Consider the following 51,744-nt stretch of genomic DNA (forward strand, 5'->3'; position numbering starts at 1 on the left):
GGGCGAGCGCACGGCCGTCACGGTGCTGGAAGACGCCGTCGAGATTCGCGCCGCGCAACGGCCCGGGCAAGTGGTGAGGCTGCGCGCGGGCCAGCAGGTGAGCTTCGGCAGCGACGGCATCGGCGAGCCGGGGCAGGCCGATGCCGGCGCGGCCGACTGGTCGCAGGGCAGTCTGGTCGTGAACGATTGGCGGCTCGACGAGGTGGTGGCCGAACTCTCGCGCTACCGGCGCGGACGGCTGGTGTGCGACGCGGCGGTGGCCGGCATCCGGGTGTCGGGAGCGTTTCCGCTGGACGACACCGACAAGGCGCTGGCCGTTCTCACGCGGGCGTTTCCGGTGCGTGCGAGCGGCATGACGCGCTACTGGGTGTCGCTGGTGCCGGCCTGAGCGCGGGGCTGCTTTTGCCGCGTTTCAAAAAATATCTTCGCCATTTCTTTCATCTTTTCCGGTTTCGTTCGGCCTACCCCTAAGAACCATGGCGAGCGCCATGGACAGCCCTCCATGCCGAAGGAAGCCCGAATGCCCGTGCACCCGTCTCTCACCCCCGTTCGCAAGGCGCTGTGCCTGCTGGCGGCCGCCCTTGCGATGCCGCTGGCGGCCGCTGCCGCCGAGCCCGCCGCCGGCGCTCCTGCGCAAAGCGCCGCAACCAGGGCCTACCGCATCGATGCCGGACCGCTGGCGTCGGTGCTGGGGCGCTTTGCCGCGGCCTCGGGTGTGGCGCTGTCGTTCGACCCCGCGAGCACGAAGGACCTGAAGTCCGGCGGCCTGCAAGGCAACTACACGGTGCGCGCGGGATTCGCAGCGCTGCTGTCGGGCACGGGCCTGGAGGCGGTGGAGGGTGGCGCGGGCGAGTTCACGCTGCGCAAGGCCGCAGCGGCGCAGGCGGCCTCCGCGGCAGACGCCGAGGACGCCGACGGCACGCTGCCCGCGGTGCGCGTGGTGGCCCGCGCGGCGCCCGTGCCGGCAGACGCCGACGACCGCTACCAGCCCACGCCCGACGCATCGACCCTGCGCACGACCGCGCCGGTGCTGGAGATTCCGCAGGTGGTGAACGTGGTGCCGGCACAGGTCGTTCGCGACCAGCGCCCGCGCAACATCGACGACGCGCTCACCAACGTCAGCGGCATCAACCAGGGCAACACCCTGGCCGGCACGCAGGACACGATCATGAAGCGCGGCTTCGGCGGCAACCGCGACGGCTCGATCATGCACAACGGCATGCCGCTGGTGCAGGGCCGCGGCATGAACGCGGCGGCCGAGAGCGTCGAGGTGCTCAAGGGCCCGTCGTCGCTGCTGTACGGCCTGATGGACCCGGGCGGTGTGGTCAACGTGGTCAGCAAGAAGCCGCAGTTGCGCCAGCGCACCTCGCTGTCGCTGCTGGGCTCGGGCTATGCGGGCGGGCGCAACGGCAGCGGCGCCACGCTGGACACCACCGGTCCCATCGGCGAGAACGGCCTGGCGTACCGGTTGATCGCCGACCATGTGGACGAGGACTACTGGCGCAACTTCGGCAGGCACCGCGAGACGCTGGTGGCGCCGTCGCTCGCCTGGTACGGCGACGACACGCAGGCCGTGTTCTGGTACGAGTACCGCAAGTACGTGACACCCTTCGACCGCGGCACCGCGCTCGACCCGCGCACCCAGCGCCCGCTCGCGCTGCCAAAAACGCAGCGCCTGGACGAGCCCTTCAACGAAATGAGCGGCGAGACGCATCTGGCGCAGCTGTCGGTCGACCACCAGTTCGGCGGCGGCTGGGCCGGCCATGTGAACCTGAGCTACAACCGCGAAACCTACGACGCCAACCAGCTGCGCGTGAACGGCATCAACACCACGCGCGGCACGCTCGCGCGCAGCAACGACGCCACGCACGGGGCGCTGAGCACCGACAGCTACGCCACGGCATACGTCGACGGCACGCTCGAGGCGGCCGGCATGCGCCACGACCTGCAGTTCGGCTGGGACGCCGAGTACCGCAAGATCTACCGCGCCGACCTGCTGCGCCAGGCGACCACGCGCACCTTCAACTACATCTTCCCGGTGTACGGGCTCGAGGCCCCGTCCAGCACCGTGTCTGCCAGCGACAGCGACCAGACCGACCGCTTGCACAACCAGTCGCTGTTCCTGCAGGACTCGATTCACCTGAGCGACCGCTGGATCGCCGTGGCCGCGCTGCGCTACCAGGCCTGGACCCAGCTGGCGGGGCGCGGGCGCCCGTTCAAGGTGAACACCGACACCGACGGCTCCAAGCTGCTGCCGCGCCTGGGGCTGATCTACAAGTGGAGCGACACGGTGTCGCTGTACGGCAGCTACACCCAGTCGCTGAAGCCGGCCTCGACCATCGCGCCGCTGTCCAGCGGCTATGTGCTCGATGCGTCGGTGAAGCCCGAAGAGGCCAAGTCGTGGGAGCTGGGCGCCAAGCTCGAGCTGCTGGGCGGCATGACGGGCACCGTGGCGCTGTTCGACATCCACAAGAAGAACGTGCTGGTCTCGCAGTTCAACGACGTGACCAAGCTGACCGACTGGCGCACCTCGGGCGCGGCCCGTTCGCGCGGCCTGGAGGTGGACGTGGCGGGCCAGCTGAGCAAGAACTGGAGCGCGATTGCGAGCTACGCCTACATCGATGCCAAGACCACGGAAGACCCGTTGTACGCGGGCAACCGGCTGTGGAACGTGGCGCGCCAGACAGCGTCGGTCTCGGTGGTGTACGACTTCGGCCAGGTGTTCGGCGGTGAAGGCCGGCTGCGCGTGGGGGGCGGTGCGCACCACGTGGGCAAGCGCGCGGGCGATTCGGCCAACAGCTTCGAGTTGCCGGGCTACACCACCGTCGACGCCTTCGCCACCTACGACACGCGCCTGTACGGCAAGAAGGTGAAGTTCCAGTTGAACGTGAAGAACCTGTTCGACAAGACCTACTACCCGTCGGCGGCGAACACCTATTTCATTGCCATGGGCGATGCACGGCAGGTTTCGTTCCTGACCACGTTCGAGTTCTGAAGATGAAGGCCGTGTCTCTTGCCGAGAGAATCAACCGGCGCCTCGCCGTCTTCCTGCTGGCGTGCGGCCTCGGCGCCAGCGTCCATGCCGCGCAGCCGGTGGCCCAGGAACGCAAGTTCGTGGTGATGCTGGTGCAGCGCGACGGACCGAGCCTGCCGGCCGACGAGAAGGTCAGGCAGCACCTCGAGAGCCGCGGTTTTGCCGTGGCGCTGCAGGACCAGTCGGCCGCGCCGACCGTGGCGGCCGGCGCGGACCTTGTCGTCATCTCGTCCAGCGTTGCGGCCAAGGACGTGAACCCCGCGTGGCGCCAGCTGCCCGTGCCGTTGCTCACCTGGGAAAACGACCTGCTCGACGACCTCGCCATGACCGGCAAGCGGCACGACACCGACTTCGGCGAGGCTGCGAAAGAACGCTACCTGTGGCTCGTCAACGCGCCGCATCCGATGGCGGCGGGTTTGCCGGCCGGTGTGACCAACGTCCACGTCAAGCAGGCCGGCATGAGCTGGGGCAAGCCCGGGCTGGGCGCCACCACCATCGCCACGCTGTACGGCCAACCCGAGAAGGCGGCGATCTTCGGCTACGAGAAGGGCGCCACCATGGACTGCGAGTCGCTCGCGCCGGCGCGCCGGGTGATGTTCTTCCTCGGCAACGACACCTTCACCAACCTCTCGCCCGCCGGGCGGCTGCTGTTCGACGCAGCGGTCGACTGGGCCGCCGGCATCCGCTGAAACAACAGATGAAATTTCCCTCGCTGCGCCAGCTCTGGTTCCAGCTGCACTGGTTCGTCGGCATCACCGCCGGCACGGTGCTGATCGTCATCGGCCTGAGCGGCGCGGTGCTGTCGTTTCGCGAGGAAATCATCGATGCCCTCAACCCGCACGGGCGCCATGTGCCGGCGCAGGCCGTGCAGCCGCTCACGCCGCCGCAACTGCTGGCGGCCGTGCGGCAGGCGTGGCCCGAAAGGCAGGTCGGCACGCTCGCGCTGTTCGCAAAGCCCGGTGCTGCGGCGCGCGTGATCTTCGCGCCGCCGAAGGGCGAGCGGCGCGGCGAAACCGTCTACCTCGACCCCTACACGGCCACCGCGCTGCCGCCGCTGGCCGGCGCGGAGTTCTTCGAATGGATCGAGGCGCTGCACCGCTGGCTGCTGTTGCCGCGCGAACCCGGGCGCGTGGCCACCGGCGTGCTGGCCGCCGGGCTGCTGCTGCTGTCGCTGTCCGGCCTGTACCTGCGCTGGCCGCGCCGCGTGCGCGACTGGCGCGCCTGGTTCACCTTCGACCCCGCGCTCAAGGGGCGCCCGTTCCTGTGGGGCCTGCATTCGGTGATGGGCACCTGCGCGCTGCTGATGTACCTGGTGTTCACCACCAGCGGGCTGTACTGGGCCTTCGATGGCCTGCGCGATCGCGTGGACGCATGGGCGGGATACCCGCGCGTGGCCGCGCAGCAGGCGCGCACGGCGCCGCGCGTGCGCAACATGGCGCGTGACGATGCCGCCGCGGTGGACATCGCACCGGCATGGGCCACCTTCGATCGGCACGCGAAAGAGACCGGTGGCTGGAGCGAAGTCATCCTGCGCGTGCCTTCCGGCGCCGCGCCGTCGGTGCTGTTCACCTGGCTCGACGCGGCGCCCGCGCACGAACGCGCGCGCAACCGCATGACGGTGAAGCTGCCCGGCGGCGACGTCGCGCAGGACGAACGGCATGACGCCAAGTCGGCGGGCGGGCGCTTCCTGGCAGCGATCTATCCGCTGCACATGGGCACCTATTTCGGCCTGCCGGGTCGCATCGCGATGACGCTGGCGGCCTTGATGCTGCCGATGTTCTCGGTGACCGGATGGCTGCTGTACCTCGACCGGCGGCGCAAGAAGCGCGTGGTGCGCGCCGAGCGGAGCGCGCTCGCGGCGACCTTGCGACCGGCCGATGGCACTGCGTCCGCGTCCGCATCCGCATCCGCACCGGAGCGCGTGCTCGTGGCCTTTGCGAGCCAGTCGGGCACGGCCGAAGGCATCGCGATGCGCAGCGCCGCCGCCCTGGAAGCGGCCGGCCTGCCCGTGACCGTGGCATCGATGGCGCGGCTCGACCCCGCGCAACTGCGCGAGCACCAGCGCCTGCTGATCGTCGCCAGCAGCTTCGGCGAGGGCGGCCCGCCCGACGCCGCGCGGCGCTTTGCACAACGGCTTGCGCAGGTCGGTGGCGAGGCGCTGTCGCACCTGCGCTATGGCCTGCTCGCGCTGGGCGACCGGCACTACGAGCGCTTCTGCGGCTTCGGCCACACGCTCGACCACGCGCTGGTGTCGGCCGGCGCGCAGTCGCTGTTTCCGATGGTCGAGGTGGACAACGGCGATGCCGGGGCGCTGGCGCTGTGGCGGCGGCAACTGGGTGCGCTGCGGGGGGCGTTGACCGGCGCCGGCGGCGAGCTTCTGGCTGATGCGGGCGATGCGGGCGATGCCGACGATGGGGTCGACGCCGTCGAGCCCTTCGCGGTGTGGACGCTGGCCGCGCGCCGCCTGCTCAACCCGGGCAGCCTGGGCTCTGCGCTCTACGAGATCGAACTTGCTGCCGGGCAGGGCGGCCTGCCGAACTGGCAACCCGGCGCACTGGTCGAACTGCGGCCGGGCCCCGCCGTCGCAGCGCGGCGCTACTCGGTGGCGTCGGTGCAGACCGAGGGGCACCTGCGGCTGCTGGTCCGGCAGGCGCGCCATGCGTCGGGGTTGGGCCTTGTCTCCGGCTGGCTCACCGCGCATGCGGCGCCGGGTGCGGAGGTGGAACTCCGGCTCGTGGCCAATCCAGGCTTCGCGCTCGTGGCAGACGAGCGCCCATGCATCTTCATCGGCAACGGCTCGGGCTATGCGGGCCTGCGGGGGCATCTGCGTGCGCGCGTGGAGCGCGGGCATGGCCGCAACTGGCTGCTGTTCGGCGAGCGGCAGCGCGCGCACGACGCCTTCTTCGCGCAGGAGGTGGCGCAATGGCAGGCGCAGGGCCGCATCGAGCGCGCGGACTTCGCGTTCTCGCGCGACCAGCCCGAGCGCATCTACGTGCAGGACCTGCTGCGCGACGCCTCGGTCGCGCTGCGCCGCTGGATCGACGAAGGCGCGGTGGTGTACGTGTGCGGCAGCCTGAACGGCATGGCCGGCGGGGTCGATGCCGTGCTTGAGGACATGCTGGGACGCGACGCCCTCGACGACCTCGTCGCGCAGGGCCGCTACCGCCGGGACGTGTACTAGGAGGTACCGGACCGGCCCACGCGGATGGGCCGGGTTGGTTAGCATCGGCAGCCCATCCCGCCGCAGCCGCCAGGCGCCTCTTCGATGACCCCACCGCGGCCTTTTCTCGACATTCGCAAGCTGAGCACACGGGGCCGGCCGCCGGTCGACCTGCAGGCGCAGCGGGGCGAGTGCATCTGCATCATGGGCCAGTCCGGCTCGGGCAAGAGCGTGCTGCTGCGGCTGGTGGCCGACCTCGATCCCGGCGAAGGCACGGTCCTGCTCGACGGGGTGGACCGCAACAGCGGCTCCGGTCCCGCGTGGCGCCGGCGGGTGGTGTACCAGGCGGCGGAACCCGCGTGGTGGGGCGGGACGGTCGCCGAACATTTCCCCGACGGCATGCGCGAGTCGCTCGCCGGCTGGCTCGGCGAGGTCGGGCTGCCGGGCGACATTCTCGACGCCGACATCGCGCGCCTGTCCACCGGCGAACGCCAGCGGCTGGCGCTGCTCCGGTCGCTCGCCCGCAAGCCCCTGGTGCTGCTGCTGGACGAACCCACCGCCTCGCTCGACCCCGCCACGACGCTGGCGGTAGAGGCCTTGCTGTCGCGCCGGCTCGCGCAGGGCCTGGCGATCCTGATGGTCACGCATTCGGCAGAGCAGGCACGGCGCATCGGGCACCGCCGCTTCGACATGGCTGACGGCCGGTTGCGTTGCGCATGAACACGATCCATCTCCACGCCACCGACCTGATGCTCGCCACCTTGCTGGTGTTGCTGAACGCGGGCGCGTCGCTGCTGCTTCACCTGCGGCTGCACCGGCAGGTGCTGTGGGCCGCTGCACGCATGGTGGTGCAACTGCTGCTGGTGGGCCTGGTGCTGCGCTTCGTCTTTGCCGCGGCCTCGCCGGCCGCGACGCTCACCCTCGTGATCCTGATGATCCTGGCGGCCGCACGCGAGGTTGCGGTGCGGCCCTCGCAGCGGCTGCAGGGCGGTCGCAACTTCGCCATCGGCGCGGCGGCGGTGGGCGTCTCCAGCGTGGCGACCGTGGTGCTGGCGCTGATGACGGCCATACAGCCGCACCCCTGGTACGACCCGCGCTACGCCATTCCGCTGATGGGCATCGTGCTGGGCAGCGTGCTCAATTCCGCCAGCCTCGGCCTCGACAGCTTCTTCGAAGGCGTGACCACGGGGCGGGCGCGCATCGAGGCCCAGCTGGCGCTGGGCGCGACCATTCACGAGGCGTTGGCGGAACTGATCCGCTCGTCGATCCGTCGCGGGATGATCCCGATCGTCAACCAGATGTCGGCCGCCGGCATCATCACCTTGCCGGGCATCATGACCGGCCAACTGCTGGCCGGCATGGACCCGATCGAGGCCGCCAAGTATCAGATCCTGTTGCTGTTCCTGCTGACCGGTGCGGGCGGCCTGGCCGCCGCGGGCGCGGTCTACATGGCCGCGCGGTTGATGACAGACGATCGCCAGCGTCTGCGCTCGGACCGGCTGCTCTGAGCCTGGGTCAGGCCTGCGCCCATTCCCGGCTCAGCTCTTCGTGCCCTTTTGCCGTGATGCAGGACACCACGGCAGATTGGTAGTCGCGAAAGCGCCCGCACAGGTCCAGCGGCGGATAGATCTCCGCCTCGACCAGCCCCAGCGCCTTCAGCACCGCGATGTATTTGATGGCGGCCGGCTCCTCGACCCGAATGGGAAACGGGGCGTTTTCGATCTCCAACAGGTATTCGATAGGCATATCGTTCGCATCTGGCCCTCGTTGGTTCTGTCTGGTTCTGTCGAAAACCATCGAGTCTGAAGGGCGGCGCGAACGTGCGCAATGGCCGCGATGCGGCGTGGGAGACGTCCTTGGGGGTATGTCTCTAGTTGCGCATGCGGCTCACACGTTGGCCAGCAGGCCGCCGTCCACCCGAATGACGGAGCCGGTCACGTAAGACGCGTTGCGGCTGGCCAGGAAGGCCACCACGTCGGCGTACTCCTGGGGGTCGCCGTAGCGCCCGACCGGAATGCTGGCAGTACTTTCGTTCGTCACGTCTTCCACCCGGCGGTTCTCGCGCTTGGCTTTCTGCGCGTCGAGGAACTGAATGCGGCCCGTGGCCACCCGCCCCGGGAGCACCACGTTGCAGGTGATGCCGTCCTTGCCGACCTCGCGCGCCAGCGTTTTCGACCAGCCCAGCAGCGTCATGCGCAGCGCGTTCGACAGCCCCAGGTTGGCAATGGGCGCCACCACGCCCGACGAAGTGCTGGTGACGATGCGCCCGAACCTGCGCTCGCGCATGCCGGGCAGCACCCGGTCGGTGATGGCAATGACCGACATCACCATGCTCTGGAAGTGCTGGCTCCACAGCGCGCTGCCCTGGCCCGATATGGGCGTGGGCGGCGGGCCGCCGGTGTTGTTGACCAGCACGTCCACCGGGCCGAGTTCGCTTTCGATGCGTGCGATGTTCGCGTCGATCACCGACAGGTCGCCCAGGTCCCAGGCCAGGGCGACAGCCTGGCCGCCGGCCTTCGTGATCTGTTCGGCCACGTTGCTCGCCGCAGCGAGGTCGATGTCGGCCAGCGCCACGCGCGCGCCCTCGCGAGCCAGCGTGCGCGCAATGGCGCCGCCCAGGCCGCCGCCGGCGCCCAGCACCAGCGCGGTTCGTCCCGAGAGTCCGAGGTCCATGGATGTGTGTCCTTGTCGTTGTGAATGCGCAGAGAGAAAGGAACCCGGCGCGCGCTCAGATCAGCTTGCCCGGATTCATGATCTGGTTCGGGTCCAGCGACTGCTTGATGCGCATCATCAGGTCGAACTCGACCTCCGACTTGTAGTGCCGCAGCTCGTCGCGGCGCAACTGGCCCACGCCGTGCTCTGCGCTGATGCTGCCGTTGGCGGCCGCCACGATGTCGTGCACGACGCGGTTCAGCCGCGCCGTGGTGGCGGCCAGTTCCTCGGGCGGCGTATCCGCCGACAGCAGCACGTTGTAGTGCAGGTTGCCGTCGCCCAGGTGCCCGAAATTGACGATGCGCACGCCCGGCAGCGCCGCTTGCAGGGCCGCGCCGGCCTCGTGCGCGAATGCGGCAATGGCCGAGATGGGCAGTGCGATGTCGTGCTTCACGGCCTTGCCCGCGCGCATCTGCGCCTGCGAGATGCCTTCGCGGATCTTCCAGAAGGCCTGGGTTTGCGCGCCGCTCACGCTCACCGCGACGTCGTCGATCAGTTCCTCCTCCAGCGCCTGGCCCAGGCTGCTTTCCAGCAGTTCGGCCAGGCCCTCGCCCTGCGTGTCGGCCAGCTCGATGAGCGCATGGAACGCATGGGCCGAACCCAGGGGAGGGCGCACGTCCGCCACGTGCTGCAGGATGAGCGCGAGCGATTCGGCCGAGAGCATCTCGAATGCCACCAGCCGTTCGCCGCAGGCGGCGCGCAGTTGCGCGAGCAGTCGCACCAGCGCGCCGATGTCTTTCGTGCCCACCCAGGCGGTGGCGCGCGCCACGGGACGCGGGTGCAGCTTGAGCACCGCGGCGGTGATCACGCCGAGCGTGCCTTCGGAGCCGATGAACAGGTCGCGCAGGTCGTAGCCGGTGTTGTCCTTGCGCAGCGCGCGCATGCCGTTCCAGACGCGCCCGTCGGGCAATACCACCTCCAGGCCCAGTGCCAGGTCGCGCGCATTGCCGTAGCGCAGCACGGCGATGCCGCCGGCGTTGGTGGCCAGGTTGCCGCCGATCGTGCAGCTGCCTTCGGAGCCCAGGCTCAGCGGAAAGAAGCGGTCCACCTCCTGCGCGGCCGCCTGGATGTGCGCCAGCAGCACGCCGGCTTCGGCCGTGAGCGTGTTGTTGAGCGGATCGACCGCGCGGATCGCGTTCATGCGCACGGTGCTCAGCACCACCTGCGCGCCGCTGCCGTCGGGGGTGGCGCCGCCGCTCATGCCGGTGTTGCCGCCCTGCGTGACCACGGGGGTGTGGGTTTCGTGGCAGATGCGCATGACCTCGGCGGTCTGCGCGGTGTCGGCCGGGCGCACCACGATGCTGCTGCGGCCGGTCCATTTCCTGAGCCAGTCGGTCTCGTAGGGAGCCTTGGCTTCTTCGTTGCTGACCAGCCCGGCGTCGCCGACGGCGGCGTGCAGGCGCTTGAGGAGTTCGGGGTGCATGTTGCTCATGGTGGCGATGGGAGTCGAGGTGGGGCTTCGGCGTGTTACCAGCCCAGCTGGATGCGCCCGAGGGCCATGGAGACGGCCGCCTGCGTGGGCTCCACCACCGGCAGGCCGGTGGCTTCCTGCAGCGGCGCGCGAAAGGTGGCCATGCCGGCGCAGCCCATCACGAGCACGTCGGCGCCGTGCGCGTCGCGCAGGCGCCTGCCCGCATCGACCATGGCCGCCAGCGTGGCGGGTTGGTCCGTCAGCTGCGACACGGTGCGCCCGATGGCGGCCTCGCCCGCCACGCGCTGCGCGATGCCCATGGCGCCCCAGGTGCGCCAGTGGCGCCCGATGGAGCCCTGCAGGATGGCGATGACGCCGAAGCGCTGCCCCAGCGTGAGCGCGGTGAGCGCGGCGCATTCGCTGATGCCGAAGGCGGGCGCGCCCTTCATTTCGCGCAGCATCTGCAGGCCGGGGTCGCTGAAGCAGGCGGTGACGAAGCCGGCCGCGTCGCTCTGGTGTTCCTGCGCGAAGCGGTGCACCGACAGCGCGGCGCAGTCCACGTCGTACTGCGTCTGCACGCCGCTCGGTCCGTCGGCCAGGGTCACGCATTCGATGCGCGGGCCTTCGGGCCGGCGCAGCGGCGCCATGGCGGCGTCGATGCCGGCGGTGACGGCATGGCTGCTGTTGGGGTTGATGACGTAGAGCGTCTTCTGCATGGCGGCCTCGCGAACCTTGATGTCGGGGTAGGGACCCGGCGGGGGAGGCGCCGAGGGCTCGCAGTTTAGGAGCGCAAGGGGGCTTAGGCACGTGCCAATTCATGCGTCATCATTAACACCTTGTTATTTCATCTCCGACCATGTCATTCAATCTGAGGCAGATCGAGGTCTTTCGGGCCGTCATGATCACCGGCTCCATCCGGGGGGCTTCGCAGTTGCTGTTCGTGTCGCAGCCCGCGGTGAGCCGCCTGCTGTCGCACACCGAGGCGCGCGTGGGTTTTCCGCTGTTCGAGCGCATCCGGGGCCGGCTGTTCGCCACGCCCGAGGCCAAGAAGCTGTTCCACGAGGTCGAGCAGGTGTATGCCGGCGTCAAGCGCGTGAACGAACTCGCGCGCGAACTCAGTGAGCACCAGGAAGGCATCCTGAACCTGGTGGCCAGTCCGAGCGTGGGACAGATGGTCATCCCGATGGCCATGGCCGAGTACCGGCACAACAACCCCCAGGTGAAGCTCACCTTCCACTACATGGGCCAGGCGCCGTTGATGGAGCGGCTGCTCAACCGGCAGGCCGACCTGGCGCTGTCCATCCTCCCCGTGAACCACCCGAACCTGGAGATGGAAGAAATCGGCAGCGGCCGGCTGGTGTGCATCTGCCCCTACAACCATCCGCTGGCCCGGCGCGCCACGCTGTCGGTGGCCGACCTGCTGGCGTTTCCGTTCATCTCGTACGACCGGGCCTCGCCGTTCGGCGCCATGGTCGGCGCGCTGTTCGAAGGCAGCGGCGAGACCGTGCGCGCCGCCATCGAGGCCGGCTCGCCCCAGAACGCCTGCGCGCTGGTGCAGGCCGGCGCAGGCATTGCGCTGGTCGACGAGTTCTCCGCGCGCAGTTGGGCGGCCAGCAAGTTCGTGGTGCGCCCGGTGCTGAACGCGCCGGTGCTCAAGGCCACGCTGGTGCGGCTGCGCACCGAACCCATGTCGCAGCTGGCGCAGTCCTTCGTCGAGGTGCTCAGGGGCGTGATGCAGCGCGAGGGCTTTCGGGTTTCCACCCCAAAGACTTAACAGCATGTTAAGCATGGCACCCAAACTGTCACGCGACAGGGGGTGGCGGCGTCGGAATAATTGCCGCAACAAAACGCCGATCCGACGCGCATTCCATGCCCTCCGCCGCCCTCCGTACCGCCCGCATCTCGCACTTGCCTGGGGCTGAGCCGCGAGCGTTTCGGCGGCGCCCGCCGTACGCACGGCGTCACGGTGCATGCCGTGCGGGCGCTTCGGCCTGCCGCACGAGTTCGGCGACGCCTGCGCCTTCCTGTGCAGCGCGCAGGCCGGCTTCATCACGGGACAGAACCTGCTGCTCGACGGCGGTTCGTGCCCGGGCACCTTCCAGCCATGACCGACACCACTCCCATGACCGCGACCCAGGACCGGCCCTTCGATCTCACGATTCGCAACGGCCGCATCAGCAATGCGGACGGAACCTTCCACGCCGACATCGGCATCACGGGCGGCGTGATCGTGCAGCTCGCGCCGAACCTGCCGCCCGGCACGCGCGACGTTGACGCCACGGGCCGCTGGGTGCTGCCCGGCGGCATCGACAGCCACTGCCACATCGAGCAGCTCTCGGGCATGGGCGTGATGTGCGCGGACGACTTCTACTCGGGCACCGTGTCGGCCGCGTTCGGCGGCACCACCACCATCCTGTCGTTCGCGGCGCAGCACCGCGCCGACAGCATTCCCGAGGTGGTGGCGGCCTACGGCAGGCTGGCGCGCGAGAAGGCGGTGATCGACTACGGCTTCCACCTGATCCTGACCAACCCCGACGAAACCGCGCTGCGCGAGCACCTGCCGAAAGTGATTCGCGACGGCATCACCTCGCTGAAGGTCTACATGACCTACGACAAGCTCAAGCTCGACGACTACCAGTTGCTGGAAGTGATGTCGGTGGCGGGCGAGGAAGGCGCACTGGTGATGATGCATGCCGAGAACCACGACATGATCCGCTGGATCGCGCACCGCCTGCTCGAGCGCGGCCACGTGGCGCCGAAGTTCCATGCCGTGGCGCACGACGCGCTGGCCGAGTCGGAGGCCACGAACCGGGCCATCGCGCTCGCACGGCTGGCCGACGTGCCGGTGCTCATCGTCCACGTGGCGGGCCGCGAGACGGTGGACGTGATCCGCAATGCGCGCCGCCTGGGCGCGGCCGTGTACGCCGAAAGCTGCCCGCAGTACCTGTTTTTGGAAGCCGGCGACAGCGACAGGCCCGGCATGGAAGGCGCCAAGTTCTGCTGCAGCCCGCCGCCGCGCGACGCCGATTCGCAAGAGGCGGTGTGGGCCGGGTTGAAGGACGGCACGCTGGGCGTGTATTCGTCCGACCACGCGCCGTACCGCTTCGACGCCTCGGGCAAGCTGCCCAAGGGCGACGCCACCACCTTCAAGGAAATGGCCAACGGCGTGCCGGGCATCGAGCTGCGCCTGCCGCTGCTGTTCTCCGAAGGCGTGATGAAGGGCCGCTTGAGCATCGAGGAGTTCGTGGCGCTCACCGCCACCAACCATGCCCGCATGTACGGCCTGGCGCCGCGCAAGGGTGTCATTGCCGTTGGCGCCGACGCCGACGTGGTGCTGTGGAACCCCGAACGCACCGTCGAGGTGAGCGCCGCGATGCTGCACGACAACGTGGGCTACACGCCCTACGAGGGCCGCGTGCTGCGGGGCTGGCCCGAGCAGGTATTCAGCCGCGGGCGCTGCGTGGTGCGCGACAACGCCCTGCAGGTCGAACGCGGCACGGGCGAGTACATCGCGCGCGGGCGGCCCGACCCGCTCGCCGGCCGGCCCGCCGCGTCCCTGGAGCGTGGCCGGTTCAGCGAACTGGTCGGCCTGGCGCGCGCCGCCGATGCGAATTGATTTTCTTCCGTGGGCCGCGCACCGCCGGCCGTCTTTCGATTGATCCCCCCAGGAGTTGAACCATGAAGTCCCCGTCCTTTTCTTCGTGCCTTCGCGCCGTGCCCTTCGCGCTGCTGTGCTGCTTCGGCGCCACGGCGGCCCTGGCCCAGGCGCCGCTGCGCACCGCGGTCGACGCCACCTTCGCGCCGCATGCCATGGCCAAGCTGGGCGGCGGCATACAGGGGTTCAACGTCGACCTCGGCGAGGAACTGGCCAAGCGGATGGGCCGCAAGATCGAGATCGAGGGCGCCGAGTTCTCGGGCCTGGTGCCGGGCCTGAACAGCCGCCGCTACGACTTCCTGATCGCACCCGTCACCGTGACGCCCGAGCGCGCCAAGTCGCTTCTGTTCACCGAGGGCTACCTGGACACCGACTACACCTTTCTGGGCGCCAAGTCGGCCCCTGCCATCGCGAAGCTCGAAGACCTCAAGGGCAAGACCGTGGCGGTGAACAAGGGCTCCAACTACGAAGGCTGGGCGCGCGAGAACGCCGAGAAGTACGGCTTCAAGTTCGACGTGTACGGCGCCAACGCCGACGCGGTGCAGGCCGTGCAGTCGGGCCGTGCCGACTACAACCTGGCCGGCACCACCGTGGTGGCCTGGGCCGCCAAGCAGAACCCCAGCCTGAAGACGAGCTACACCATCAAGACCGGACTGGTGTGGGCGCTGCCGTTTCGCATCGACGACAAGGCCGGGCGCGACGCAGCGTCGAATGCGCTCAAGTGCATGAAGAAGGACGGCACCGTCGCCAAGCTGGCGGTGAAGTGGTTCGGCTTCCAGCCGGGCGCCGACGACGCGGCCGTGAAGATCGCCCCGGGTACCGGCGTCCCCGGCACCGAGGGCTACGACCCGACCCCCTTCACGCCCAAGTGCGCCTGATGCCGATCCTGGAGATTTCCGGGCTGCGCAAGTCCTACGGCGACACCGAGGTGCTGCGCGGCGTCGACCTGCACGTGAACGCCGGCGAACTGGTCTGCGTGATCGGGCCTTCGGGCTCGGGCAAGAGCACCGTTCTGCGCTGCTGCAACCTGCTGGAAACGCCGAGCGGCGGGCGCATCTATGCCAACGGGCATGACGTGACCTCGGCCACGGTGGACATCAACCGCCTGCGCCAGGACATCGGCATGGTGTTCCAGCAGTTCAACCTGTATCCGCACCTGAGCGCCTTGGACAACGTGGCGCTGGCGTTGCGCAAGGTGCAGCGCCGTTCCGCCGCCGAGGCGCAGGCGCTGGCGCAGGCCGCGCTCGAGCAGGTGGGCCTGGGGGGCAAGGCCAGGTCCTTTCCTTCGGAGCTGTCGGGCGGCCAGCAGCAGCGCGTGGGCATCGCGCGCGCGGTGGCGCTCAAGCCGCATGTGATTCTTTTCGACGAGCCCACCAGCGCGCTCGACCCCGAGCTGGTGGAAGACGTGCTCCACGTGATGCGCGACCTGCGCCAGCGCGGCATGACCATGCTGGTGGTGACGCACGAGATGGCCTTCGCCCATGCGGCCGCCGACCGGGTGGTGTTCATGGACGGCGGCGTGGTGGTCGAGCAGGGCAGCGCGGCCGACGTGTTCGAGCGCCCGCGCGAAGCGCGCACGCGGAGCTTTCTGGCGCGCTATGGAAGCCGGCGGTCATGACGGGCGGCGACAGCGGCTTTCTCTTCACCTTCTTCAACCTTGCGGTTGCGAAGCAGTACTGGCCCAACATCGCGGCCGGCATGCTGGTGACGGTGGGTGTGGGCATGGCGGTGGTCGTCACGGGCACGGTGCTCGGGCTGTGGCTGGCGGTGGCGCGTGCGCTCGGACGCCGCGCGCTGGCGCTGCCCATCGTCGCCTTCGCGGACATCATGCGCTCGCTGCCGCCGCTGGTGGTGCTCATCGTTTTGTACTTCGGGCTGCCCGCGCTCGGCCTGCCGCTGTCGGCCTTCGCCGTGACCTGGCTGTCGCTGTCGCTGGTGCTGGCCGCGTACGCGGAAGAAAGCATCTGGGCCGGCATTTCGGCGGTGCCCCGGGGGCAGCTCGAGGCCGCGCGCTCCACCGGCATGCGGTGGTGGCAGGCGATGCGCTGGGTGGTGCTGCCGCAGGCCTTGCGCCGTGCGGTGCCGCCGCTGACCAACCGCGTGATCTCGATCACCAAGAACACCGCGCTCGGCTCGGTGGTGGCGCTCAACGAGATCCTGAACAACGCGCAGGGCGCGAGCAGCTACGCGGGCAACCCCACGCCCTTGATGATGGCCGCGCTCGCGTACCTGGTGGTGTTCCTGCCTCTGGTCGTGTTCTCGCGGTGGCTCGAACAGCACTGGCAGCGGAGGTAGGAACGCCATGGAAAGTCTGATCCAGAACTTCTTCAACCTCGAGGTCTACGCGGCGGTGTTTCCCTACCTGCTGCGCGGGCTGTGGACGACGGTGTGGCTCTCCGCGCTGGTCATTCCGCTGGGCGCCGCCGCGGGGCTGGCGCTGGCGCTCGGCCTCACGCAGTCGGGCAGCCGCGCATTGCGCTGGGGCATCGTGGGCTGCATCGATTTCTTTCGCGCGTTTCCGCCGTTGGTGCTGCTCATCCTGATCTATTTCGGCGGCCCGTTCCTGGGCCTCGAACTCGGCAAGGTGGCCGCGGTGGCCCTGGCCTTCGTGCTCAACAACGCAAGCTACTACGCCGAGGTGTTCCGCGCCGGGCTGGAGGGCGTGGCGAAAGGCCAGATGGAGGCCGCGCGCTCCACCGGCCTCACGCGGGCGCAGGCCCTTCGCCATGTGGTGGTTCCGCAGGCCGTGAAGAACGTGCTGCCCGACCTGGTGGGCAACAGCATCGAGATCGTGAAGCTCACCAGCATCGCGAGCGTTGTGGCCCTGCCCGAGTTGCTGCGCGCCGCGCGCGATGCGCAGTCGCTGGTGTTCAACCCGTCGCCAGTGATGCTGGCCGCTTTCATGTACCTGGCGCTGCTGTGGCCGCTCACGCGCTGGCTCGGCCGCCTCGAGCACCGCCGTGCGCGCCGCTGAGCCGGCAGCGGCCAGCCCCCCCAGACAACACTCTTCATCCAAAGGATTTCCCGTGACCTCCACCAAGATCAACAAGCTGAGCGAGACGTCGAAGGGCGTCTACATCATTGCAGCGACACCGTTCACCGACAGCGGCGAGCTCGACCTGGAAAGCACCGACAGCCTGACCGACTTCTACCTGGAGAAGGGCGTCACCGGCTTCACCATCCTCGGCATGATGGGCGAGGCGCCCAAGCTCACCGAGGCCGAGACGCTGAGCGTGATGGAGCGCGTGCTCAAGCGCGTCGGCGCGCGCGCGCCGGTGGTGGTGGGCGTGAGCCATGCATCGAACCGGCACGTGGAGCGCCTGTCGAAGACCGCCATGGACCAGGGCGCGGCCGGCATCATGCTGGCGCCGGTGGCCAACCTGAAGACCGACGAGCAGGTCTACAACTACTACGCCACGGTGGCCAGGCTGCTGGGACCCGAGGTTCCGATCTGCCTGCAGGACTTTCCGCAGTCGACCGGTGTGCACATGTCGGTGTCGGTGATTCACCAGCTGATCGACGATTTCCCGCAGGTGGTCATGCTCAAGCACGAAGACTTTCCGGGCATGCGCAAGCTCAGCGAAGTGCGTGAGCAGAGCGTGGCCGCGGGCCGCCGACGCATCAGCGTGCTGGTGGGCAACGGCGGGCTCTTCCTGCCGCAGGAAATGCTGCGCGGCGCGGACGGCGCGATGACTGGCTTTGCCTACCCCGAGATGCTGGTGCAGGTGTGCAGGCTGTTCGACGAAGGGCGCAGCGAGGAGGCGGAAGACCTGTTCAACGTGTACCTGCCGCTGTTGCGCCACGAGTTCCAGTACGGCATTGGCTTGGCGCTGCGCAAGGAGACGCTCAAGCGCCGCGGCGCCATTCGCTCGGCGTTCGTGCGGCGGCCCGGGCCGGTGCTGAACGGCACGGACATGGCAGAACTCGGGCGCTTGATTCAGCGCCAGGAGGCGCGGCTGGCCGCGTTGGCCTGAGGCATCCCGAGCAGGCGCGACCCACGAAGGGCCCACGCCTGAAAAGGCCATCGCCGTCCTGAGCTGGTCATTATGGCTATTTTTGCCATAATGGCGTCAAAGGAGCATCCCATGGCCGCCGTCCTCCCCAGCCTCAACGAACTGCCGCGTCAAAACGCCTCCCACGTCAAGAACCGCTGGGGCGACGTGGTGCGCCAGGTGCAGGAGTCCGGCAGCGTGGCCGTCACCAACCATTCGACGGTGGAGATGGTGCTGCTGACCGCGGCCACCTACAACCAGCTGGTGGAAGACGCCCAGGCGCTCAAGGCGCGCGAGCAGTCGGTGCTCGACGAACTTGGCCGCCGCTTCGACGCGCGGCTCGGCGTGCTGCAGCAGCCGGGCGCGGCGCAGCAGGTGGGCAGCCTGTTCGCGGCCAAGGGAAAGCTGGGGCGCCGCCCCAAGGCGGGTGACACCTTCTGATGGCAGCGGCCGAGCGCCCGTTCATCCTGGTGCTGGCCGGCGTCAATGGCGCGGGCAAGAGTTCGGTGGGCGGGGCATTGCTTGCCGAGCACGGGCTGAGCTGGTTCAACCCCGACACCTGTGCCCGCGACCTCATGGCGCAGCTGGGGCTGACGCCCGAAGACGCGAACGCCCGCGCATGGAACCTCGGGCGCGACAGGCTCGAGGCCGCGATCGCGCAACGCACCAATTACGCCTTCGAGACCACCCTGGGCGCGAACACGATTCCCGCCATGCTCACCGCCGCCGCGTCGACCCACGACGTGGTCATGATCTTCTGCGGGCTCGCGTCGCCGGAGCAGCACCTGGCCCGTGTGCGCGCAAGGGTGGCGCACGGCGGCCACGACATTCCCGAGCACAAGATCCGCGAGCGCTGGGTGGCGTCTCGCGCCAACCTGATCCAGCTGATGCCGGCGCTGGCGCGGCTGCAGGTGTTCGACAACAGTGCCGAAGCGCTGCCCGGCGGCGAGATCGGAGACCCCGTGCTGGTGCTGGAGATGAGCCAGGGGCAGATCGATTTCCCCCAAGCCGATGACGCTGTGGCGCTGGCGGCAACGCCGGGATGGGCCAGGCCCATCGTCCAGGCCGCCTTCGAATTGCAAGGCTGACGCGCACAACAGGCCGTACTTGCGGCCGTCGAGCGGTCAGATGCGCTGCGTTCGAAGCCTTGGTGCTGCGCCGTTCGACATCTGGCGCAACCACTCGAGCTGGCTTTTCTCCTGCGCGTCACGCAGGCTCTTCGCGGCGCGGGCCGCGGCGTAGCCGGCGAACAGGGCCTCGATGGCCCGGTGCCAGGCCTGCATCGCCGGGGCCGGCTCCAGGGACTGGGCTTGGGTTACCGATGGCTCGGCAGGCGCATCCGGCACCACGAAGCCGTTCTTGCGCAGGATGATGGCTTTCTGGATGGATGTAAGCATGAAGAAGGCATTGCGATCTTCGTGCCAGCTTTGTCCAGACCCTACCTTCGCGGGTCTTAGCTGCAGGAAAGCTTCATGGCCTCGATGCGGCCGCCGAAGCCCAGCTTGCGCACCAAGCCGCCTTCGCGGCTGTTCGGCGCAAAGCTCACGGTGCGGTCCTTGAACATGGCGTGCTCGTACACCTCGAGGGTGGCGCGCGGCCCAACGCTCACGCTGTCGATGTCGCGCTTGAGCTGCCTGGCGGTTCCCTTGTCCATGCTCTGCACCTGAGCCGGTCCGACCAGCGTGACGAAGTCGCCCTGGAAGTCGCGCTTCGAATAGAACTGGGCCCAGCATCCCGAGGCCAGGGCCGGATCCTGGATGCGCACGGGCACCAGCAGGATGGTCGGGTCGGGTTGGTTGTCGATCCCCGATGCGGTGCTCGCAGTGGGCGCATTGCTGGCGCATGCACCGAGTGCGAGTGCGCCGGCGATCAGGAGGGTGCGGGAAACGAGGGAACTGGAGACGGAAAATTTCATGGGTCTGTGCCGGGGGCAAGCTTGCGGTTTCGAAGCACCCAACCGTAACGACGCTTGGCGCCGCGGGCGTAGGAGGGAGCCCCAAAGGGCCGTGGCCGCCGCCCGCGACGCCCTCAGATGACATCCGCGGGGCCGACCACCACGCGGCTGTACTTGCCCATTGCTTCGGGGTCGATGCCGAGCCATCTGGCAACCTGCTCGACCGGCGTGCCGCGGCGCAACTGGCGCAGCGCAAAGGTGTGCCGCAACCGGAACGATCCGCCATCGGCGGCTTCCACGCCTGCTTCTTCCAGCACGGCCCTGGCCGCCTTGTAGTGCGCCTCCTTGCTCCAGGGCTTGCCGCTGAGCGTCGATGGGAGCAGGTTGTCGCCGAGGATGCGCGCCTCGGCGCGGACTTCGAGCCAGTGCTGCAGCAACTCGCCGGCCCAGGGCGCGATGGGTGTCTCGCGCGGGGGCAGGTTGCCGTTGCCCGGCACCGAGACTTTCCAGGGCCTGCCGCGCACACGTCCGCCCGCGGACACCGGCGCAAACATCGTCAATGCGCGCACGTCCCCCGGGGCGAGCCCGCCACCCAGCTGCAATGCCACCGCGGTGCGGTTGCGAAGCTGCTGCCAGCTGAAGGCGCGATGGGCGTCGCGTCGCGGTCCTGAAAGACCGGGCCGCGGCCGCGCCTCGGAAAGGAAGGTGATCAGCCGTCGCGCCTCGGGCACCGAGAGAAAGTCGGGCAGGGGGTCGGACTGCGCCGCTTCGGCGTAGCGGATGTCCGGATGCGCCGCGAGCCAGTCTGACGCCGCGGTGTTGGGCGGCTCACCGGTTTCAGCCGCGTGGTGGCGCAGCACGCGGTCGATGAGCCGCAGCAGCCGCAGTGCGTGGCGCGGCGAGAGCGACTGGTCGGCGGCCTTCATGCCATAGCGCGCGGCCTGGAACGCCTCGAGATCGCGCACGTCGAGCGTGTCGAGGTCGACGGCTGGCGACTGGCCCAGGCACCACGCGACAAAACTGCCCCACATGTCGCGATAGACCGCAATCGATCCCGTTTGCCGCAGCGAACCCGCCGCGCGCTGATCCGCCAGCCAGCGGTCGAAGGCCAGGCGATGGGTTTCGTCGGAGTGCGGGGCGAAGAGCGGAAGGGTGTTCATGGAAATACACTAACGGCCAAAGTTTTCACTGCAAACCTGTGATTTCTGGCTTACCAAGATCGGAACGCCGGCCGTTAGTGTATTTGGTGTGTCCGGCATTTCCCATAGGCCTGACAGCAATCGCTCGCTCGACGGCTTCGACATCCAGCGGCCTGACCCACCTCGGCTCAGGTCTGCTCCAACGGCAGCGCTACGCTGAAGCGGACAGGCCCGTCGTGCCCGGCACTTTCCAACTGCGCATGGCCGCCATGCAGTTGCGCAATCCGGTGCACCAGATACAACCCAAGCCCGGCTCCGGGCGAGCGCGCGGCCTTGCGCCCGCGAAAGTACTTTTCAAACACGCGCGCGACTTCATCGGACGGAATCGCTTCGCCGGGGTTGTTCACGCCGATGCGCAACACGTCGAGCGAGTGCGACACCACGTCCAGTTCAATCGCGCGACCAGCCGGCGTGTGCCGGTCCGCATTGGCCAGCAGGTTGCGCAACGCCACGCGCAGCAGCCCCGGGTCGCAGACCAGGCGGGGAGGGAGTTCGCCCGCCTGCAATGCGACCCGCCCGTCCGGCCAGTCGGCCGCCAGGTCCTCGAACAGCTGCATCAGCTCTTCCCGATCGCAGGGACGCGGCTGGAAGTGCGCATGGCCGGTCTCCATGCGGTCGGCGGTCAGGTACTCGTCGACGAGCACGGCCATGCGTTGCACCGCCGCGCGCAGGTTCATGCAGCGCGACAAGGTCTTCTCGCGCGCCGCATCGAGATTCCTGGCGATCTGCTGCGCCGTCGTGCTGATGATCGCCAGCGGCGTGCGGAACTCGTGCGAGACCATCGCCACGAAATCCAGTTGCGACTGCTTCGCGCGGCGCTCGGTCTCCAGCGCGGCGCGCAAGTCGAGCTCGAGCCGCTCGCGCTGCTCTATCTCCTTGCGAAGGTCGGCCGTGCGCCGACGCACCTCTTCTTCGAGCAGGTCGTTCTGCCTGCCGATGACCTGCACCACGCGCGCTTGCGCAGCTTCCTTGTCGCGGCGCAGCTGGTCGTAGCGCCGGCTCAGCCGCATGCTCATCAGCAGCATGTGGAGGAGGGTGCCCAGGGCCGCGGCGTTCTGGGTCCAGACATTGGCCGGCAGCCAGCCCATGTTGCGCACGAAGGTCACCAGCACACCCGTGTAGTAGATGCCGAAGATGAGCAGGAACGCCCGCGCCTGGCCCTCGTCGCGCGGCAGTAGCCACAGCGCAGCGCCGATCAGGCACACGATGCTCAGCATCGCCGCCGACTGCATCGCGAGCATGGCCGGCCCGTTGTGGCCGGCCAGGACCAGGGCCGCGGCCGCGGCGCACAGCAGGGTCACCGCATGCAGCGCGGCGCGGGAAGGGCGCGGCCACCGCGCGTCCACGTTCAGTTGCATGAAGGAAAAGCGCAGGCCGATCGCCAAGGCGGTGCACATGGACAGGCTCAGCACGGTGTCGGACAGCCACACCGGCATCTCGAGCAGTTGCTGCGCGAGTCCCGCGCTCAGCAGCTCGACCAGCAGCGCGTTGGACACGTACAGCAGGTACCAGGCGCTCAGGCGGTCGCGGGTCATCTGCCAGAACAGCGAGTGAAAGGCGATCAGCAGCAGGCCGAACCCGAAGCCGAGTCCATAGCAGAGGTACTCGCGCCGCGCCGCGCGGCCGTAGGTCTCGGGGGTCGCGAAGCCGATGGTGGTCGACATCGCGTTCTTGGTCTGCAGGCGCAGCAGCAGCGGCGTCGGCGACGGGCTGTCGAGCATCAGCGGCAACTGCACGTTGCGCGCGTCCACGGGCCATTGCCCGCGTCCGGTGTTTTCGCCAGCGTGCTGTACCTGCTGCCATTGCCCGGCTGCGGCCTGCCGGTACAGCCGCACATCGTCGAGCAGCGCATTGCCGAACTCGACCAGCCACCGGTCGGACGCGGCGGCAGGCCGTTGCACGTCGAGGCGGATCCAGAGAGTGTCGGTGGTGAAGCCCGCGTTCACGGCGCCGGGCAGCACTTGCCAGCCGGTGGCGGCCGCCGCTGCGTCGGCGTCGAGCTGGCCTGCGGGGTCGCGAAGCATCGACAGATGGCCGTGGCTGTCGACGCTCGCGCGCGGGTCCAGCAGCAGCGGCGAGGCGAGGGCCGCGTTCGGCGAGATGATGCCCGACACGGCGATGAAGCCACACACGCACAGACACCAGACAAGCCATTTCATCGGCGCGGATTATCTACGGCGCCCGCCTAGAATCCGCGCCTTTCGCTGCTTCACGACGTGCACCCGCCATCCTTGTTCCACGCTCAGAAATGCTCAGGTCCACCTCGCTCGCTGTCGCTAACCTCCCCGCATGCGTGATGTGATCCTGCTGGAAGACGAAGCTGTGCTTCGCGAGGAGTTGAGCGAGTTTCTTGTCGGCAACGGTTATCGCGTCGATGCCGAAGGCTCGCTCGAAGGCTTCAGGCGTCGCTACGACCCGCGACGCCACGGCATCGCGCTGGTGGACCTGGGCCTGCCCGACGGCGACGGCCTGACCCTCATCCGCGAGCTGCGCGAACGCGGCGAGCGCCTGGGCATCGTCGTGCTGACCGCGCGGGGCGGGGCCCGCGACCGCGTCGCGGGACTGGACATCGGCGCCGACTACTACCTCCCCAAGACCGCCGACCTCGACGAACTCGCGGCCACCCTGGCGGCACTGTCACGCCGCCTGGGGGACGAAGCCGCCACGCTCCCGGCCGACACGTGGGTGCTCGAGCTGGGGGCCCGCCGACTGTCGGCGCCGGGCTTCCCACCCATCGCACTGTCGCAACAGGATCTCACTGTGCTGCACGAACTGATGCGCGGTGCGGGTGACATCGCCAGCCGCCAGCAGATCGTGACGGCGCTGGGCGAGCACTTCTTGAGCTACGACCAGCGCCGCCTCGACACGCAGATTCGCCGCCTGCGGCGCAAGGTCAGCGAGGCCACCGGGCTGACCCTGCCTCTGAACACCGCGCGCAATGCCGGCTACTGCTTTCACGCCACGGCGTTGGTCCGGCCCTGATGCAGGTGCTGCGCAGATGCCGCGCTCAGAAACGCTCAGTTTCGACCGCAACGTACGCCTTAACCTGCCGATCAGGCATGCGGCCGCACGACAGGTGGACACGCACGGTCAGGAGCAATCTCCTTGAGGCTTGAAAAAGAGATGCATTTCATAGGCGCGGCGCGCGCGCTCCCCAAGACGCCGGGTCTCGTGGAGCAAGCCATGAGGCAACGGGACATCGACCTGGAACTGGCCATCGCGGCGCTGCGCGACGCCACCGACGATGCGTCCGCCGCCGTGCATTCCGTGATGCACCAGGTGCGCCGCAAGGCGACGCTCAAAACACGCAGGCGCAAGGAGCCCGGGGCTCGCACTGGCGCGAGCGCGGCCCGTCCCCTCACCGTGGCGCAGCAGCTTCATCAGATTGCCTACCAGCTTCGCTTGCTGGAATCGTCCGTCCTTCGTCCACCGGTGCGCTAGCGCTGCGCCTTTCTTGTCGCCGCCGTTTCAACGAGGCGTGCGCTGCGCCGGATCGTAGAAAAAAGTCTCGGCCACCAGCCGCTCGCCCTCCCAGCGCTGCCAGGCCACTTCTTCCATGTGGGTGGCCGTGCCGTCGGGCCATTCGAAATCGAACACCCAGCGGATGGCGACATGGTCGCCTTGAATGAGCGCGGGCCGCACGCAGCGCGACGCCATCGAGCGGGCTTTGGCGTGGATCGCGTGCTCGCGCGCAATGGCCGTGTCGCGCCCGACGCGCGGCGCCGACTGGTTTTCGCTCACCGCGGCGTCGGGGGCATAGAACGCCTCGACGGCCTGCGCATGGGCGTTGGCTTCGACGAGTGCGATGAAGCGTTCGAGCGTCTCAGGTGTGGGCATGGCGGGTCTTTCTGGAAAAAGGGGAGGGGTGCCACTCTGCTTCTTCGTACCAGAAACGTCGATGACCTGCACGTCATGGCCGCTTGCGAGGGCTGCCCTATGCTGCGCCCATGCACAACGACGCCATGAGTCCGGCTTTCCAGTTGGGTCAGCGCCTGCGCGGCTGGCGCGAGCGGCGCGCTCTGAGCCAGATGGCACTGGCGCTGCAGGCCGACGTGTCGACGCGGCACCTGAGCTTCGTGGAAACGGGCCGCGCCCAACCCGGACGCGACCTGATCCTGCGGCTTGCCGAAGAGCTCGAGATTCCGCTGCGGGAACGCAACATGCTGCTGGCCGCAGCCGGGTTCGCGGCCGTGTTCGAGCATCGGCCTTTCGACGATGCGTCGTTCGATTCGGTGCGCGCCATCATCGACGTCACGCTGGAGCGGCACCGGCCGTTTCCGGCCTTCGTCATCGACCGGCACTGGAACGTGGTGCGCGCCAACGGCGGCGTGCCGGCGCTCTACGAAGGCATCGACGCCTCGCTGCTGGAAGCACCGACCAACGTGGTCCGCCTGATGCTGCATCCGCTGGGCATGGCGCCGCGCGTGCAGCACCTGGCCGCGTGGCGCTCGCACTTCATCGTGCAGATACGCCGCCAGTTCGACCTGACGGGCGACCCGGGGCTGGGGTCGCTGCTGCGCGAGGCCCTGGCCTGGCCGGGCGGCATGGCGCCGGTCGACGAATCGACCGGCGGGCCCGCCATGACGCTGGACATCGACACACGCCTCGGCCGGCTGTCGTTCATCAGCGCCATCACGGTGTTCGGCAGCCCGGTGGACGTGACCTTGCAGGAGATTGCGCTGGAGGTGATGCATCCGGCGAATGCGTTCACGGACACGGCGGTGCGGGAGGCCGAGGCGGCGCGTGCGGCGCGTGCGGCGCGCCGCGCGGCACGCACGTAAGCCAATGCGACGGCCGTTCGGGGCGCTTTTTCATCGGCTATCCTGAAGACTCAATTTGTTTTGAGCCTGGAAAGAACCGATGGAAGAAGTGAAGATTCTGCAAATCATGCCCGCCGACGGATGGGTCGCTGTCTACGACGGCGGCGACGATGGTGAGATGGAAGAAGCCCTGGCCTGTTTTGCACTGGTGTCGGTCGACTACAAGAACGGCGACGGCGCGCAGACCGAAGTCCGCGGCATGGCGCCTGACGGCAAGGCCATGGCCTTCGTGGAAGACACCGAGAACTTCCTGACGGTTCGCCGTGCCGAAGAAGCGGAAGAAGACGAGGACGAGGAAGAGAGCGAAGACTGAGGGGCGGGGCTGACCATCGCTTGGACGGAGCGGAGGCGCAGCGCGTCCAGCTCCGTCAAAGGCTCGAACCCTCCTGCGCCCGCTCAAGGGCGTTTGCGCGTGCGTATGCAGCCATGACCCCCCTTGCTTGGCGCACCAGGAGGGACCACCACTGGCCATCGGTCTGATCGAACCCAAAGCCCTCAGGTGTCCACAGCTTGCCGCTGTGCATGTGCCATCCTGGCCAGCCGGGCTGCTCAAACAGATTGAGGATCCGCAGCAGCTTGTAGGCCGCGTACGGCACCGCGGTTTTTGCCTAAAAACCAAGCATAGACGGTCCGCTCGGTGACCTGAAGAGTTCGGGCCACGTCAGGCACCTTTAAACCGGTATCGAGGCATAGGACTTTGAAGCGGGCCGCAATAGCGGCTCGCTGGCTGGTGTTCTTTTTGGCCGGTCGACCATCGGGTCCTTTTGAACACAATGAATGTTATGTTAATTTAAACTCGTTCTTGCGGCGGCATCCTCTTCAATTCCTGCGGCAGATGTGGTTCTAGGAATTTCTTTGACGCCAAGGAGTGAGGCTTAGGAGAGCGCAGACCTCGCTGCTTGACCATCAAGAAAGCCCTCTTCCCGAAAGCCTTTGCATTTGCGCCAACCGCCTGCAGGTGATCAGTTATTGCGATTCAGGCTTCGACCTCACCCGTGACCGAGCCCGCCTCCAGGCGAAGGGCGACCGCGCGGATCAATGCGTCGGCAAAGCCTCCGGCTGCACGCGCCACGACGCGCGCGCTGGTGACGACCCGCGGCTTGGCGCTCCAAGCCACGCGTGCACCGCAGCCGACCAACGCCTCCACGAGCGCCACGTCTTCGCTGCAGGCAAGTGCCTGGAAGCCGCCTGCACGCCGATACGCCGCAGCCGACACCCCGAGGTTGGCCCCATGGACATGCGCGTGTTCATCGCGGTCCACATAGGTCTTGATGAAATGCTGGCGCAGAAGCCCGGCGTGCACACCGTGCGCGGTCCAATCGTCCACGCCGACGGTGCCACACACAGCGTCCGCGCCAAGGGACAGCTGATCGGCCAGCCAATCCGGAGCCACGATCGTGTCCGCATCCGTGAACGCCAGCCACCGGCATCCCCAAGCCAGCAACGCCTGCGCCGCGGCAGCGCGCGCACATCCCACATTGCGCGCGTTGACGACGATCACCCGCGCGCCGGCGATCTGAGCGAGCGCAGCCGTGTCGTCGCTGCATGCGTCGGCCACGACCAGCACCACGCACGCTTCGCCGTTCAGACGATCGTGCGTGGCCGCAGCCAACGCAGCGCGCACGCACGCGGTGATGGACGAGCGCTCGTCATGGGCGGGGATTGCGATACCGAGCATGGTGCGGCCTTTGCAAAGTGTCGATGGCCGCCTGCGCGTCCGGGACGAGGTCGACTCGCTGGCCGAGGCACTGCGGCGCTTGCATCAGGCGGCCTTGACCACCGGCAGCGGCGGATTGGCCTCACGGGCGAAGTCCCTCGGTTTGCCAAGCGCGTCGATGAATAGCGCCGTGGCCTCGGTCGCTGCGGCGGCCTCCGCCAGAATCAACGCAGCGTCCGGCGACCCGTCCGCCAGGGCGAGTGGGACCTGCGCTTCGACGAGCAAGGCCTCGGACGCGCCCAGCACCAGGATCGGCTTGCAATGCCAATACTGATCCCGCAGGAATTCGAGCGTGTGGGCATCCGCGGCGAGCGCTTCCACCCCGGCCGCGCCGTCGGGCAGGACCAAGCCATCGAACAGAAAGCCGGGCGAGTTCTCCATCGTGGCATCGGCGTGGAATGTCTCGCCGCCGGCCGCGGTGTAGATGCCCAGCCGAGGGGCGATCAGCCGCGGCACGGCGCCTTGAGCGAACAGTCCCGCCACCAGGGTCTGAAGCGATGCACCCTCCACCCCTTCGGCGACCAGCACGGCGACCTTGCGCGTGCGGATGCCGCCGTCTCCCGGTCGCGCCAGCAGCGACAACGCGGGCGAGTTCTGCACTTCGGCCGCCGCAGGTGTCTCGACCGCCGGAGGCAGTGCCTCGGGCAGCGCCATGCCGAGGTCCTGGGCCACCTGCGCAGCAAGCGCCTCGGACGCGTTGCGTAGCATCGCGACCGTGCGCTGCCGGATCGCGGGGATGGTGACCTTGGACAGCTCGAAGCGAAACGCCCGGGCGATATGCGCCTTTTCGTCGTCCGTCTGGCTCTCGAAGAACAGGCGCGCCTGGGTGTAGTGGTCGGCGAATTTCTCGGGCTTGATGCGCACCTTGTCGGCGCTCTCCTTCGCATCGATGCGTCGCGCCACGCTGGCAAAGCCTTGCGCCGCGCCCGCCTGGAAGGGGCAGCCGCCGGCGAGCGAATTGGGCTCATAGGCCACGCGTCCGCGGTGGATGGCCTGACGGTGCATGCCGTCTCTCTGGTTGTTGTGAACCTGCGCAATGGGTGCATTGATCGGCAGTTCGTGGAAATTCGGGCCGCCAAGCCGGCTGATCTGGGTGTCCACGTAGGAGTGGATGCGGCCTGCGAGCAACGGGTCGTTCGTGAAGTCCAGGCCCGGCACGATGTGGGCCGTGCAGAACGCGACCTGTTCGGTCTCGGCGAAGAAATTGTCCGGGTTTCGATTGAGCACCATGCGTCCCACGATCTGCACCGGCACGAGTTCTTCGGGGATCAGCTTGGTGGCGTCCAGGATGTCGAAGCTGAACTGCTCGGCCTGCGCTTCGGTGAAGATCTGCAGGCCCAGCTCCCATTCGGGGTACTCGCCCGCATCGATCGCCTCCCACAGGTCGCGGCGGTGGAAGTCCGGATCCGCCCCGGAAATCTTGACCGCCTCCTCCCACACCAGCGAGTGGGTGCCCAGCTTCGGCTGCCAGTGGAACTTGACGAGCACCGAATCGGCCGCCTCGTTGACGAGCCGGAAGGTGTGCACGCCAAAGCCTTGCATCATCCGGTAGCTGCGCGGAATCGCGCGGTCCGACATCTGCCACATCAGCATGTGCGTGGACTCCGGCATGAGCGACACGAAATCCCAGAAGGTGTCGTGCGCACTGGCCGCCTGCGGCATCTGGTGATGCGGCTCGGGTTTGACGGCGTGGACCAGGTCCGGGAACTTGATCGCGTCCTGGATGAAGAACACCGGCATGTTGTTGCCCACGAGGTCCCAGTTGCCCTCGTCCGTATAGAACTTCACCGCAAAGCCGCGCACGTCGCGCGCGGTGTCCTTGGAGCCGCGCTCGCCAGCGACGGTCGAGAAGCGCACGAACACCGGTGTGACCTTGCCGGCCTCCTTGAAGGGCGCTGCCTTGGTGTACCGGGTGAGCGGCTCGTAGCACTCGAAGAACCCATGCGCAGCCGAGCCGCGCGCGTGCACGATGCGCTCGGGAATGCGCTCATGGTCGAAGTGCGTGATCTTCTCGCGCAGGATGAAATCCTCCAGCAGGACCGGACCGCGCGCGCCTGCCTTCAGCGAGTTCTGGTTGTCGGCAACGGGCACGCCCTGGTTGGTCGTGAGCACCTGCCCGCTTGAATCGACGCGCACATGATCGAACGTGCCGATCGTCGCGTTGACACCTTCCACGGCGGCGGTGCCGACCTTGTCCGACGCATTGGCCTCCGAGAGCGTGCTGCCCGTGGGCAGGCGCGAAGGCGAACTCACGTGCAGGCCCACGGGCGCTTCGCGCCCGTGGTTCTCGTGCTCGAGGGCCTTGTTCGAGTTCAGGGGCATGGACACGGCAAGCGCCTGTGTGTCGATCGCCTTCTGCGCGGGTGCGTCGCCTGACCCGGCAGCAGCAGGGGCCGGTTGCGAAGGTGCGCTGTCGGTGTTTCGGGCGGCAGCTCGTGCGGCCACGAGTTCGGGGGTGGGTCTTTTGGCCATGATGGATGTGGGTTCGAGTGGCATGCGGCAACGGCGCCAACACACAGCGTAGGGACTGCGCCGCGCCTCGTGCTGTAGGACGCAATCCCTCTGCACTGCAACCCCAAAATTCAGGTTCAATCTTGATCTGGGTTAATGCAGTGACCTCCGACATGACGCACGATGGCGCCCTCGCCCAACCTATGCTGACCAACTCCGTCCTCCTGAACCGCGCCACCACGCTGTCCGATGCCGAGCGCGACCGACTGGAGTCGGCCATCGCCAGCGTTCGGACATTTCGGGCAGGTGAGATCGCGGTGCACCAGGACACGCAGATCCACATCAGCCTGCTGCTCGTCGATGGCTTCATGACGCGGCACGTGGACGCGCGCGATTGCAAGCGGCACCTTGTCGCCGTGCATGTGCCGGGCGATTTCGTCGACCTGCATGCGTTCACCCTGAAACGGCTTGATCACGACGTGGGGGCGCTCACGGATGTGCGCGCGGCGGTATTCACGCACGAGGCACTGGAGCAGATCCAGCATGACGACGGCGAACTGGCACGGCGCCTGTGGTTCATCACGATGCTCGATGCCGCTCAGCATCGCCAGTGGATCTATCGACTGTCCAGCCTCACCGCGCTGCAACGTGTGGCTCATTTTTTATGCGAGACCCATGCCCGGCTGCTGGCGGTGGGCCGATCTCGCGACCATGGGTTCTCGCTGCCGATGACGCAGTCGGACATCGGCGAGGTTTGCAGCCTGACGAACGTGCACGTCAACCGTGTCTTGAGGGATCTGCGCGAGATGGGGCTGTGCCAGGTTCGCTCATCGCAGGTGCAGATCCTCGACCTCGCCGGGTTGGTGAAAGCGGCGCTGTTCGAACCTGGATACCTTTATTTGAATGCGCGCGTGGCCGCCGAGGCGGTTGGGCAAACTGGAGAGTCCCATGATGGATAACAAGACCGCGCTCCACCCGCGCGAAGACGCAGGCGTGGCCACAGCGATCGATGGCGTGGTGGTTCTGGATGGTCCCGACGGCGTGGCCGTCACCATGACGGCGGATGCCGCCACCCGAACGGCCGACAGCCTGCACGCCGCGGCGAACGAAGCCCGTAGGCACACAAGACAGGGCCCCGACGCCGCACACGCTGTCGTCGGCGGTTCGTGAGCCTTGCTGCATGCGCAATGCCCCTCTCGGCCGGCCTGTGACGGTGATTGTCGAGCGTGTCTCGCGTGCGAAAGCCTCGGGCCTGCGCAAATCCGTGCGGCGGCTTCTCTTCTGAAGGCAATGGTCAACGTCCGGAGGCATACAGCGCATGGCTAAAGATTTCTTGCGCAAGATCGAGCATGCGGCTCTTCCGATCGAGGTTCGAAATCCCCAGGACATTCGCAATGCCGCCATCCTGCGCGCTGCGGGGATGCTGGAGGCGATCCTGCCGCCAGAGCCGTTCGACGCTCACAGCACAGGCACCATCCTGCGCATCACGCCGCTGGGACGCGCAGAGCTCAGGCGCGACACCAATACGGGAGGCTGGGCAGGCCGCACATAGGCGGCACACAGGTGGACTCCGGGCCTTGTCCGTGAACACGGCAGCCAACTGTGGCCCCTGAAGACATCTCGCGCGTGTTGAATAGCGAGACTCAGCGAGTCAGCGTCCGGCGAACGGACGAAAAAAAACCGGCCCAGTCAGGCCGGTTTTTCAGAACGCATTCCCCAGGTCAGTAACGACCGCCGCCAAAGCCGCCATTGCCGTAGCCAACGTCCGAACGTTTGGCGGTGCTGTAACCGGCCGCGCTGTAGCCACCCGAGCCGCTCCCCTCTTCGCGGGGACGGGCCAGGTTCACCACGATAGAGCGCCCATCGACGGACATCCCGTTCAGGCCGGTGATGGCGGCCTGAGCAACCTCGGCCGAGCCCATTTCCACAAATGCGAAACCCTTGGAGCGGCCGCTTTCGCGATCCATCATGACCTTGGCCGAAGAAACCCGCCCGAACTCGGCAAAGTTGCTTTCCAGAATGGAATCGGTCACGGAAAAGGGAAGGTTGCCCACGTAAATTTTGACGCTCATGAAAAGAGCCTTTCTGAATGAAGGTGCGCGACGATTGCCGCGACGGTGGAACTCGGATCTTCGGATCGGAAATCCGCAGCAACTGGCACAAGTGAGTGGGGATCTATGCCGGTAGAGCATCAGCACTCAGCGGGTGAGGCATGCACGTTTGCAGCCACGCCTGCGTGACCGCAAGAAGCCGGGCGGCTTCGCGCGAGGCAAAGGCCTTGTCGAGCTGGAACACCCGACATGAGCTGCCATCGCTCCGAGATCGATGGACCGAGAAAGAGGCGCGAAAACGGCCACAGTCGGTCGGATGTGTCGCGGGCGAAACGACGAACTTGCCCATGGAAATGCCGATATTTGGAATCTAATTTGTCCGGGACCGCAGGTTTGAATCAACTTGCGTGAGCCAACTAGGAACTCGGTTGGCTGCAGCTCTACAGACCAACAGGCGACGAAAGTCGCAACACAGGGCCTGCAGGGGTGAGAGACACCTCATGAACAGGCGTTGCAAAGAGGCATGAATAACAGGCTGCCGCTGCAACGGAGATCATTATAACCACTATAAGCAATAAATTCGGCTCATTAGTATGTTTGGTATTAAGGAGCCCACTGTGGCTTCAAGAGCCTATACGTTGCCGAGGTGAGTCCCGTCATGTAGCGGCTTGCGCGAGCGCACTTGGAAATGCACAGCGTCTGCAGCGCCTACCCGAACGTGAACACATAAGCCTGCGCTCCACCATCAAGAAATTCGATCTCGAACAGCCGGTCATTCGCGTTCTTCGCTTGACGCACAAGCTGATAGAGCTTCTGCGCCTCGATGATTCCGTACCCCTGTTCGTCCGTGTCCGCACCATGGTTCTCGAGCGGTGGCTTGCCGTCGACCAGCACGCGAAAGCGCACCGGTTTGCCGTCGGCCGCGGGCCCGAGCACCAAGTGCAGGTCGCGCGCCTGGAAGCGGTACTCGATGCGGCCGTTAGCGTGGTTCGACACGGCGCGCTCAGGCTCCACAGTCCAGTCGCCGGTGAATGCCCACTGGTTGGTGCCCAGCGACGCGGGGCGTTCGTAGACATGAGCGCGGCCGCCTACCAGACCTCCCGGTGATGCAAAGCCTGTCGCGCGCTCGGCGCCCACATAGGTCTCGCCCGACATCGCGAGCTCGGAGCCGGGTGCGGCCTGCGTGCCCTCGCCCTTCGGCGCGACCACGCCGGCAGGCAGGTTGCGCTGCCCGGCTTCGGCGAGCAATTGCTGGATGATCTGCTCTGCCTTGTCGTAGCGGTTCTCGCCGAACTGGTGATAGCGGATGCGGCCCAGTGCATCGATGAAATAGAACGCGGGCCACGCCTGGTTGTCGAAGCCGCGCCAGATCCTGAAGTCGTTGTCCAGCGCCACCGGGAAATCTATGCCCAGGTCCTTCGTCGCCTTGCGCACGTTCGCCGAGCGCTTCTCGAACGCGAACTCCGGCGAATGCACCCCGAGGACGACGAGCCCCGCGTCCTTGTACTTCTCGGCCCATGCGCGAACGTAGGGCAGCGTGCGCAGGCAGTTGATGCACGAGTAGGTCCAGAAGTCGACCAGCACGACCTTGCCGCGCAGGGCCTCGGGCGTCAAAGGCGGCGAGTTGATCCATTCGGTCGCGCCGGCGAGCGAGGGGAACTGGCCCTCGACGCCCAGCTTGCGCACGGGCGCCGGCTCAGGCAGCACGGCAGCTGTCCTGACGAAGCCGCTGTCTTGCTGCTGCGGGGCCGATTCGACCAGCGGGCTGGATGGCGATGACGGTTGTCGCTTCGGCATGTCGATCTTCTCCACGAGGGCTTTCTCGAGTGCCGAGGTCGTGCCTACCGAGAGCTGGCTGAGCACACCAGTGTCCAGCCCCAGCGCGATGGCGCCCACGCCCACCAGCACGGCCACGCCCGCCATGCGGCGCACCCACTCGCCCGTGTGCAGAGAGCGCTTCATGACCGCGAACAGGCGCCCGCCGAAGAGCAGCGCCGCCGCCAGCGAGGTGCACGCACCGGCCGCATAGGCCAGCAGCAGCACCGTGGTGCCGGCGCTCGCGCCGTTGAGCGCAGCGCCCGTCAGGATGAGCCCGAGGATCGGGCCCGCGCACGGCGCCCACAAGAGGCCCGTGCCGACGCCCAGCAGCAGCGGCGAGAACACCGACGCCTTGGCGCCCTGGCCATCGGGTTGCGCTTCGGCCAGACGGATGCCCAGCGCCACCAGCGGCCGGCTCATGCGGTCGGCCAGGCTCGGGAACAGCAGCGTCACGCCGAACAGCGCGAGCGTCGCGATTGCGGCATAGCGCCCGTACTCGTTGACCGTGACCACCCAGCCGCCGCCCACTGCGGCCAGCGTGGCGATCGCGGCGAAGGCCACTGCCATGCCCAACAGCATCGGCAGGCCGTGCGAGCGGAACGGTCGGTCGGCCCGGGCGAACACGAAGGGCAGCACCGGCAGGATGCAGGGGCTCAGGATGGTGAGCACCCCGCCCAGGTAGGCAATGAGAAGGAGCAGCAGCATGGTTCAGGTCTCTTCTGTGGTGATCGATGTGCACCCTCAGGGCATGCGGGGTCTTCACGGTCTCGACGCGCGAGCCGCGGGTTGCAGGAAACGGATGGACGAAACGGCGCCGCGACGCGCACGGCCCGCGCCGTTCAGGTGATTCGCGTGGGCATGGTCAGGCGTGCCTCGAGCCCGCCTTCGAGGCGGTTCTGCAGCTTCAACTCGGCGCCCATCGCCATCGCCAGTTGGTGCGCGATAGCCAGACCCAGGCCTGTGCCGCCGGTGCTGCGGTTGCGCGAGCTCTCGACGCGGTAGAAAGGCTTGAGCACCGCGTCCAGCTCGTCGGGCGGAATGCCGGGACCGTTGTCGACGACAGCGATGGCGCATTGCCCATTGCCGGCATCGACTCGCACGCGCACGTCACTGCCGAAGATAAGCGCGTTGTCGATCAGGTTCATGACGATGCGGCGCATCGCGTTCGGCCGGCCGACGATGGGCGCGCCCACCTTGCCTTCGAGGTGCACCATCTTGCCGGCGTCCTCGTAGTCGGCCACCATGCTTTCGAGCAGCGCGTCGGCGTCCATGCGCAGCGGCGGCTCGGTGGCGCCATGCAGCGTGCGCGCATAGGTCACGCCTTCGCGCACCAGCGAGTTCATCTCGTCCAGGTCCTGGCGGAATTTTCCGCGGTCGTTCTCGTCGTCCATGAGGTCGGTGCGCAGCCGCATCCGCGTGATGGGCGTCTGCAGGTCGTGCGAGATGGCCGCGAGGATCTCCACGCGCTCGGACATGTAGCCGCCGATGCGCTGCTGCATGGCGTTGAAGGCGCGTGCCGCGTGCGCCACTTCGGTAGGGCCTTCTTCGGTGAGCTTCTGCGCCTTGAGGTCGGGGCCCAGATCGTCAGCCGCGGCGGCCAGCTCGGCCAGCGGGCGCGTGACCAGCCGCACGGCGAACCAGGCGCACACGGCCAAGATCACGAGCTGGATCGCCAGCAGCCACATCACCCAGCGCGACACCGGCATGGCCACGCGCACCGCATGCACCACCACCGAGGAGCCGTCGGTCAGCTGGACCTGGATCTGCAGCCCCTCAGGCGGCTGCGTCACCTGCCCGACCTTGACGATCCGGAACGGCCGCATCGCATCGACGATTGCGGTGGCGAACTGCTGCGACATCAGCGATTGGGGATCAGCGCCTTCGGCCATGCCGCCGAGCACGAAGCGATAGTTGCGCCGCTCCAGCTTCTCGAGCCAGGCGGGACGCTCTGCAGCGGGCAGGCGGTCGAGGATGGCAACAGAGCTGGCGATGTCGCGCTCGATGCCTGTCATCATCAGCTCGCGCATCGCCATGTCGCGCTCGTAGCGGATCGCAGCGAAGGTAAGCAACTGGGCGACTGCCAAGCCCACCACGATGATCAGCGTCACGCGGGCGAAAAGGGACCGCGGCACCAGCCGGCGGAGGCGACCGGCGGTGCTGCTGTCGGCTGCGTTCAAAGACGGGCTGGCGAGTGTGGACATGGGCTCGTTTATAGACCCCGGCTCATGCGAAACGCCCATGGCGTGTATCGCAGTGTGTTGGGCGGCAAGAAGCGACATGAAAAATTACCCGTCTGGGCCCGTCGTGCGTCGTTCAGACCACGTGGATCGTGACTTCGACGTTGCCGCGCGTGGCCTTCGAGTACGGGCAGGTCTGGTGCGCCGCATCCACCAACGACTGCGCGACCTCGCGATCGATGCCCGGCACGCTGACGTTCAGGCGGGCCTTGAGGAAGTAGGCGCCGTCGGTGTTGGCGAGGTCGACTTCGGCATCGACGGCCAGGTCGGCGGGTAGCTTGACCTTGAGCTTGCCTGCGGCAAGACCCATGGCGCCGATGAAGCAGGCGGACCAACCAGCGGCGAACAGCTGCTCGGGGTTGGTGCCAGTGCCGGGGCCGCCGGGGGAGGAGAGCTTGACGTCCAGGCGGCCGTCGCTGCTGGTGGAGGCGCCGTCACGGCCGCCGGTGGTGTGGGTCTTGCCGGTGTAGAGGATCTTTTCGGTGGAGGTCATGGTGCGTTCCTTTGGAGGGGGTGGTTGGAGAACGGCTGGATTGTTGGCCCGCCTCCACCCCGCCGGAACGCATTGCGTATGCCTCTGTATCCGCCTCGGAAATCCACACACTACGTTTCACTGCCACGCCCGATCGCTTGCCATCGGTTAACTACTGGCCGAGCTGCCTGGCGGATCGCCGTGGCCGGCACGAATCAAAGTGTCGCGCGCCCCGGTGGTAGATACTTTGCAATACATGCCCCGCTGCATCCCGGCACTTTGGGCAATACATTGCGACTGCGGCGCACCTCATACCTTCTATTGCCATGACCCCAAAGACCTCCGACCACATCCTCATCGTCGACGACGACCGGGGAATCCGCGAATTGCTCACGACCTACCTGGTCAAGAACGGGCTGCGCGTGGTGGCGGTGCCCACCGGCCGGCACATGCGTGCGGCGCTGGACGAGTCGGGGCCCTTCGACCTGATCATCCTGGATCTGATGCTGCCGGGCGAAGACGGGCTCACGCTGTGTCGCGACCTGCGCACCGGCAAGTACAAGGCGACACCGATCCTGATGCTCACCGCACGCAGCGAAGAGGCCGACCGCATCCTCGGCCTCGAAATGGGCGCCGACGACTACTTGGCCAAGCCTTTCTCTGCACGCGAGCTGCTGGCACGCATCCGCGCGGTGATGCGTCGCACGCGCATGCTGCCGCCGAACATGGGTGCGGTGGAGCCCTCGCACATGCTGGCCTTCGGCGACTGGCGGGTCGATACGGTGGCGCGCCACCTGCTGGACGACAGCGGCACGATGGTGGCGCTGAGCGGCGCCGAGTACCGGCTGCTGCGCGTGTTTCTCGACCATCCGCAGAAGGTGCTGAGCCGCGACCAGCTCCTGAGCCTCACACAGGGCCGGGAAGCCGAGCTCTTCGAGCGCTCCATCGACCTCCTGGTGAGCCGCCTGCGCCAGCGGCTGCGCGAGGATGCGCGCGAGCCGCGCTACATCAAGACGGTGCGCAGCGAAGGCTACGTCTTCGCTTCATCGGTTGAGCCGCGGGACGACTGAGCGCCGTCCCGCTATCGCAGTTTCAGCGGGAGCGCCGCCGGGTGCCGGTGAACGCGCGGGCCGTGATGCATTGGCAACTGATCGGGTTGCGTACCTCATGCGCGAAGCCACCCGCGAAGAAGAGCAGTGCGAACCAGAGCTTTTTCATGTCAGCCTCCTTTCGATGTCGATGTCGATGCAGAGGCCGGCTCGGCCAGCAGCGCCTGGATCTTCTTCTCGGTGGTGCCGTAGCTGCCTTCGCCGAAGTGCGAGTAGACGATCTTTCCCTGCTTGTCGATCAGGTAGACCGCTGGCCAGTACTGGTTGTTGAACGCCTTCCAGGTGCCATAGCTGTTGTCCTGCGCCACGGCGTGCTTGATCTGCAGGCGCTTGATCGCGTCCTGCACATTCTTTGTTGACTTCTCATAGGCGAACTCCGGCGTGTGCACGCCCACGACGACCAGTCCCCTGTCCTTGTACTTCTCGTTCCACTCCTTCACGTAAGGCAGATGGTTGAGACAGTTGATGCAGGTGTAGGTCCAGAAGTCCACGAGCACGACCTTGCCGCGCAAGTCTTCGAGCTTCAGCGGCTGCGAGTTGAGCCACTGGTCGATGTTCTGGAACTCGGGCGCCACCTGGGCGGCGCTTGAGGCAATTTCGCCTCCAGCCGGCGGCGCTGCCGCGGTAAGTATGCCCACGGACGCAGCGACGGCCGCGACACCGAGTAGAAAAATTGTTTTCATGGTCACGGCGAACTCCAGCGCTTAGCGCAAAGTGATGCTGTCGGCGACCCCAGCCTGACGCGTCGGCAGCACCCCACGAACGCCGTACTGCGCTGGCACCTGGCTGTTTGTGAAGGCTTCTACATAGAGGTTCTGCCCTGGCGCATGAGCGACTGCTTGGGCCTCCGATCGGACTGCCGAACGGTCGCGCGGCGACGGAAGAGTCGCAACAACAGATGCAGAAGCGGCTTCCGAGTAGGGATTTTCGGAGTGTGCGGCAGCAACAGCCTGAGCACGAACATCGCCGCGGCTGAGCGTCGAGTGCGTTTGCAACACACCTTGATATTCTTCGGCACAGACCTGAGCCGAAATGAAAGCGCCAAAGACTGCGAACGAGGCACCGAGTGCGATTCGGGCGAGCTTCATGATGATTTCCTTTGAAGGTAAATGAGGTTAAGAGAGGAGCGATGGATTGTTCGCCGCACTCTTTCTCTCTGGCACAGGTTGCGTATGTCTGTGTGTCAGCATTTGGAAGTGCACACACTACGTTTCACAGTGATGTCGCGTACTTCCCCCTGCGGCCCCGCCAACCTCGAGATTCCGGGAAACACCTGGGTCCGACAAAGGCTTGAGTCGCATGAGGACTCGATCGGTCGCACAAGGCGACCTCCTAAGCTATCGCTGCCCGGACGCACGCGATGCCGATGTCCGAGCTCGCGTCTCAATTGCGTAGTTCTTCATGTCGCCCGTCACGGCAGACACAGTGCCATACACAGAACAGGGGTGTGCATGAAGACGGGTCCTATCAACGCGACCGTTCGACCGGTCGCCATGCAAAGCCGAGCCATAGCGTGACGTGCCATGCGTCGCCGTTCGGTGGAAATCCGGGCCGCTCTTGAAATGTATTGTTCAAAAAACAAACCGAGATACAGAGCGATACGCAGCCAGGTCCAAAGGAGTTTCTTGCGCGCAGCATTGAGCCCGCAAGCCCTTCCACCACCGCCCATCCCTCAGGAGATCTCAATGACGTCGTCGATCAAATTGCCACGCAGAACCTTCCTTACCGCAGCGGCGCTCAGCGCTGCCGCCGCGCAGCTGGGAGTCATCACGCCGGCGTTCGCCCAGTCCGCAACTGCACTCAAGCGACTTGAGCCGCTCAAGAGCATTGACGCTGGAACGCTCAACATCGGGTACTACGAAGCCGGCCCGGCCAACGGCAAGCCGGTAATTCTTTTGCATGGCTGGCCCTACGACATCCACATGTTCGTCGACGTAGCGCCGGCGCTTGCCGCGGCGGGCTTTCGCGTCATCGTGCCTCATCTGCGCGGCTATGGCACCACGCGATTCCTGTCGGCTGACACGCCCCGAAACGGGCAGCAGTCAGTGGTCGCGGTCGACATCATTGAGTTGATGGATGCCCTCAAAATCCAGAGCGCCACCGTCGCGGGTTGCGACTGGGGTGCACGCACCGCCTGCATCATGGCCGCCCTGTGGCCAGAGCGTGTCACGGCGCTGGTCTCGGTGAGTGGCTACCTGATCGGCAGCCAGGAGGCCGGCAAAGCGCCTCTGCCACCGCCGGCTGAACTGCAGTGGTGGTATCAGTATTACTTCGCCACCGAGCGCGGCCGCGCTGGCTATGAGAAGAATCGCCACGACTTTGCCAAGCTCATCTGGCAACTGGCATCGCCGAAGTGGAATTTCGATGCAGCGACGTTCGATCGGAGTGCCGTGGCATTGGAGAACCCCGACCACGTTGCGATCACCATTCACAACTACCGCTGGCGCCTTGGCTTGGCCGAGGGCGAAGCCAAATACCAGGCGTTGGAGAACCGACTCGCCAAAGCCCCAGTGATCAACGTGCCCGCCATCACGCTCGAAGGCGACGCCAATGGCGCGCCCCATCCAGAACCCAGCGCGTACGCGAAGAAGTTTTCGGGACGCTACGAGCATCGGCTGATCAGCGGCGGCATCGGTCACAACCTGCCGCAGGAGGCACCAGAGGCTTTCGCGAAGGCCGTGATCGACGTGACGCGCGCGTAAACCACATGCTCGACCTGAACTGCCCTGCTGCTGGATTGCACGACGCCAAAACGTCGCGCCGTCGATCCGAAGTCATGCGCCACGCAGATGCTGCAGAAGCATCTGAGCAGCCGCTGTCAGGGGCAACGCAGGGTTCACGCCACTGAGCAGACGGCGCCTCGCCCAGCCGTCAGTGAGTCGGACTGCAACCCGCTTCTTCGGGCCCAGGAGGGACTGACACGTCGCCAGCGGCAAAACCCCGATGCCCAAGTTCGCCGCAATCATCTGGCACATGGCGTCGAAACTTCGCACCTGAATGCGAAGCCGGAGGTTTTGGCCAAGGGAGACTTCGGTTTCAAGTTCGAATTCGGCCGAGGCTTGACCGTGATCCGAGGAAGCAATTCGAGCGGCAAGAGCACGTTGTTCAACTGCCTCATGTACGGGCTAGGCATGGACGAACTGGTCGGAGCGTGCCGAAGAATATTCTCGGCGCTGCTGCGCAGCACAATCAAGTCCGCAGGCCGGCGCGCGACGTCGGCGATGACCAGTTCGTGCACGGTGCCCTTGAACCCATCGTGGAGCACGGAGTCGACCTTGACGCCCGCGGCGCCGACAGTCGCCTCGGCCTGCGCTAGAAGCCGGACGCCATCGGCGCGCAATTGCTTCACCCACTCCCCTGCCCCGGCTCAGATGTGTCAAAGTCGCCGCTTGACATCCTCACTCCGAAATCACGCCGTATTTCGTCGACCGTCCATCACATTCCGGACAATGGCTTTCGTGGCCGTCGTGTGCTTCGGTCTGGTCGCAATCGATGCCTGGAACAGTTGGCAGTCTCGTGCGCTCCACCTTCGGCAAATGAGTGTGGCGACTGCCAATCTCGCGCGCGCCATGTCGCAGCAGGCGGACGATCAGATCAAGCTGGCCGACACCACTCTGGTCGACATCGTCGAACGGATCGAATCCGAGGGAGCGGGGCCCGCCCAGGTTGCTCGACTTCGTGAATTCCTCGCGATGCGCGTCGCGGAGTTGCCGCAATTGGACGGACTGCACATCTACGACGAGGACGGGAACTGGATCGCGAACTCCCGCCAGACTTGGCCCCAAAACCTGAGCAACGCAGACAGAGAGTACTTTCTGTTCCATCGGAACAATACGGACCGCCGCCCCCATGTCGGCGTCCCGGTGAAGAGTCGAACCAGCGGCAGATTGCTGGTCCCCATTTCGCGGCGCATCGATCATCCTGACGGCAGTTTTGCGGGCGTCGCGCTTGCAACGATCAAGGTCGACTTTTTCGTGAAGTTCTACGACAGCCTTGACATCGGACAGGCCGGTGCCCTGGGGTTGATACTTGAAGACGGGACCATGATCACCCGTCGGCCTTACAGCCCCAGCGTGGTCGGACGGGATATGCGCGGCAGCGACCTCTTTCGCGCCTACCTTGCGCAAGGACCGGTTGGAACAGCCTATATCAGGTCTGCGCAGGACGGGGTCTTGCGGCTGAACAGCTTTCAGCGCTTGCCGAACTACCCGCTGTTCGTTGCTGCGTCCTTGTCCAAGGAGGAAATCCTCGCCGATTGGTGGCGCGAGACGCTGTGGCACACGGCGGGCGTCGTTTTCCTGGTTCTGATTGTCAGCGCCATCGGTGGGCGTCTGGTCAAGCAGTTCAAGCTGCAGATTCAGACAGAGGCCGAGCTGCGGCGCACGCGGGATGCGCTGGAGACGCTGAACAAAACCCTCAGTACGCTTGCGATGGAGGACGGGCTGACCGGGCTTGCAAATCGCCGGAAGTTCGACGTGACGTTGGACACCGAATTCAGCCGCGCAGTCCGGGAGGCGAGCACGCTGGCCCTCATCATGATCGACGTGGACTGCTTCAAGCAGTACAACGACATCTATGGTCATGCCGCTGGCGATGAGTGCCTGCAAGCCATCGGGCGAACGATTGCGGCCGTCGCTTCCAGGCGTCCGGGGGATCTCGCGGCTCGCTATGGAGGCGAGGAGTTGGCGGTGCTGCTGCCAAACACCGACGTGCAGGGAGCGGTCGCCCTGGCAGAACGCATTCGCAATGCGGTTCGCGATCTGAAGATCGCGCATGCGGGGACTGCAGCCGGATTCGTGACCCTCAGCGCTGGCGTCGAGGCACTGAGGCCGTCGCCAATGAGCGGACAGCCGAAAGAGCTCATCGAAGCGGCCGACAAGGCTCTCTACCAAGCAAAGACGGAAGGCCGTGATCGCGTCTGCTCAGCAATGCACCCCTCCGATGGGTGAATGAGGCCGCCTCTCTAGGTGCGCAGTCGGCGTTGAGTGGGTAGAGCGTGCTGCTGCCGCTCACGAACGGAGGCCGGCCAGCGTGCCGACACGACCACGAGCCTGGTCAATTGGCCAACCTCGGCGCTGCGAGGTTGGCCGCGCGGTTCAATGCGCCAGGATCGCCTATGGCGACGGCACAAGCCGTACGTCTTGCGCCGGATGCTGGTGAAGAACCAGTGCCCAGGTCAGTTCAAAGCCTCTGAGTGCTTTCTCTGGAACTGGACTTGCTTCCAGGTGAGCCTGCGAAAACTGGCGCTGCTGCTCCAGTTCTTGCGCCAGCAGGTTCGGTTGGGGGTGCGTCTTGATCAGCGCTCTTAGAACTGCTGTCAGCGCCATCTCTGTGCCGAGGAAGTTTGCAGCCGAAGCCATTCCTGTTGCCTCTTGCGGTGTGGTCATCTTGTCCTTCCCTTGCGGGCTCCGTGTTGAGGAACTCGCACTCTACCCCACGGGTACGCGGGCTGCTGCTTCAGCCCGTGTGCCAGTGAACATCTCGCAGTCGCTGCCCGGCGCGTGGCTGCCCGCAGGCTTGCCATAAACCTCGGCCCGGCTTGAGCGGCCGGTTCCTTTTTTCTTGCGGTCTCGCGTTCTCGGCCGCCGATTTCTCCCTCTTGAAATCCGCCGCGGGAAGGTCTATCTTCCTTGCCGTCGAAATTTGGTCGACCGACAAGGAGGTACTGAAATGACCATGAACTTGCTCAAGCAAATTGCGGGCTCTCGACTGCCCGTTTCGTTCTACCGCAACGAAGACATCGACAGTGTCCGAGTGCTCCGGGCCGCCGGGCTCGTCGTCGCACTGGTTCCCTCGCCTTCGGATCCCCAGACCCTGTCGGGGTCTCACCCTGCTGCCCAGGTGCTCGCGGTCACCCAGAAGGGGCGCGAAGAGCTCTCGAAGTTCGACTTTCCCGAGTCGCGCCCGCCGCGCTGGAGGCTCCGGATGCCAAGGATCAGGACAGCGGCCTTCGGTCGCTCCACAGGTGCATCCTCCGCTTCGCATGAGCCCGCGCGACCGCACTGAGAAAGCATCTGTCGGGTGCGGCGACGGCCCTTGAAACCCGTTTTGCAGCACCCAGATCACTCCACGGAAGCGCCGGGAACGCTCCCGCGCTCCGTTCAACTTCACGGAGGTTTTCGCCATGTATCGATCCTTGGATCCTCGCGACCTGTTCGCAGAGATGGATCGCCTGCAGCGCGACGTGCAGCAGGCCTTTGATCTGTCACCCACCATCCGCGGCTTTGCCCGCAACGGCTTTCCGGCACTGAATGTCGGCAGCACGCCCGAAGCGCTGGAGATCTATGCGTTCGCGCCGGGTGTGGACGCGTCCACGCTCGAGGTCAACCTGGAGCGCGGGCTGCTGACGATTTCGGGCGAGAGAAAAGGCTCGTTGCCCCAGCCCGGCGACAAGGCGGCGGTCCACATCAACGAGCGCTTCGAGGGCACTTTCCGCCGGGTGATGACGTTGCCTGACGATGCGGATCCCGATGCCGTGGACGCCAAGCTGCGCGACGGTGTGCTGCACATCACCGTGCAGCGTCGCGCGTCCGCGCAGCCGCGCCGCATCGCCATCCAGTGATCGTCGAAGAAGGAGCCAATTGCCATGACCAACAACATCCAGAAATCGCGTGCGGCAGATGCCACCGAGCGCGCGCATCAGGATCGTTCCCGCTACAGCGAGGCGGCGCTGACGCCCGCCGTGGATGTCGTCGAGGACGCCGCCGGAATCACGCTCTACGCCGACCTGCCCGGCGTCAGCCGGGACAAGCTGAACCTGCAGGTGGAGGCCGCGACGCTGACGATCGAGGCTGAATCTGATCTTCCAGTGCCCGAGGGCCTGAAATCCAGCCATACGGAGGTAGGCCTCGGCCGCTTCAGGCGCGTGTTCACGCTCAGCAAGGAACTGGACACGCAGAGCGTGTCTGCGGAGTTGACGCAGGGCGTGTTGAAGCTGCGGATCCCAAAAGCGGCGCACGCCAAGCCGCGGCGGATCGACGTTCGGGTCGCGTAGAAGAATGGACAGCTTCGGCTGTCCATTCCTCGGGCTCGGGCGATCCGACCGTTCGGAGCCTCGTGCGTCCCCAAAAGCAAAGAAGCCCTCGCCAGGAGGGCTTCAGAAAACGTGGTCGTGAACTCTTACAAGGTCCACGCTACGGCGATCGCAGGTGCCTGCAGTGCGTCATCGAACGCTCCGGTCTGATCGATGGCCTCGAACAGGCCTTCCTTCGAGATACCTGTCCCATAGAAAGAGTGCCGGCATGGCCATCAGATGCGTTGCCGCGGCGAGCAATCCGAAAGCGAACATCGCCACGGCGACGACCGGCACCGCCATGATCGCAAGAAAGGTCCGAACAAACTTCCACATATTTATACGGCGCATGAAAGAACGGGAATGAGCTTTGTCTGAGGGCGAGCATTTGAAATTTCAACGTCGCTGCTGCCACTTTTGCACGAGTGCCATGTCGCATGAATCTCCATGTCAGAAAGAGCGTACGTGAGCGGCATGTGGCTTGCGGAGCGCTACGACTCTGCGTAACGCAGACACTCGGCAAAAAACTCCTCCAGCTGGGTGGACTTGTCGTACACCCCGTCAGCACCCAGCGCGAGGCAACGGGCGCGAATCTCTGCGGTTGGATAGTTCGTCAGCACCAGTACGTGTTGACGCGGATGCCTGGCTTGGCAATGGCGCAGGACCGAAAGGCCCGAACCGTCCTTCAAAAAAAGGTCGACTACCGCCAACTCCCAGTTGTTGCGGTGATCATCGAAAGCTTTTTCCGCTTCCAGCGGAGACGCTGCCACTGCGACGACGTTCGCTCCAACAAGATCGACCAAGGCGGGTATCAGATTTTCCCGGATGGTTTTGCTGTCTTCGACAAGAATGGTGATAAGGGGCATCGGAGTACGCGACTGCGCCTGATCGAGATTTTTTGTAAAGGGGATTGAAACTGCCTGAAGCGCGCTAATTTACGGCCCGCCGGGTTCGGCGTTGTAGTCCCACGCCGCGTCTTCGATGAGATTGAGACTGAGTAGCAACCTCCACGCATGAAGGAATCGATATGCCAGCTCGACGCACCACTGTCTCCCCGCGCGAAGACTTGCCGACCGCGGATGCCGTTCAGACAAACAAGCAGGTGGCTCAAGAGGTGAAGGCGGCTGCCGATGACCTGGTGGTCGTGCACGCCGTGCTCGACAAGGAGCTGGCGGAAGAAGTGCGCTCTGATGATGTAAATCAAGCAGTCGCCCAGACGGCAAAGATCGAGAAAAGGCTCAGCAAATCAGCCAAGGCCTTGGACAAGGTCAATCGAAAATTGGAGGACAAGGTCTCGGCGCGCCAGGCCAAACCCAAGGCTGGAAGGAGGTAGTTCAATCGCCGAACTGGCGTAGAAGCCCTCGGAAATCTTCACAACCACAAGACTGTGGCCCCATAGCGCAACGGGCGCCTGGAACGAATCGACGGTCTTTGAAATACACATTTCGGGGCAGAGGCCGTCGCAGACGGCCCTCATCGCCGTTGCAATAACGATGCCGCCCTGGAGCAGTCTGCAGGGCGGGTAGGCAACCGTAACGCAGATCCCGACGTACGACCCAGGCTCTCCGAGTTCATCCGGTTCGCACTCGCAGATGCCCGTACCGATTCGACCAGGACGGGGCCTGTCGTGGCGAGGGTGCGGCCGGCATCCCAGTCACATCGGCTGAATGTTCGCACTCTTCATCATGCGTCCGGTCAAATCGATCTCGTGTCTGATCACTTGGAGGTAGCCGTCAGGCGTCGACGGACTGACCTGGCTGCCGAGTTCGGTCATCGACGCGATCACCCGGGGGTCCTTCAACGCGCGGCTGAAGACTTCGTAGATGCGCGAGGCGATCGGATCGGGTGTGCCCGCGGGCAGCGAGAGCCCACCCCAGGAGGTGAGCTCCACGCCCTGCAGTCCCTGCTCGGCCAGCGTGCGCACCTCCGGAAGGTTCGCATTGCGCGTTGCGCTGGCAACACCCAGGGCCCTGAGCTTGCCGGCCTTCACGTGGGGGTATGCCACCGCGAAGATCGGCATCCCGAAGCTCACCTGGCCACCCAGCACCGCGTTCACGAGTTCCGATGCACCCTTGTACGGCACATGCGTGGCGCTGATGCCGGCAGCATGGAGGAACAACTCGACGCCGAGGTGCGAAGGCGTGCCCACGCCGCCCGAGGCGTAGTCGAGTTTCCCGGGGTGGGCGCGCGCCCTGGCGACGAGGTCTTGCAGCGTCTCGATGCCCGACGCGGGGTTGACGACCAGCAGCACATCCGACGTCGTGAGCCGCATGACGTGGCGAAAGTCCTTCATCACATCGAAGCCGGGGGAGCGATACATCAGCACGTTCGCGGCCATGGGCGCGGCTGAGTAGAGCCAGGTGTAGCCGTCGGGCGCGGCATGCGCCACCTGGCGCGCGCCGATATTGCCCGCGGCGCCGCCCTTGTTCTCGATGATGACCGGCTGGCCAAGCAGCCGGCCCACTGCTTCGGCAAGGATGCGTGCGCCGGTGTCGGGGCCGGTGCCTGCCAGGTAGGGCACCACCCACTTGATCGGACGACCGGGCCATTGGTCGGCGGCTCGTACGGCGTCCGCGAGCGCCAGCAGGGGTGATGCAGCGAACGCGCGGCACAGCGCACGGCGTGAAAGGTCGATAGTCAAAGCGCTTGTCTCCGGATCGTTGTTTTGTGATTCATGCTTGGAATGCCTACGGCGCCTCGCCGAGCAACTCGCGCGCGATGATGTTCTTCTGGATCTCGCTGGTGCCGGTCAGCACGCGGTACATGCGCAACATGCGGAACAGGAACTCCACGCGCCTGCCCTGCACGATGCCTTCGCCGCCATGGATCTGCACTGCCGCGTCGGCGATGCGGAACGCCGACTCCGAGCAGAACAGCTTGGCCATCGACGCGTCGGCGCGTGCGTCGCCGCCCGCGTCGAGTTGGCGCGCGGTGGAGATCATCAGCGCGCGCGCCGCGGCCAGTTGCGTGGCCATGTCGGCCAGCGAATGCTGGATCGCCTGGAACTCGGCAATCGGGCGGCCGAACTGTCGGCGTGTGCGCGCATAGTCGCGCGCGTCCTTGAGCGCCACGGTGGCCAGCCCGACCATGCCGGGGCAATGCAACAGCCGGTTGACTGTGATGCGTCCCAGCGCCAGTGCCAGGCCGCGGCCGGGCGCGCCGATGAGGTGCGTGGCCGGCACGCGGCAGTCGCTCAGCACGATATCGCCGGTGGTCGACTGGCCCGCCATCGTCTTGTAGCCCGATACCACCTCCACGCCAGCCTGGTGCAGGTCGACGAAGAAGGCTGAGATCTCGCGCCGCTCGGGGCTGTCGGAGGTGGAGGCCATCAGTACCGCGTAGTCCGCGAAGGGTGAGCCCGAAATGAAGCGCTTGCGCCCGTTGAGCACATAGCTGTCGCCCTCGAGGCGGGCCTGCGTCTGCAGCGCGCCGGGGTCCGAGCCCGCTTCGGCCTCGGTGAGCGCGAAGCAGATGGCCTTCTCGGCCTGCGCCACCGGCACGATGAAGTTCGCGAGCTGCATCGGCGTGGCGTGGCGCGCGAGCGCGCCCACGCGCGGCGGGCCGCTGAGTTCGCCGAACACATGGGGCGCGAGTGGCGAGCCGCTCGCGTAGATCGACTCCTTGATCAGCACATGGTCGAGCAGCGAAAGTCCGAGGCCGCCCATGGCCGTGGGCAAGGTCATCCCGTAGAAGCCCAGTTCGTGCGAGCGGCGCCACACGCGCTGCAGCACGGGCTTGGCCGGGCTGTGCTCGTGGTCGATGCCCTCTTCGCGCACCAGCGCATCGAGTTCGCCCTGCAGGAAGTCGCCGATGCGCGCGATCAGGCCGGCCGCGCGTTCGGAGCCTTCGAACGGGCCGTCGAACAAAGGCGATCGCACGCTGGAGGCAGCGGTGGGCACGTATGTAGTAGTTGGCGTGGTCATGGCGGTGAGGGTCCTCAGTTCACACGGCGGTCATGGGCCGCCCAGTACGGCGTCTGGATGGCCTTGCGCGCGATCTTTCCGTTGGCGTTCTTCTGCAGCGCCTCGACGAACTCGATACGGCGCGGCCGCTTGAAGCCCGCGAGCCGCGCGGCACAAAAGGCATCGAGCGCCGCGGCGTCGAGCACGGCGCCGGATTTGCGCACGATATGCGCGGCCACGGCCTCGCCCCACTTGTCGTCCGGCACGCTGAACACACAGGCCTCGTCGACCGCGGGATGCTGGTAGAGCACCGCCTCGACCTCCGAGGGGTACACGTTGAAGCCGCCGCTGATGACCATGTCCTTCTTGCGGTCGACGATGTAGATGTAGCCCTCGTCGTCCGCGCGTGCCAGGTCGCCGGTGTGGTATCGACCGTTCTTCAACACTTCGGCCGTGAGTTCGGGCGCGCGCCAGTAGCCCGCGAAGACGTCGGCACCGCCGACCACGATTTCGCCGATCTCGCCCGTGGCTACCGGCAGACCTTCGTCGTCGACGATTTCCACCACCGACTCGAGGAAGGGCCGCCCGCACGACGCCAGCCGTTCGGGCATGGCCGCGCGCGCGAACAAATGGTCTTCCACGCTCAGGCCGCACACGCCCGAGGTCGTCTCGCCAGCGCCGTAGCCCTGCGAGAGCACCGGGCCGAACACGTCCATGGCCTGCATGATGCGCGCGGGCGCCATCGGCGCCGCGCCGTAGCCCAGGCGTTGCAGGTCGGGCAGCGGGCGATAGCGGCCCTGCAGCTCGGCCAGCAGCATATTGATCATGGTGGGCACCATGAAGGTGTGAGTCACACGCTCGCGCTTCATCTCGGCGATGAAGCGCGCGGGCTCGAAGCCGCCGAACAGGCGGATGGTGGCACCGCTGCACAGCGCCGGCACCAGCTGCATGCCCGAGGCATGGGTGATGGGCCCGACCAGGCCCAGCAGATCACCGGGGCGCGGGTTGTCCGCGCGCATGAGGAACTTGCGCAACTGCGCGAGCCGATTGCCGAAAGTCTGCATCGCGGCCTTGAGCACGCCGCTGGAGCCCGAGGTGTAGTGCAGCACCGCGAGCTCGTCGGCGTGCACGCGCACGGGCGTGAAGCGGTCGCTGGCGCGCGCGAGCGCGCTTTCGTAAGACGCAGGGGTGTCTTCGGCGGCGTCCAGCAGCAGCAGGCGCGGCGCGGCGCCTTTCAGGTGCGCGAGGAAGCCCTCGGCACGTTCGGTGGTGGTGACGACCAGCGTCGCCTCGCTGTTGGCGATGACCTCCGCCACCTCGAGCGGCGCCAGCCTTGCGTTGATGGGCGCCTTCACCAGCGCGGCCTTGTAGCACGCCAGTTCGAGCTCGACGATCTCGACGCAGTTGGGCAGGTACACGCCTACGCGGTCGCCGCGCTGCAGGCCGAGGCCGCACAGCGCATTGGCCAAGCGGTTGGAACGCTGTTCGAGTTCTTCATAAGTGACCGAGCGCTGTGCGCTGGTCACGGCAAGACGCCTCGCGTGGATGCGGGCGGCCCGAGATGCGAGCTCGCCGACGTTGGCGATCTCTGAGGTTGTGGTTTGCAAGTTGTCTCCTGGATTTCCGTGCCACGGCACGGAATGAAGACGACTTTGGCGGCGAAAGGCGCACAACAACAAATACGGATTGCTGATGCACGGCCATCAGAAAAGTTGATGACCCCTTAGTTCAGTGCGATCAACGCAATGACTCAGCTGGCCCTGCCGCCGTGGCCGGCGCGCCGCTTGCCGAACAGGAACTCTGCCTCCCAGCGGCCCGACGCAATCATGTGGCGCGCCTCGTCGACCAGCACGTCCAGCACCGCCTGGATCGCGGGGTCAGGCTCGCGCCCCGCCGGGGTCGCAAGGGAATAGGTGCGCGCCAGATCGGGCTCGACCACGCGCGCGACCAGCCACTGTTTTCCGCTCGGCGGCGCATCGCCCATCGCGCAGGCCGGCGAGAAGGTGAAGCCGGCACCAGCCAGGTACAGGGAGCGAATCACGCGCGCCGAGTCATGTTCGTGCGCGATGTTGAGTTCCAGCCCCAGATCCGCAGCAGTCCTCTCGACCTGTGCCCGGATGCTGAAGCGGCGCGACTGCAGCACCAGGGGTAGATTCGCCGCGCAGGCGAACGGCAGTTCGGGACGCTGCAATGCGGCAGTCTTGCCTTTGCCTGCTTTCTTGGCAGCGGGCGGCATCGTCATGGACGCCACCTTGCCGTTGGCGTCGTAGCCGCAGACAAACATCGCCTCGCGCACGAAGGGCTTCACGTCGAGGCCGTTGACGGATTCGGCGTCGACCAGCACGCCGATGTCCGCGCGCCGCTCGACCATGGCCTTGCGCACCATCAGGCTCAGGTCGTCTAGAACGAACACGCGGATGCGCGGGTAGCTGCGCTTCAACCGCGCCAGTACCGGCCCGAGCAGCAACGAGGCCAGCAGGAAAGGCACCGCCACCGTGACCGAGCCTTCGGGCCCGTCGGGCGCGCGCTGCAGGCGCTCACGCATGGCGCTGGCGTCGGACAGCAGCTTGCGCGCGTCCTGGTACAACTGCAGGCCGGCTGCCGTGGGCGTGACCCCGACGTGCGAGCGCTCGAAGAGCTGGGTGCCGAGCTCGACCTCCAGCTTCTTGATCTGCGCCGTGAGCGCGGGTTGAGCGACGTACAGCGAACCCGCCGCACGCGACAGGCTACCCGCCTCGAGTACGGCGATGAAATAGCGGAGAGATCTAAGTTCCATGGCCCGACAATTCTGTACCGCGCCAGCCGCTCCCTCCTGACTGCGGATTCCCAAGGACTCATGACATCGCCTAGCTTGCGGTGATCGCTCCGAACTGGCGCCACCGCCTCCAAGACATGGAGGCAACAACGAGCCCGACTGCCACGAAGACTCCGTCAAGCACAAAGACACTCGACGCAATGACCGCATCGAAGGCTTGTATCGACCGAGGCTGTGTGGAAACGCCTTCGGCGCTCCAGTATGCCGAGCATTCACGTCGCGAGGGCCACCGCTAGCCTCGCAGGCCATCCAGTCGTCGTAGACGGGCACGAACGGATTTGAA

56 protein-coding genes and 1 pseudogene (1 of these 57 cut by a window edge) are annotated in these 51,744 nt (G+C 66.5%); 30 read left to right on the forward strand and 27 right to left on the reverse strand.

Translation table 11 applies throughout. The annotated features are described in order from the left end of the window. From ACSFBM_RS31185 to ACSFBM_RS31210, 6 genes are all read left to right on the forward strand, one after another. Positions 1–388, forward strand: the end of a protein-coding gene (locus tag ACSFBM_RS31185; RefSeq protein ID WP_435487851.1) for a FecR domain-containing protein. Its footprint begins 632 nt before the window's first position; 388 of the gene's 1,020 nt are visible here — the last part of the coding sequence; its start codon lies off the left edge, out of view; the stop codon is at positions 386–388. Positions 389–502: 114 nt separating this feature from the next. Continuing rightward, complete coding sequence (locus ACSFBM_RS31190) at positions 503–2,995, forward strand: TonB-dependent siderophore receptor (protein ID WP_435487852.1); 2,493 nt, start codon at positions 503–505, stop codon at positions 2,993–2,995. A gap of 2 nt (positions 2,996–2,997) precedes the next feature. After that, positions 2,998–3,723 (forward strand): hypothetical protein, encoded by a 726-nt coding sequence (locus tag ACSFBM_RS31195; protein WP_435487853.1) that lies wholly within the window; start codon positions 2,998–3,000, stop codon positions 3,721–3,723. Positions 3,724–3,731: 8 nt separating this feature from the next. Continuing rightward, positions 3,732–6,215 (forward strand): PepSY domain-containing protein, encoded by a 2,484-nt coding sequence (locus tag ACSFBM_RS31200; RefSeq protein WP_435487854.1) that lies wholly within the window; start codon positions 3,732–3,734, stop codon positions 6,213–6,215. 84 nt (positions 6,216–6,299) lie between these two features. Further along, positions 6,300–6,914 carry an ABC transporter ATP-binding protein gene (locus ACSFBM_RS31205; RefSeq protein WP_435487855.1) on the forward strand — a complete coding sequence of 205 codons (615 nt, stop codon included), beginning with the start codon at positions 6,300–6,302 and terminating at the stop codon, positions 6,912–6,914. After that, positions 6,911–7,702 carry an ABC transporter permease gene (locus ACSFBM_RS31210; RefSeq protein ID WP_435487856.1) on the forward strand — a complete coding sequence of 264 codons (792 nt, stop codon included), beginning with the start codon at positions 6,911–6,913 and terminating at the stop codon, positions 7,700–7,702. Before ACSFBM_RS31205 ends, ACSFBM_RS31210 begins: the two co-directional genes overlap by 4 nt. 7 nt (positions 7,703–7,709) lie before the next feature. Here the strand turns inward: ACSFBM_RS31210 and ACSFBM_RS31215 are convergent, their stop codons facing one another. The 4 genes from ACSFBM_RS31215 to ACSFBM_RS31230 form a co-directional block, all read right to left on the reverse strand. Beyond that, a complete protein-coding gene (locus tag ACSFBM_RS31215) occupies positions 7,710–7,940 on the reverse strand; it encodes a hypothetical protein (RefSeq protein ID WP_435487857.1) in 231 nt (76 codons plus the stop codon). A 141-nt stretch (positions 7,941–8,081) separates the two neighbouring features. After that, a complete protein-coding gene (locus ACSFBM_RS31220) occupies positions 8,082–8,867 on the reverse strand; it encodes an SDR family oxidoreductase (RefSeq protein WP_435487858.1) in 786 nt (261 codons plus the stop codon). A gap of 55 nt (positions 8,868–8,922) precedes the next feature. After that, the gene (locus tag ACSFBM_RS31225) at positions 8,923–10,338 is read right to left on the reverse strand and encodes an FAD-binding oxidoreductase (protein WP_435487859.1); all 1,416 of its coding nucleotides are present in this window, start codon (positions 10,336–10,338) and stop codon (positions 8,923–8,925) included. A gap of 35 nt (positions 10,339–10,373) precedes the next feature. Then, the gene (locus ACSFBM_RS31230) at positions 10,374–11,033 is read right to left on the reverse strand and encodes an aspartate/glutamate racemase family protein (RefSeq protein WP_435487860.1); all 660 of its coding nucleotides are present in this window, start codon (positions 11,031–11,033) and stop codon (positions 10,374–10,376) included. A gap of 140 nt (positions 11,034–11,173) precedes the next feature. Here ACSFBM_RS31230 and ACSFBM_RS31235 point away from each other — a divergent pair, with 140 nt between their 5' ends. The 10 genes and pseudogenes from ACSFBM_RS31235 (at position 11,174) to ACSFBM_RS31280 (ending at position 19,052) form a co-directional block, all read left to right on the forward strand. After that, positions 11,174–12,091 (forward strand): LysR family transcriptional regulator, encoded by a 918-nt coding sequence (locus ACSFBM_RS31235; protein ID WP_435487861.1) that lies wholly within the window; start codon positions 11,174–11,176, stop codon positions 12,089–12,091. A 151-nt stretch (positions 12,092–12,242) separates the two neighbouring features. Then, positions 12,243–12,425 (forward strand): annotated as a pseudogene (locus tag ACSFBM_RS31240) (SDR family oxidoreductase); the annotation flags it as partial. Then, positions 12,422–13,933, forward strand: coding sequence for a dihydropyrimidinase (gene hydA, locus ACSFBM_RS31245; RefSeq protein ID WP_435487862.1), 1,512 nt, complete (start codon positions 12,422–12,424; stop codon positions 13,931–13,933). The pseudogene ACSFBM_RS31240 and the gene hydA, both read left to right, overlap by 4 nt. Positions 13,934–13,995: 62 nt before the next feature. Then, positions 13,996–14,850: a transporter substrate-binding domain-containing protein gene (locus ACSFBM_RS31250; RefSeq protein WP_435487863.1), complete on the forward strand. Its 855-nt coding sequence runs from the start codon at positions 13,996–13,998 to the stop codon at positions 14,848–14,850. Beyond that, positions 14,850–15,590, forward strand: coding sequence for an amino acid ABC transporter ATP-binding protein (locus tag ACSFBM_RS31255; protein ID WP_435487864.1), 741 nt, complete (start codon positions 14,850–14,852; stop codon positions 15,588–15,590). The genes ACSFBM_RS31250 and ACSFBM_RS31255 overlap by 1 nt, the downstream gene beginning before the upstream one ends. Continuing rightward, on the forward strand, positions 15,587–16,267 hold the full coding sequence (locus ACSFBM_RS31260) for an amino acid ABC transporter permease (RefSeq protein ID WP_435487865.1): 681 nt from the start codon (positions 15,587–15,589) through the stop codon (positions 16,265–16,267). The genes ACSFBM_RS31255 and ACSFBM_RS31260 overlap by 4 nt, the downstream gene beginning before the upstream one ends. A gap of 7 nt (positions 16,268–16,274) precedes the next feature. After that, complete coding sequence (locus ACSFBM_RS31265) at positions 16,275–16,946, forward strand: amino acid ABC transporter permease (RefSeq protein WP_435487866.1); 672 nt, start codon at positions 16,275–16,277, stop codon at positions 16,944–16,946. A 52-nt stretch (positions 16,947–16,998) separates the two neighbouring features. Then, the gene (locus tag ACSFBM_RS31270; RefSeq protein WP_435487867.1) at positions 16,999–17,946 is read left to right on the forward strand and encodes a dihydrodipicolinate synthase family protein; all 948 of its coding nucleotides are present in this window, start codon (positions 16,999–17,001) and stop codon (positions 17,944–17,946) included. A gap of 111 nt (positions 17,947–18,057) precedes the next feature. Continuing rightward, complete coding sequence (locus tag ACSFBM_RS31275; protein ID WP_435442227.1) at positions 18,058–18,405, forward strand: type II toxin-antitoxin system prevent-host-death family antitoxin; 348 nt, start codon at positions 18,058–18,060, stop codon at positions 18,403–18,405. After that, positions 18,405–19,052, forward strand: coding sequence for an ATPase (locus tag ACSFBM_RS31280; protein ID WP_435487868.1), 648 nt, complete (start codon positions 18,405–18,407; stop codon positions 19,050–19,052). The genes ACSFBM_RS31275 and ACSFBM_RS31280 overlap by 1 nt, the downstream gene beginning before the upstream one ends. Before the next feature lie 36 nt (positions 19,053–19,088). Here ACSFBM_RS31280 and ACSFBM_RS31285 read toward each other — a convergent pair whose 3' ends face one another. The 4 genes from ACSFBM_RS31285 to ACSFBM_RS31300 all read right to left on the reverse strand — a co-directional run bounded on the left by ACSFBM_RS31285 (position 19,089) and on the right by ACSFBM_RS31300 (position 23,216). Further along, positions 19,089–19,361 (reverse strand): hypothetical protein, encoded by a 273-nt coding sequence (locus ACSFBM_RS31285; protein WP_435439103.1) that lies wholly within the window; start codon positions 19,359–19,361, stop codon positions 19,089–19,091. Between the two features lie 56 nt (positions 19,362–19,417). Continuing rightward, a complete protein-coding gene (locus ACSFBM_RS31290) occupies positions 19,418–19,879 on the reverse strand; it encodes a hypothetical protein (protein WP_435487869.1) in 462 nt (153 codons plus the stop codon). A gap of 113 nt (positions 19,880–19,992) precedes the next feature. Beyond that, positions 19,993–21,018 (reverse strand): tyrosine-type recombinase/integrase, encoded by a 1,026-nt coding sequence (locus ACSFBM_RS31295; RefSeq protein WP_435487870.1) that lies wholly within the window; start codon positions 21,016–21,018, stop codon positions 19,993–19,995. Positions 21,019–21,185: 167 nt separating this feature from the next. Then, a complete protein-coding gene (locus tag ACSFBM_RS31300) occupies positions 21,186–23,216 on the reverse strand; it encodes a sensor histidine kinase (protein ID WP_435487871.1) in 2,031 nt (676 codons plus the stop codon). 130 nt (positions 23,217–23,346) lie between these two features. Between ACSFBM_RS31300 and ACSFBM_RS31305 the strand changes: the two genes are divergently transcribed. After that, the gene (locus tag ACSFBM_RS31305; protein ID WP_435487872.1) at positions 23,347–24,039 is read left to right on the forward strand and encodes a response regulator transcription factor; all 693 of its coding nucleotides are present in this window, start codon (positions 23,347–23,349) and stop codon (positions 24,037–24,039) included. 123 nt (positions 24,040–24,162) lie between these two features. Then, on the forward strand, positions 24,163–24,498 hold the full coding sequence (locus ACSFBM_RS31310) for a hypothetical protein (RefSeq protein WP_435487873.1): 336 nt from the start codon (positions 24,163–24,165) through the stop codon (positions 24,496–24,498). Positions 24,499–24,525: 27 nt separating this feature from the next. On the opposite strand, the gene ACSFBM_RS31315 is transcribed toward ACSFBM_RS31310, so the two are convergent. Then, positions 24,526–24,894 carry a nuclear transport factor 2-like protein gene (locus tag ACSFBM_RS31315; protein ID WP_435487874.1) on the reverse strand — a complete coding sequence of 123 codons (369 nt, stop codon included), beginning with the start codon at positions 24,892–24,894 and terminating at the stop codon, positions 24,526–24,528. 125 nt (positions 24,895–25,019) lie between these two features. Between ACSFBM_RS31315 and ACSFBM_RS31320 the strand changes: the two genes are divergently transcribed. Next, positions 25,020–25,838 (forward strand): helix-turn-helix domain-containing protein, encoded by an 819-nt coding sequence (locus ACSFBM_RS31320; RefSeq protein ID WP_435487875.1) that lies wholly within the window; start codon positions 25,020–25,022, stop codon positions 25,836–25,838. Between the two features lie 88 nt (positions 25,839–25,926). Then, positions 25,927–26,190, forward strand: a complete 264-nt coding sequence (locus ACSFBM_RS31325; protein WP_435487876.1) for a hypothetical protein — start codon at positions 25,927–25,929, stop codon at positions 26,188–26,190. A gap of 236 nt (positions 26,191–26,426) precedes the next feature. Here the strand turns inward: ACSFBM_RS31325 and ACSFBM_RS31330 are convergent, their stop codons facing one another. The 3 genes from ACSFBM_RS31330 to ACSFBM_RS31340 all read right to left on the reverse strand — a co-directional run bounded on the left by ACSFBM_RS31330 (position 26,427) and on the right by ACSFBM_RS31340 (position 30,066). Further along, positions 26,427–26,651, reverse strand: a complete 225-nt coding sequence (locus ACSFBM_RS31330; RefSeq protein ID WP_435487877.1) for a helix-turn-helix domain-containing protein — start codon at positions 26,649–26,651, stop codon at positions 26,427–26,429. Between the two features lie 202 nt (positions 26,652–26,853). Further along, positions 26,854–27,555 carry a glycosyltransferase family 2 protein gene (locus ACSFBM_RS31335; RefSeq protein WP_435487878.1) on the reverse strand — a complete coding sequence of 234 codons (702 nt, stop codon included), beginning with the start codon at positions 27,553–27,555 and terminating at the stop codon, positions 26,854–26,856. 84 nt (positions 27,556–27,639) lie between these two features. Continuing rightward, a complete protein-coding gene (locus tag ACSFBM_RS31340; RefSeq protein WP_435487903.1) occupies positions 27,640–30,066 on the reverse strand; it encodes a catalase in 2,427 nt (808 codons plus the stop codon). A 182-nt stretch (positions 30,067–30,248) separates the two neighbouring features. Between ACSFBM_RS31340 and ACSFBM_RS31345 the strand changes: the two genes are divergently transcribed. The 3 genes from ACSFBM_RS31345 to ACSFBM_RS31355 all read left to right on the forward strand — a co-directional run bounded on the left by ACSFBM_RS31345 (position 30,249) and on the right by ACSFBM_RS31355 (position 31,597). Then, a complete protein-coding gene (locus ACSFBM_RS31345; RefSeq protein WP_435487879.1) occupies positions 30,249–31,004 on the forward strand; it encodes a Crp/Fnr family transcriptional regulator in 756 nt (251 codons plus the stop codon). Further along, complete coding sequence (locus tag ACSFBM_RS31350) at positions 30,997–31,215, forward strand: hypothetical protein (RefSeq protein ID WP_435487880.1); 219 nt, start codon at positions 30,997–30,999, stop codon at positions 31,213–31,215. The genes ACSFBM_RS31345 and ACSFBM_RS31350 overlap by 8 nt, the downstream gene beginning before the upstream one ends. Before the next feature lie 148 nt (positions 31,216–31,363). Continuing rightward, positions 31,364–31,597, forward strand: a complete 234-nt coding sequence (locus tag ACSFBM_RS31355) for a hypothetical protein (protein WP_435487881.1) — start codon at positions 31,364–31,366, stop codon at positions 31,595–31,597. 169 nt (positions 31,598–31,766) lie between these two features. Here the strand turns inward: ACSFBM_RS31355 and ACSFBM_RS31360 are convergent, their stop codons facing one another. The 5 genes from ACSFBM_RS31360 to ACSFBM_RS31380 form a co-directional block, all read right to left on the reverse strand. Further along, entirely contained in the window at positions 31,767–32,117 is a 351-nt protein-coding gene (locus tag ACSFBM_RS31360) for an RNA recognition motif domain-containing protein (protein ID WP_435440923.1), read from the reverse strand. Positions 32,118–32,220: 103 nt separating this feature from the next. Continuing rightward, positions 32,221–32,445: a hypothetical protein gene (locus ACSFBM_RS31365; RefSeq protein WP_435487882.1), complete on the reverse strand. Its 225-nt coding sequence runs from the start codon at positions 32,443–32,445 to the stop codon at positions 32,221–32,223. A gap of 359 nt (positions 32,446–32,804) precedes the next feature. After that, the gene (locus ACSFBM_RS31370) at positions 32,805–34,616 is read right to left on the reverse strand and encodes a cytochrome c biogenesis protein DipZ (protein WP_435487904.1); all 1,812 of its coding nucleotides are present in this window, start codon (positions 34,614–34,616) and stop codon (positions 32,805–32,807) included. 137 nt (positions 34,617–34,753) lie between these two features. After that, positions 34,754–36,115, reverse strand: coding sequence for an ATP-binding protein (locus tag ACSFBM_RS31375; RefSeq protein WP_435487883.1), 1,362 nt, complete (start codon positions 36,113–36,115; stop codon positions 34,754–34,756). Positions 36,116–36,227: 112 nt separating this feature from the next. Next, positions 36,228–36,644 carry an organic hydroperoxide resistance protein gene (locus tag ACSFBM_RS31380; protein ID WP_435439692.1) on the reverse strand — a complete coding sequence of 139 codons (417 nt, stop codon included), beginning with the start codon at positions 36,642–36,644 and terminating at the stop codon, positions 36,228–36,230. A gap of 305 nt (positions 36,645–36,949) precedes the next feature. On the opposite strand from ACSFBM_RS31380, the gene ACSFBM_RS31385 reads away from it, so the two are divergent. Then, the gene (locus tag ACSFBM_RS31385) at positions 36,950–37,693 is read left to right on the forward strand and encodes a response regulator (protein WP_435487884.1); all 744 of its coding nucleotides are present in this window, start codon (positions 36,950–36,952) and stop codon (positions 37,691–37,693) included. A 22-nt stretch (positions 37,694–37,715) separates the two neighbouring features. On the opposite strand, the gene ACSFBM_RS31390 is transcribed toward ACSFBM_RS31385, so the two are convergent. From ACSFBM_RS31390 to ACSFBM_RS31400, 3 genes are read right to left on the reverse strand one after another with little or no spacing between them, the layout of a single operon-like run. Beyond that, a complete protein-coding gene (locus tag ACSFBM_RS31390; protein WP_435487885.1) occupies positions 37,716–37,841 on the reverse strand; it encodes a hypothetical protein in 126 nt (41 codons plus the stop codon). A 1-nt stretch (position 37,842) separates the two neighbouring features. After that, a complete protein-coding gene (locus tag ACSFBM_RS31395; RefSeq protein WP_435487886.1) occupies positions 37,843–38,415 on the reverse strand; it encodes a thioredoxin family protein in 573 nt (190 codons plus the stop codon). A 21-nt stretch (positions 38,416–38,436) separates the two neighbouring features. After that, entirely contained in the window at positions 38,437–38,820 is a 384-nt protein-coding gene (locus tag ACSFBM_RS31400) for a hypothetical protein (RefSeq protein ID WP_435487887.1), read from the reverse strand. Positions 38,821–39,417: 597 nt separating this feature from the next. On the opposite strand from ACSFBM_RS31400, the gene ACSFBM_RS31405 reads away from it, so the two are divergent. Then, a complete protein-coding gene (locus tag ACSFBM_RS31405) occupies positions 39,418–40,434 on the forward strand; it encodes an alpha/beta fold hydrolase (RefSeq protein WP_435487888.1) in 1,017 nt (338 codons plus the stop codon). Positions 40,435–40,506: 72 nt separating this feature from the next. Here the strand turns inward: ACSFBM_RS31405 and ACSFBM_RS31410 are convergent, their stop codons facing one another. Beyond that, entirely contained in the window at positions 40,507–40,707 is a 201-nt protein-coding gene (locus tag ACSFBM_RS31410; RefSeq protein ID WP_435487889.1) for a type 2 periplasmic-binding domain-containing protein, read from the reverse strand. Positions 40,708–41,181: 474 nt separating this feature from the next. Here ACSFBM_RS31410 and ACSFBM_RS31415 point away from each other — a divergent pair, with 474 nt between their 5' ends. Continuing rightward, positions 41,182–42,681: a sensor domain-containing diguanylate cyclase gene (locus tag ACSFBM_RS31415; protein WP_435487905.1), complete on the forward strand. Its 1,500-nt coding sequence runs from the start codon at positions 41,182–41,184 to the stop codon at positions 42,679–42,681. Positions 42,682–42,846: 165 nt separating this feature from the next. Here ACSFBM_RS31415 and ACSFBM_RS31420 read toward each other — a convergent pair whose 3' ends face one another. Beyond that, complete coding sequence (locus tag ACSFBM_RS31420) at positions 42,847–43,119, reverse strand: hypothetical protein (RefSeq protein WP_435441525.1); 273 nt, start codon at positions 43,117–43,119, stop codon at positions 42,847–42,849. A gap of 283 nt (positions 43,120–43,402) precedes the next feature. On the opposite strand from ACSFBM_RS31420, the gene ACSFBM_RS31425 reads away from it, so the two are divergent. The 3 genes from ACSFBM_RS31425 (at position 43,403) to ACSFBM_RS31435 (ending at position 44,726) form a co-directional block, all read left to right on the forward strand. Further along, positions 43,403–43,738: a hypothetical protein gene (locus ACSFBM_RS31425; protein WP_435487890.1), complete on the forward strand. Its 336-nt coding sequence runs from the start codon at positions 43,403–43,405 to the stop codon at positions 43,736–43,738. A 118-nt stretch (positions 43,739–43,856) separates the two neighbouring features. After that, a complete protein-coding gene (locus ACSFBM_RS31430; protein ID WP_435487891.1) occupies positions 43,857–44,294 on the forward strand; it encodes an Hsp20/alpha crystallin family protein in 438 nt (145 codons plus the stop codon). A 24-nt stretch (positions 44,295–44,318) separates the two neighbouring features. Beyond that, on the forward strand, positions 44,319–44,726 hold the full coding sequence (locus ACSFBM_RS31435; RefSeq protein WP_435487892.1) for an Hsp20/alpha crystallin family protein: 408 nt from the start codon (positions 44,319–44,321) through the stop codon (positions 44,724–44,726). Positions 44,727–45,235: 509 nt separating this feature from the next. Here the strand turns inward: ACSFBM_RS31435 and ACSFBM_RS31440 are convergent. Continuing rightward, positions 45,236–45,610, reverse strand: a complete 375-nt coding sequence (locus tag ACSFBM_RS31440; protein ID WP_435487893.1) for a response regulator — start codon at positions 45,608–45,610, stop codon at positions 45,236–45,238. A gap of 161 nt (positions 45,611–45,771) precedes the next feature. On the opposite strand from ACSFBM_RS31440, the gene ACSFBM_RS31445 reads away from it, so the two are divergent. After that, entirely contained in the window at positions 45,772–46,077 is a 306-nt protein-coding gene (locus tag ACSFBM_RS31445) for a hypothetical protein (protein ID WP_435487894.1), read from the forward strand. Positions 46,078–46,398: 321 nt separating this feature from the next. On the opposite strand, the gene ACSFBM_RS31450 is transcribed toward ACSFBM_RS31445, so the two are convergent. The 4 genes from ACSFBM_RS31450 to ACSFBM_RS31465 all read right to left on the reverse strand — a co-directional run bounded on the left by ACSFBM_RS31450 (position 46,399) and on the right by ACSFBM_RS31465 (position 51,422). Beyond that, complete coding sequence (locus ACSFBM_RS31450; RefSeq protein WP_435487895.1) at positions 46,399–47,385, reverse strand: Bug family tripartite tricarboxylate transporter substrate binding protein; 987 nt, start codon at positions 47,383–47,385, stop codon at positions 46,399–46,401. A gap of 46 nt (positions 47,386–47,431) precedes the next feature. Next, positions 47,432–48,667, reverse strand: coding sequence for an acyl-CoA dehydrogenase family protein (locus tag ACSFBM_RS31455; RefSeq protein WP_435487896.1), 1,236 nt, complete (start codon positions 48,665–48,667; stop codon positions 47,432–47,434). Positions 48,668–48,681: 14 nt separating this feature from the next. Next, complete coding sequence (locus ACSFBM_RS31460; RefSeq protein WP_435487897.1) at positions 48,682–50,253, reverse strand: AMP-binding protein; 1,572 nt, start codon at positions 50,251–50,253, stop codon at positions 48,682–48,684. Positions 50,254–50,396: 143 nt separating this feature from the next. Further along, the gene (locus ACSFBM_RS31465) at positions 50,397–51,422 is read right to left on the reverse strand and encodes a LysR family transcriptional regulator (RefSeq protein WP_435487898.1); all 1,026 of its coding nucleotides are present in this window, start codon (positions 51,420–51,422) and stop codon (positions 50,397–50,399) included. Positions 51,423–51,744 lie beyond the last annotated feature (322 nt).

Origin of the sequence: Variovorax pasteuri, assembly GCF_051216435.1 — a bacterium.
In the GTDB taxonomy this organism is placed as follows: Bacteria; Pseudomonadota; Gammaproteobacteria; order Burkholderiales; family Burkholderiaceae_C; genus Variovorax.

Bases quoted from the DNA above. Each gene is read 5' to 3' on its own strand.
- ACSFBM_RS31425 (WP_435487890.1), top strand. From the start codon at position 43,403: ATGACCATGAACTTGCTCAAGCAAATTGCGGGCTCTCGACTGCCCGTT.
- ACSFBM_RS31320 (WP_435487875.1), top strand. From the start codon at position 25,020: ATGAGTCCGGCTTTCCAGTTGGGTCAGCGCCTGCGCGGCTGGCGCGAG.
- ACSFBM_RS31215 (WP_435487857.1), bottom strand. From the start codon at position 7,940: ATGCCTATCGAATACCTGTTGGAGATCGAAAACGCCCCGTTTCCCATT.
- ACSFBM_RS31275 (WP_435442227.1), top strand. From the start codon at position 18,058: ATGGCCGCCGTCCTCCCCAGCCTCAACGAACTGCCGCGTCAAAACGCC.
- ACSFBM_RS31410 (WP_435487889.1), bottom strand. From the start codon at position 40,707: ATGTGCCAGATGATTGCGGCGAACTTGGGCATCGGGGTTTTGCCGCTG.
- ACSFBM_RS31300 (WP_435487871.1), bottom strand. From the start codon at position 23,216: ATGAAATGGCTTGTCTGGTGTCTGTGCGTGTGTGGCTTCATCGCCGTG.
- ACSFBM_RS31420 (WP_435441525.1), bottom strand. From the start codon at position 43,119: ATGACCACACCGCAAGAGGCAACAGGAATGGCTTCGGCTGCAAACTTC.
- ACSFBM_RS31280 (WP_435487868.1), top strand. From the start codon at position 18,405: ATGGCAGCGGCCGAGCGCCCGTTCATCCTGGTGCTGGCCGGCGTCAAT.
- ACSFBM_RS31455 (WP_435487896.1), bottom strand. From the start codon at position 48,667: ATGACCACGCCAACTACTACATACGTGCCCACCGCTGCCTCCAGCGTG.
- ACSFBM_RS31380 (WP_435439692.1), bottom strand. From the start codon at position 36,644: ATGACCTCCACCGAAAAGATCCTCTACACCGGCAAGACCCACACCACC.
- ACSFBM_RS31415 (WP_435487905.1), top strand. From the start codon at position 41,182: ATGGCTTTCGTGGCCGTCGTGTGCTTCGGTCTGGTCGCAATCGATGCC.
- ACSFBM_RS31405 (WP_435487888.1), top strand. From the start codon at position 39,418: ATGACGTCGTCGATCAAATTGCCACGCAGAACCTTCCTTACCGCAGCG.
- ACSFBM_RS31190 (WP_435487852.1), top strand. From the start codon at position 503: ATGCCGAAGGAAGCCCGAATGCCCGTGCACCCGTCTCTCACCCCCGTT.
- ACSFBM_RS31350 (WP_435487880.1), top strand. From the start codon at position 30,997: ATGGATAACAAGACCGCGCTCCACCCGCGCGAAGACGCAGGCGTGGCC.
- hydA (WP_435487862.1), top strand. From the start codon at position 12,422: ATGACCGACACCACTCCCATGACCGCGACCCAGGACCGGCCCTTCGAT.
- ACSFBM_RS31340 (WP_435487903.1), bottom strand. From the start codon at position 30,066: ATGGCCAAAAGACCCACCCCCGAACTCGTGGCCGCACGAGCTGCCGCC.
- ACSFBM_RS31435 (WP_435487892.1), top strand. From the start codon at position 44,319: ATGACCAACAACATCCAGAAATCGCGTGCGGCAGATGCCACCGAGCGC.
- ACSFBM_RS31400 (WP_435487887.1), bottom strand. From the start codon at position 38,820: ATGAAGCTCGCCCGAATCGCACTCGGTGCCTCGTTCGCAGTCTTTGGC.
- ACSFBM_RS31260 (WP_435487865.1), top strand. From the start codon at position 15,587: ATGACGGGCGGCGACAGCGGCTTTCTCTTCACCTTCTTCAACCTTGCG.
- ACSFBM_RS31225 (WP_435487859.1), bottom strand. From the start codon at position 10,338: ATGAGCAACATGCACCCCGAACTCCTCAAGCGCCTGCACGCCGCCGTC.
- ACSFBM_RS31265 (WP_435487866.1), top strand. From the start codon at position 16,275: ATGGAAAGTCTGATCCAGAACTTCTTCAACCTCGAGGTCTACGCGGCG.
- ACSFBM_RS31385 (WP_435487884.1), top strand. From the start codon at position 36,950: ATGACCCCAAAGACCTCCGACCACATCCTCATCGTCGACGACGACCGG.
- ACSFBM_RS31210 (WP_435487856.1), top strand. From the start codon at position 6,911: ATGAACACGATCCATCTCCACGCCACCGACCTGATGCTCGCCACCTTG.
- ACSFBM_RS31445 (WP_435487894.1), top strand. From the start codon at position 45,772: ATGCCAGCTCGACGCACCACTGTCTCCCCGCGCGAAGACTTGCCGACC.
- ACSFBM_RS31355 (WP_435487881.1), top strand. From the start codon at position 31,364: ATGGCTAAAGATTTCTTGCGCAAGATCGAGCATGCGGCTCTTCCGATC.
- ACSFBM_RS31315 (WP_435487874.1), bottom strand. From the start codon at position 24,894: ATGCCCACACCTGAGACGCTCGAACGCTTCATCGCACTCGTCGAAGCC.
- ACSFBM_RS31345 (WP_435487879.1), top strand. From the start codon at position 30,249: ATGCTGACCAACTCCGTCCTCCTGAACCGCGCCACCACGCTGTCCGAT.
- ACSFBM_RS31220 (WP_435487858.1), bottom strand. From the start codon at position 8,867: ATGGACCTCGGACTCTCGGGACGAACCGCGCTGGTGCTGGGCGCCGGC.
- ACSFBM_RS31205 (WP_435487855.1), top strand. From the start codon at position 6,300: ATGACCCCACCGCGGCCTTTTCTCGACATTCGCAAGCTGAGCACACGG.
- ACSFBM_RS31360 (WP_435440923.1), bottom strand. From the start codon at position 32,117: ATGAGCGTCAAAATTTACGTGGGCAACCTTCCCTTTTCCGTGACCGAT.
- ACSFBM_RS31255 (WP_435487864.1), top strand. From the start codon at position 14,850: ATGCCGATCCTGGAGATTTCCGGGCTGCGCAAGTCCTACGGCGACACC.
- ACSFBM_RS31365 (WP_435487882.1), bottom strand. From the start codon at position 32,445: ATGGGCAAGTTCGTCGTTTCGCCCGCGACACATCCGACCGACTGTGGC.
- ACSFBM_RS31200 (WP_435487854.1), top strand. From the start codon at position 3,732: ATGAAATTTCCCTCGCTGCGCCAGCTCTGGTTCCAGCTGCACTGGTTC.
- ACSFBM_RS31430 (WP_435487891.1), top strand. From the start codon at position 43,857: ATGTATCGATCCTTGGATCCTCGCGACCTGTTCGCAGAGATGGATCGC.
- ACSFBM_RS31235 (WP_435487861.1), top strand. From the start codon at position 11,174: ATGTCATTCAATCTGAGGCAGATCGAGGTCTTTCGGGCCGTCATGATC.
- ACSFBM_RS31295 (WP_435487870.1), bottom strand. From the start codon at position 21,018: ATGAACACCCTTCCGCTCTTCGCCCCGCACTCCGACGAAACCCATCGC.
- ACSFBM_RS31285 (WP_435439103.1), bottom strand. From the start codon at position 19,361: ATGCTTACATCCATCCAGAAAGCCATCATCCTGCGCAAGAACGGCTTC.
- ACSFBM_RS31290 (WP_435487869.1), bottom strand. From the start codon at position 19,879: ATGAAATTTTCCGTCTCCAGTTCCCTCGTTTCCCGCACCCTCCTGATC.
- ACSFBM_RS31250 (WP_435487863.1), top strand. From the start codon at position 13,996: ATGAAGTCCCCGTCCTTTTCTTCGTGCCTTCGCGCCGTGCCCTTCGCG.
- ACSFBM_RS31390 (WP_435487885.1), bottom strand. From the start codon at position 37,841: ATGAAAAAGCTCTGGTTCGCACTGCTCTTCTTCGCGGGTGGCTTCGCG.
- ACSFBM_RS31440 (WP_435487893.1), bottom strand. From the start codon at position 45,610: ATGCCCCTTATCACCATTCTTGTCGAAGACAGCAAAACCATCCGGGAA.
- ACSFBM_RS31195 (WP_435487853.1), top strand. From the start codon at position 2,998: ATGAAGGCCGTGTCTCTTGCCGAGAGAATCAACCGGCGCCTCGCCGTC.
- ACSFBM_RS31230 (WP_435487860.1), bottom strand. From the start codon at position 11,033: ATGCAGAAGACGCTCTACGTCATCAACCCCAACAGCAGCCATGCCGTC.
- ACSFBM_RS31395 (WP_435487886.1), bottom strand. From the start codon at position 38,415: ATGAAAACAATTTTTCTACTCGGTGTCGCGGCCGTCGCTGCGTCCGTG.
- ACSFBM_RS31465 (WP_435487898.1), bottom strand. From the start codon at position 51,422: ATGGAACTTAGATCTCTCCGCTATTTCATCGCCGTACTCGAGGCGGGT.
- ACSFBM_RS31305 (WP_435487872.1), top strand. From the start codon at position 23,347: ATGCGTGATGTGATCCTGCTGGAAGACGAAGCTGTGCTTCGCGAGGAG.
- ACSFBM_RS31335 (WP_435487878.1), bottom strand. From the start codon at position 27,555: ATGCTCGGTATCGCAATCCCCGCCCATGACGAGCGCTCGTCCATCACC.
- ACSFBM_RS31375 (WP_435487883.1), bottom strand. From the start codon at position 36,115: ATGTCCACACTCGCCAGCCCGTCTTTGAACGCAGCCGACAGCAGCACC.